This is a genomic window from Stenotrophomonas sp. YIM B06876, from assembly GCF_030711595.1.
Lineage (GTDB): Bacteria > Pseudomonadota > Gammaproteobacteria > Xanthomonadales > Xanthomonadaceae > Stenotrophomonas.
On record NZ_JAUJUJ010000016.1, the window covers coordinates 1 to 55,514 of the forward strand.

At 66.5% G+C, this 55,514-nt stretch carries 55 protein-coding genes, 1 tRNA gene and 2 pseudogenes; 33 read left to right on the top strand and 25 right to left on the bottom strand.

Translation table 11 applies throughout. The annotated features are described in order from the left end of the window. Positions 1-335 (bottom strand): annotated as a pseudogene (gene minC, locus QZH66_RS08280) (septum site-determining protein MinC); the annotation flags it as partial. A gap of 2 nt (positions 336-337) precedes the next feature. Beyond that, complete coding sequence (locus tag QZH66_RS08285) at positions 338-931, bottom strand: GNAT family N-acetyltransferase (protein WP_305805481.1); 594 nt, start codon at positions 929-931, stop codon at positions 338-340. Between the two features lie 138 nt (positions 932-1,069). Here QZH66_RS08285 and QZH66_RS08290 point away from each other — a divergent pair, with 138 nt between their 5' ends. The 5 genes from QZH66_RS08290 to QZH66_RS08310 all read left to right on the top strand — a co-directional run bounded on the left by QZH66_RS08290 (position 1,070) and on the right by QZH66_RS08310 (position 5,425). Continuing rightward, positions 1,070-2,272, top strand: coding sequence for a sensor histidine kinase (locus QZH66_RS08290; RefSeq protein ID WP_305805482.1), 1,203 nt, complete (start codon positions 1,070-1,072; stop codon positions 2,270-2,272). After that, a complete protein-coding gene (locus QZH66_RS08295) occupies positions 2,269-2,910 on the top strand; it encodes a response regulator transcription factor (protein WP_305805483.1) in 642 nt (213 codons plus the stop codon). Before QZH66_RS08290 ends, QZH66_RS08295 begins: the two co-directional genes overlap by 4 nt. A gap of 223 nt (positions 2,911-3,133) precedes the next feature. Then, on the top strand, positions 3,134-4,264 hold the full coding sequence (locus QZH66_RS08300; RefSeq protein ID WP_305805484.1) for an SRPBCC family protein: 1,131 nt from the start codon (positions 3,134-3,136) through the stop codon (positions 4,262-4,264). 116 nt (positions 4,265-4,380) lie between these two features. Then, the gene (locus tag QZH66_RS08305; protein WP_305805485.1) at positions 4,381-4,752 is read left to right on the top strand and encodes a DUF423 domain-containing protein; all 372 of its coding nucleotides are present in this window, start codon (positions 4,381-4,383) and stop codon (positions 4,750-4,752) included. A gap of 1 nt (position 4,753) precedes the next feature. Next, on the top strand, positions 4,754-5,425 hold the full coding sequence (locus QZH66_RS08310) for a DNA-3-methyladenine glycosylase (protein ID WP_305805486.1): 672 nt from the start codon (positions 4,754-4,756) through the stop codon (positions 5,423-5,425). Positions 5,426-5,702: 277 nt separating this feature from the next. Here the strand turns inward: QZH66_RS08310 and QZH66_RS08315 are convergent, their stop codons facing one another. Genes QZH66_RS08315 through QZH66_RS08345 form a run of 7 tightly spaced genes read right to left on the bottom strand, consistent with a single transcriptional unit; the run spans position 5,703 to position 9,960 of the window. After that, positions 5,703-6,509 (bottom strand): M15 family metallopeptidase, encoded by an 807-nt coding sequence (locus QZH66_RS08315; RefSeq protein ID WP_305805487.1) that lies wholly within the window; start codon positions 6,507-6,509, stop codon positions 5,703-5,705. A gap of 9 nt (positions 6,510-6,518) precedes the next feature. Beyond that, complete coding sequence (locus QZH66_RS08320; RefSeq protein ID WP_305805488.1) at positions 6,519-7,106, bottom strand: PH domain-containing protein; 588 nt, start codon at positions 7,104-7,106, stop codon at positions 6,519-6,521. Beyond that, a complete protein-coding gene (locus tag QZH66_RS08325) occupies positions 7,106-8,407 on the bottom strand; it encodes an alpha/beta fold hydrolase (protein ID WP_305805489.1) in 1,302 nt (433 codons plus the stop codon). Before QZH66_RS08325 ends, QZH66_RS08320 begins: the two co-directional genes overlap by 1 nt. 1 nt (position 8,408) lies before the next feature. Further along, on the bottom strand, positions 8,409-8,588 hold the full coding sequence (locus QZH66_RS08330) for a DUF4177 domain-containing protein (protein WP_305805490.1): 180 nt from the start codon (positions 8,586-8,588) through the stop codon (positions 8,409-8,411). Next, the gene (locus QZH66_RS08335) at positions 8,585-8,767 is read right to left on the bottom strand and encodes an Arc family DNA binding domain-containing protein (protein ID WP_305805491.1); all 183 of its coding nucleotides are present in this window, start codon (positions 8,765-8,767) and stop codon (positions 8,585-8,587) included. The genes QZH66_RS08330 and QZH66_RS08335 overlap by 4 nt, the downstream gene beginning before the upstream one ends. Then, entirely contained in the window at positions 8,764-9,048 is a 285-nt protein-coding gene (locus QZH66_RS08340) for a hypothetical protein (RefSeq protein ID WP_305805492.1), read from the bottom strand. Before QZH66_RS08340 ends, QZH66_RS08335 begins: the two co-directional genes overlap by 4 nt. A gap of 9 nt (positions 9,049-9,057) precedes the next feature. Then, positions 9,058-9,960, bottom strand: coding sequence for an SPFH domain-containing protein (locus QZH66_RS08345; protein ID WP_305805493.1), 903 nt, complete (start codon positions 9,958-9,960; stop codon positions 9,058-9,060). Positions 9,961-10,091: 131 nt separating this feature from the next. On the opposite strand from QZH66_RS08345, the gene purT reads away from it, so the two are divergent. Further along, a complete protein-coding gene (gene purT / locus QZH66_RS08350; protein WP_305805494.1) occupies positions 10,092-11,279 on the top strand; it encodes a formate-dependent phosphoribosylglycinamide formyltransferase in 1,188 nt (395 codons plus the stop codon). A 75-nt stretch (positions 11,280-11,354) separates the two neighbouring features. Here the strand turns inward: purT and QZH66_RS08355 are convergent, their stop codons facing one another. Continuing rightward, complete coding sequence (locus tag QZH66_RS08355; RefSeq protein ID WP_305805495.1) at positions 11,355-12,554, bottom strand: endonuclease/exonuclease/phosphatase family protein; 1,200 nt, start codon at positions 12,552-12,554, stop codon at positions 11,355-11,357. A gap of 46 nt (positions 12,555-12,600) precedes the next feature. Continuing rightward, positions 12,601-13,407, bottom strand: coding sequence for an arginyltransferase (locus QZH66_RS08360; protein WP_345783838.1), 807 nt, complete (start codon positions 13,405-13,407; stop codon positions 12,601-12,603). A 109-nt stretch (positions 13,408-13,516) separates the two neighbouring features. On the opposite strand from QZH66_RS08360, the gene QZH66_RS08365 reads away from it, so the two are divergent. Continuing rightward, entirely contained in the window at positions 13,517-14,104 is a 588-nt protein-coding gene (locus QZH66_RS08365) for an EF-hand domain-containing protein (RefSeq protein ID WP_305805497.1), read from the top strand. A 62-nt stretch (positions 14,105-14,166) separates the two neighbouring features. On the opposite strand, the pseudogene QZH66_RS08370 reads toward QZH66_RS08365, so the two are convergent. From QZH66_RS08370 to QZH66_RS08385, 4 genes and pseudogenes are all read right to left on the bottom strand, one after another. Then, positions 14,167-15,379 (bottom strand): annotated as a pseudogene (locus QZH66_RS08370) (RNA polymerase sigma factor). A gap of 60 nt (positions 15,380-15,439) precedes the next feature. After that, positions 15,440-15,952, bottom strand: coding sequence for a pathogenicity-like protein (locus QZH66_RS08375; RefSeq protein ID WP_305805498.1), 513 nt, complete (start codon positions 15,950-15,952; stop codon positions 15,440-15,442). Position 15,953: 1 nt separating this feature from the next. Continuing rightward, positions 15,954-16,862: an acyl-CoA thioesterase II gene (gene tesB, locus QZH66_RS08380; RefSeq protein WP_305805499.1), complete on the bottom strand. Its 909-nt coding sequence runs from the start codon at positions 16,860-16,862 to the stop codon at positions 15,954-15,956. A gap of 64 nt (positions 16,863-16,926) precedes the next feature. Next, positions 16,927-17,706, bottom strand: coding sequence for an enoyl-CoA hydratase/isomerase family protein (locus QZH66_RS08385; RefSeq protein WP_305805500.1), 780 nt, complete (start codon positions 17,704-17,706; stop codon positions 16,927-16,929). A gap of 36 nt (positions 17,707-17,742) precedes the next feature. On the opposite strand from QZH66_RS08385, the gene QZH66_RS08390 reads away from it, so the two are divergent. Beyond that, on the top strand, positions 17,743-18,192 hold the full coding sequence (locus QZH66_RS08390; protein ID WP_305805501.1) for a copper chaperone PCu(A)C: 450 nt from the start codon (positions 17,743-17,745) through the stop codon (positions 18,190-18,192). Between the two features lie 171 nt (positions 18,193-18,363). Here QZH66_RS08390 and QZH66_RS08395 read toward each other — a convergent pair whose 3' ends face one another. Together QZH66_RS08395 and uvrA are read right to left on the bottom strand one after the other, a co-directional pair. Then, on the bottom strand, positions 18,364-18,771 hold the full coding sequence (locus QZH66_RS08395; protein WP_305805502.1) for a thioesterase family protein: 408 nt from the start codon (positions 18,769-18,771) through the stop codon (positions 18,364-18,366). Then, entirely contained in the window at positions 18,768-21,731 is a 2,964-nt protein-coding gene (uvrA, locus tag QZH66_RS08400; protein ID WP_305805503.1) for an excinuclease ABC subunit UvrA, read from the bottom strand. The genes QZH66_RS08395 and uvrA overlap by 4 nt, the downstream gene beginning before the upstream one ends. A 289-nt stretch (positions 21,732-22,020) precedes the next feature. Here uvrA and rplU point away from each other — a divergent pair, with 289 nt between their 5' ends. The 3 genes from rplU to obgE all read left to right on the top strand — a co-directional run bounded on the left by rplU (position 22,021) and on the right by obgE (position 23,866). Beyond that, positions 22,021-22,338: a 50S ribosomal protein L21 gene (gene rplU / locus QZH66_RS08405; protein ID WP_305805539.1), complete on the top strand. Its 318-nt coding sequence runs from the start codon at positions 22,021-22,023 to the stop codon at positions 22,336-22,338. 12 nt (positions 22,339-22,350) lie between these two features. Next, complete coding sequence (gene rpmA / locus QZH66_RS08410; RefSeq protein WP_305805504.1) at positions 22,351-22,611, top strand: 50S ribosomal protein L27; 261 nt, start codon at positions 22,351-22,353, stop codon at positions 22,609-22,611. Positions 22,612-22,813: 202 nt separating this feature from the next. Then, the gene (obgE, locus tag QZH66_RS08415) at positions 22,814-23,866 is read left to right on the top strand and encodes a GTPase ObgE (RefSeq protein ID WP_305805505.1); all 1,053 of its coding nucleotides are present in this window, start codon (positions 22,814-22,816) and stop codon (positions 23,864-23,866) included. A gap of 91 nt (positions 23,867-23,957) precedes the next feature. Here obgE and rpsT read toward each other — a convergent pair whose 3' ends face one another. Continuing rightward, on the bottom strand, positions 23,958-24,227 hold the full coding sequence (rpsT, locus tag QZH66_RS08420) for a 30S ribosomal protein S20 (protein ID WP_017354922.1): 270 nt from the start codon (positions 24,225-24,227) through the stop codon (positions 23,958-23,960). Between the two features lie 116 nt (positions 24,228-24,343). On the opposite strand from rpsT, the gene murJ reads away from it, so the two are divergent. The 11 genes from murJ to radA all read left to right on the top strand — a co-directional run bounded on the left by murJ (position 24,344) and on the right by radA (position 37,328). Further along, a complete protein-coding gene (gene murJ, locus QZH66_RS08425; RefSeq protein ID WP_305805540.1) occupies positions 24,344-25,936 on the top strand; it encodes a murein biosynthesis integral membrane protein MurJ in 1,593 nt (530 codons plus the stop codon). A gap of 81 nt (positions 25,937-26,017) precedes the next feature. Continuing rightward, a complete protein-coding gene (locus tag QZH66_RS08430; protein WP_305805506.1) occupies positions 26,018-26,965 on the top strand; it encodes a bifunctional riboflavin kinase/FAD synthetase in 948 nt (315 codons plus the stop codon). Beyond that, positions 26,962-29,793 carry an isoleucine--tRNA ligase gene (gene ileS, locus QZH66_RS08435; protein WP_305805507.1) on the top strand — a complete coding sequence of 944 codons (2,832 nt, stop codon included), beginning with the start codon at positions 26,962-26,964 and terminating at the stop codon, positions 29,791-29,793. The genes QZH66_RS08430 and ileS overlap by 4 nt, the downstream gene beginning before the upstream one ends. Then, entirely contained in the window at positions 29,793-30,299 is a 507-nt protein-coding gene (lspA, locus tag QZH66_RS08440; RefSeq protein WP_305805508.1) for a signal peptidase II, read from the top strand. The genes ileS and lspA overlap by 1 nt, the downstream gene beginning before the upstream one ends. Before the next feature lie 54 nt (positions 30,300-30,353). Beyond that, the gene (gene ispH / locus QZH66_RS08445; protein ID WP_305805509.1) at positions 30,354-31,304 is read left to right on the top strand and encodes a 4-hydroxy-3-methylbut-2-enyl diphosphate reductase; all 951 of its coding nucleotides are present in this window, start codon (positions 30,354-30,356) and stop codon (positions 31,302-31,304) included. 35 nt (positions 31,305-31,339) lie between these two features. Continuing rightward, positions 31,340-31,415, top strand: a tRNA-Thr gene (locus tag QZH66_RS08450). 292 nt (positions 31,416-31,707) lie between these two features. Beyond that, positions 31,708-32,775, top strand: a complete 1,068-nt coding sequence (gene cyoA / locus QZH66_RS08455) for a ubiquinol oxidase subunit II (RefSeq protein ID WP_305805510.1) — start codon at positions 31,708-31,710, stop codon at positions 32,773-32,775. Positions 32,776-32,777: 2 nt separating this feature from the next. Beyond that, complete coding sequence (cyoB, locus tag QZH66_RS08460) at positions 32,778-34,775, top strand: cytochrome o ubiquinol oxidase subunit I (protein ID WP_305805511.1); 1,998 nt, start codon at positions 32,778-32,780, stop codon at positions 34,773-34,775. Beyond that, positions 34,772-35,401: a cytochrome o ubiquinol oxidase subunit III gene (gene cyoC, locus QZH66_RS08465; RefSeq protein WP_305805512.1), complete on the top strand. Its 630-nt coding sequence runs from the start codon at positions 34,772-34,774 to the stop codon at positions 35,399-35,401. Before cyoB ends, cyoC begins: the two co-directional genes overlap by 4 nt. Beyond that, the gene (gene cyoD, locus QZH66_RS08470) at positions 35,401-35,742 is read left to right on the top strand and encodes a cytochrome o ubiquinol oxidase subunit IV (protein WP_305805513.1); all 342 of its coding nucleotides are present in this window, start codon (positions 35,401-35,403) and stop codon (positions 35,740-35,742) included. The genes cyoC and cyoD overlap by 1 nt, the downstream gene beginning before the upstream one ends. A 191-nt stretch (positions 35,743-35,933) precedes the next feature. Continuing rightward, positions 35,934-37,328 (top strand): DNA repair protein RadA, encoded by a 1,395-nt coding sequence (gene radA / locus QZH66_RS08475; protein WP_305805514.1) that lies wholly within the window; start codon positions 35,934-35,936, stop codon positions 37,326-37,328. 44 nt (positions 37,329-37,372) lie between these two features. On the opposite strand, the gene ccsA is transcribed toward radA, so the two are convergent. Together ccsA and QZH66_RS08485 are read right to left on the bottom strand one after the other, a co-directional pair. Then, a complete protein-coding gene (gene ccsA, locus QZH66_RS08480) occupies positions 37,373-38,164 on the bottom strand; it encodes a cytochrome c biogenesis protein CcsA (RefSeq protein ID WP_305805515.1) in 792 nt (263 codons plus the stop codon). Between the two features lie 152 nt (positions 38,165-38,316). Then, a complete protein-coding gene (locus tag QZH66_RS08485; protein WP_305805516.1) occupies positions 38,317-39,387 on the bottom strand; it encodes a tellurite resistance/C4-dicarboxylate transporter family protein in 1,071 nt (356 codons plus the stop codon). 144 nt (positions 39,388-39,531) lie between these two features. Between QZH66_RS08485 and ffh the strand changes: the two genes are divergently transcribed. From ffh to rplS, 7 genes are all read left to right on the top strand, one after another. Next, a complete protein-coding gene (gene ffh / locus QZH66_RS08490; RefSeq protein WP_305805517.1) occupies positions 39,532-40,911 on the top strand; it encodes a signal recognition particle protein in 1,380 nt (459 codons plus the stop codon). A 73-nt stretch (positions 40,912-40,984) separates the two neighbouring features. Then, a complete protein-coding gene (locus QZH66_RS08495) occupies positions 40,985-41,233 on the top strand; it encodes a hypothetical protein (RefSeq protein ID WP_305805518.1) in 249 nt (82 codons plus the stop codon). Next, the gene (locus QZH66_RS08500; protein ID WP_305805519.1) at positions 41,230-42,024 is read left to right on the top strand and encodes an aminotransferase class IV family protein; all 795 of its coding nucleotides are present in this window, start codon (positions 41,230-41,232) and stop codon (positions 42,022-42,024) included. The genes QZH66_RS08495 and QZH66_RS08500 overlap by 4 nt, the downstream gene beginning before the upstream one ends. 123 nt (positions 42,025-42,147) lie before the next feature. After that, complete coding sequence (gene rpsP / locus QZH66_RS08505; protein ID WP_305805520.1) at positions 42,148-42,408, top strand: 30S ribosomal protein S16; 261 nt, start codon at positions 42,148-42,150, stop codon at positions 42,406-42,408. A 43-nt stretch (positions 42,409-42,451) separates the two neighbouring features. After that, the gene (gene rimM, locus QZH66_RS08510; protein ID WP_305805521.1) at positions 42,452-42,967 is read left to right on the top strand and encodes a ribosome maturation factor RimM; all 516 of its coding nucleotides are present in this window, start codon (positions 42,452-42,454) and stop codon (positions 42,965-42,967) included. Between the two features lie 4 nt (positions 42,968-42,971). Beyond that, positions 42,972-43,733 carry a tRNA (guanosine(37)-N1)-methyltransferase TrmD gene (trmD, locus tag QZH66_RS08515; RefSeq protein ID WP_305805522.1) on the top strand — a complete coding sequence of 254 codons (762 nt, stop codon included), beginning with the start codon at positions 42,972-42,974 and terminating at the stop codon, positions 43,731-43,733. 156 nt (positions 43,734-43,889) lie between these two features. Next, positions 43,890-44,297 carry a 50S ribosomal protein L19 gene (gene rplS, locus QZH66_RS08520; protein ID WP_305805523.1) on the top strand — a complete coding sequence of 136 codons (408 nt, stop codon included), beginning with the start codon at positions 43,890-43,892 and terminating at the stop codon, positions 44,295-44,297. A 182-nt stretch (positions 44,298-44,479) separates the two neighbouring features. On the opposite strand, the gene QZH66_RS08525 is transcribed toward rplS, so the two are convergent. Then, positions 44,480-45,961, bottom strand: coding sequence for an MATE family efflux transporter (locus QZH66_RS08525; protein ID WP_305805541.1), 1,482 nt, complete (start codon positions 45,959-45,961; stop codon positions 44,480-44,482). A 107-nt stretch (positions 45,962-46,068) separates the two neighbouring features. On the opposite strand from QZH66_RS08525, the gene QZH66_RS08530 reads away from it, so the two are divergent. Then, the gene (locus QZH66_RS08530) at positions 46,069-46,476 is read left to right on the top strand and encodes an RNA-binding S4 domain-containing protein (protein ID WP_305805524.1); all 408 of its coding nucleotides are present in this window, start codon (positions 46,069-46,071) and stop codon (positions 46,474-46,476) included. 224 nt (positions 46,477-46,700) lie between these two features. On the opposite strand, the gene QZH66_RS08535 is transcribed toward QZH66_RS08530, so the two are convergent. The 4 genes from QZH66_RS08535 to fabR form a co-directional block, all read right to left on the bottom strand. Further along, a complete protein-coding gene (locus tag QZH66_RS08535; protein ID WP_305805525.1) occupies positions 46,701-47,318 on the bottom strand; it encodes a DUF937 domain-containing protein in 618 nt (205 codons plus the stop codon). 146 nt (positions 47,319-47,464) lie between these two features. Next, positions 47,465-48,976 (bottom strand): catalase, encoded by a 1,512-nt coding sequence (locus tag QZH66_RS08540; RefSeq protein ID WP_305805526.1) that lies wholly within the window; start codon positions 48,974-48,976, stop codon positions 47,465-47,467. A 242-nt stretch (positions 48,977-49,218) separates the two neighbouring features. Further along, positions 49,219-51,840, bottom strand: a complete 2,622-nt coding sequence (gene mutS / locus QZH66_RS08545; protein WP_305805527.1) for a DNA mismatch repair protein MutS — start codon at positions 51,838-51,840, stop codon at positions 49,219-49,221. 125 nt (positions 51,841-51,965) lie between these two features. Further along, on the bottom strand, positions 51,966-52,628 hold the full coding sequence (fabR, locus tag QZH66_RS08550; protein WP_305805528.1) for an HTH-type transcriptional repressor FabR: 663 nt from the start codon (positions 52,626-52,628) through the stop codon (positions 51,966-51,968). A 92-nt stretch (positions 52,629-52,720) separates the two neighbouring features. Here fabR and QZH66_RS08555 point away from each other — a divergent pair, with 92 nt between their 5' ends. From QZH66_RS08555 to QZH66_RS08565, 3 genes are all read left to right on the top strand, one after another. Continuing rightward, the gene (locus QZH66_RS08555) at positions 52,721-53,800 is read left to right on the top strand and encodes a ferredoxin reductase (protein WP_305805529.1); all 1,080 of its coding nucleotides are present in this window, start codon (positions 52,721-52,723) and stop codon (positions 53,798-53,800) included. A gap of 2 nt (positions 53,801-53,802) precedes the next feature. Continuing rightward, positions 53,803-55,098, top strand: a complete 1,296-nt coding sequence (locus tag QZH66_RS08560) for an acyl-CoA desaturase (protein ID WP_305805530.1) — start codon at positions 53,803-53,805, stop codon at positions 55,096-55,098. Positions 55,099-55,233: 135 nt separating this feature from the next. Continuing rightward, complete coding sequence (locus QZH66_RS08565; protein WP_305805531.1) at positions 55,234-55,509, top strand: hypothetical protein; 276 nt, start codon at positions 55,234-55,236, stop codon at positions 55,507-55,509. Positions 55,510-55,514: the final 5 nt, after the last annotated feature.

Sequence of the window (55,514 nt, forward strand, 5' to 3'; positions counted from 1 at the left end):
TACTGGGCGCGGAACTTGGCCAGCAGCGGCAGGCCCAGCTGCCCGGACAGCACCTCGGTATCGTGGCTGCCGTAGGCCAGCGCGACCGGCAGCACGCCGGCCTCGCGCAGCCCGCCGAGCAGCGCCTGGGCCGTGGCCAGGTCGGGCAATTGCGACAGGCCGCCAAAATCGATGATCACCGCGGCGCGCCCGAACAGCTTGGGCGCACGGGCCACGCGTTCGCGCATTTCCTGGCTCAGACGTTCCACATCCAGGGTGCGGACGCGCAGGTTGGCGATGCCGACCTGGCCGATCTTCAGTTCGCCAGCTTGTTCATAGTCCAGATTCACCGCCATGTTCAGGTTCCTGTCGGCTGATGCACGCGCAGGGCACGGCGTGGATGTCCCACCCAGGGGACGTCGGGAAGGTGGTCGCCATAGGTTTCATGCACCCACTGGTAGCTGCACAGGTCCTTGAGCAGCATGCTGGCGCGCAGGTCGACATCGGCCATGGTGTTCTGGCCGACTTCGCGGAAGCCGAAACTGCCATGGAACAGCAGGGCGGCATCGGCGCCGTGGTCGAGCAGCACCTCGCAGGCCATCTGCGGGTAGCGCAGCTCGGCATAGCTTTGCGCATCGGCGTAGAAGGCGCGGCCGACACCGCCACCGCGGCGGCGGCTGGCGATCACGATACGGTCGATATAGAAAAAGCTGGGGTAACGCTGCTGGAACCAGGCAAAGTTGCTGCTGTCATGTTCGCTGTCGCTGCCGTAGCCGACCAGGAAGCCGGCCAGGTTGCCGTCACGCTCGGCGACGCGGAAATATTCGGCGGTGTCATAGAAACGCCGCAACTTTGCCGCATCCAGCGGAAGGATGGCCATGCCGCCGTTGTTGTTCAGCGCCAGGACGGAATCGAGCTCGTGCTCACGCACGTCGCGGATGACGATCGACATTGTGACTCCGTGGGGTAAAACGGTCGGCCCTTGCCGGGCTGTGCGGCGGATTATCGCATGGGTCGCTGGAGCGGGCGAGCCACACGCCATTACTTCCGTGGGAGGCGATGCGGGCCGGTTCATCACTACTATGTGCGCATGTTGGGATATCTGAGCCATACCCGTGTCCTGCGCCTGGCAGGCCTTTTCACCTGGGCGATCGTCTGTGCACCGCTGGTCTACACCCAGTACGTGCCACGGGACGAGCCGGCCCTGCACAGCACGCTGGAGGCGTGGTGGCTGTTTGCGTCCTATCTGGCTTTCGGCGGCTGCTACTTCTGGCTGACCCGCGGGCTCAATACCGGCGGCCACTCGGGCTGGTACGACCGGTTGCTGCTGTTGGCACTGACGGTGTCGGCGCTGGCGGTGAGCTACCTCAGCGGCACCGGTCTGGGCAGCATCTTGATGATGGTCGCCGCCGGGGTGATTCCGTGGCTGCTGAACAAGCGGGTCGGCATGTTGTGGGTGGTGCTGAGCCAGCTGGCGGTGGCGCCGGTCTATTACGTCTTCCTGCCGTTCTCGCTGCTGGAGGCGGTGATGCAGTCGCTGCTGTACGGCGGCTTTTCGATGTTCATCTTCGTGACCAGTCTGGTGGCGCGGCAGCAGACCCAGGCGCGGGAAGAGCAGCGCCGGCTCAATGCCGAATTGCGCGCCACCCGCCTGCTGCTGGCCGAAAGCGCGCGGGTCAACGAACGCACCCGCATCTCGCGCGAGCTGCACGACCTGCTGGGCCACCACCTCACCGCGCTGAGCCTGAATCTGGAAGTGGCCAGCCATATCAGCCAGGGACAGGCGCAGGAGCATGTACGCCAGGCCCATACCCTGGCCAAACTGCTGCTCACCGACGTGCGCGAGGCGGTCAGCCAGCTGCGCGAAAGCGGCGCCATCGATCTGGCCGCGGCGTTGCGGCCACTGGCCGAGCGGGTGCCGTCGCTGGAGATCCATCTGGATATCGATGAGCCGCTCAGCGTCGAAGACCCCGGGCGCGCCCATGTGTTGCTGCGCTGCACCCAGGAAATCATCACCAATGCGGTGCGCCACGCCAGTGCACGCCATCTTTGGATCCGGGTGCACCGCGAGGAGGCGCAGGTGGTGATCGAGGCGCATGATGACGGGGTGGGCGCGGCGGCCGGGGAGATCATTCCCGGCAACGGCCTGCGCGGGATGCGCGAGCGGATCAGCCAGTACGGCGGCGAGCTGGTCATGGATACCCGCCCTGGCCAAGGATTCCGGCTGCGCGCCGCGGTGCCGGTGGTAACGAATATGCTGCTGGCTTCAGTGCCACAAGGAGTGAATGGATGATCCGCGTCTGCCTGGTCGATGACCAAACCCTGGTGAGGCAGGGGATCCGCTCGTTGCTGGCACTGGACGACAGTATCGAAGTGGTGGCCGAGGCCATTGACGGCAAGCAGGCGGTGGAGATTATTCCGCAGGTGGCCCCCGACGTGGTGCTGATGGATATGCGCATGCCGGTGATGTCGGGGCTGGAGGCGCTGCAGCTGCTGTCGCGCCAGGGGCAGCTGCCGCCGGCGATCATCCTGACCACGTTCGACGACGACCAGCTGGTGCTGGCCGGGCTCAAGGCCGGGGCCAAGGGCTATCTGCTCAAGGATGTGACGCTGGAGCAGCTGGTGGGGGCGATCCGTACCGTGGCTGCGGGCGGTTCACTGGTGCAGCCGGCCGTGACCCAGCGCCTGCTGTCCGGGCTGGAACACATGCGCAACGAGTTCGTCAGCCTGGACCGGCCCGACCCGTTGACCGAGCGTGAAACCGAGATCCTGAGGCTGATGGCCAGCGGCTTCTCCAACAAGGAGATCGCCAATTCACTGGGAGTGGCGGAAGGCACGATCAAGAACCACGTTTCCAATATTCTGTCGAAACTGGGAGTGCGTGATCGCACCCGCGCGGTGCTCAAGGCCTTTGAGTTGCAGCTGGTCTGACCCCGTGCGGACGGTTTCCGGTGGCAAAACCGGCGACCACCGTGGCGTTGCAGGGCACGCGGACCACCCGCATCCGGCGGTGATGCGTTACGCTTTGCAACTGTCGGGTATCGGGTAAGGAAACCGGTACGCCAATCGAATGAAAAATGCGCGAAAAGCCTGATAGGATTGGGGGCTTCGCTTCAATCAACCCGGCCGTGGGATCGGCCCCGGAGACTCCTGAATGACCCGTATTATCGAGTTCCTGATCGCCTTGGGGATCGTGGCTGGCCTTTTCGTCATCATTGGCGTAAGTCTGCCGGGCGAACGCCATATTTCTGAAAGCATCGAAACCAACCGCAAGATGACGATCGTGTTTGACACGGTCAACAGCCTGCGCCGTTTCAAGGACTGGAACCCGCTGGTCCTGCGTGATCCGGGCGTCGAGCTGAAGCTCAGCGGCCCGGACGCCGGCGTCGGTGCCCGTCTTGATTACAGCTCCAAGGACAGCACGCTGGGCCAGGGCTCCTGGGAGATCACCGAGAGCGAGAAGAACAAGCTCGTCGCGATCGCCATCCAGGACCCGACCCGTGGCCATGACAAGATCACCACGTTCGCCCTCGAGCCGACCGGCAAGGGTGGCCGCAACGTCAAGATCACCCAGGACTACAGCATCAAGTACGGCTTCGACCTGTTCGGCCGTTATGCCGGCCTGTATGTCAGCCGCCATGTCGGCGACGACCTGAAGCTGGGCCTGTCGCGCATGGCCAACATGCTGGCCACCGTGCCGAACGTCGACTATCGCGCCGAGGAAGCACCGCTGTCGGATCTGAAGATCGTGGACGTTCCGGCCGAGGACCTGCTGGTGGTCAACGCCGGCAACATCGACCGCAACAACGAGTCCATCCGCAAGTCGATCCAGGACAACCAGGAATGGATCAAGCGTGCGATGGAAGCCAACGGTCTCGAGGCTGCCGGTCCGGTGCGGATCGTGACCACCGACTTCGGCTCGGACAAGTACGCCTTCGACGTGGCCCAGCCGGTCCGCAAGAAGAGTGGCGCGGCTGCGGTTGCCGACAAGAACAAGGCGGAAGCCGAGGTCACGGCGCCGGTGGCCACTGCTGACGGCAAGCTCGACATCAAGATCCCGTCCGGCAACCCGGTGACCTACGTCCACGCCAAGGCCCATCGTTCGGCGTTTGCATCCTACAGCGGCCACATGGCGGGTCTGGATGTGGCGCGTAATGCCCTGCGTGCCTGGGCGGCGACCAACGGCAATGAAGTGGTGGACCGTCCGTACGAGTCCTGGAAGGGTGGCGTCGACAAGGCGTTCACCACTGACGGCTCCTACGACGTGTACTGGGCGGTCAAGTAAGCGCCCGCTGCACGGATGACCTGATGGACCCGAACGCGCCGCTTCCAGCGGCGCGTTTTTTTTGGGAGTGTTGCAGGCACCGCGATGCTGCGGTGGTCGATGAGGAGAGGATCGAAATGCCTGTTCTGGAACTGCCTTCACGCCGGCCCTTTGTGCTGGCCGGCTGTGGCGCGCTGCTGGCGGCGGCGGCGATCGGGCTGTCCGCATACGCCTCCCATGGCATTGCCGATGCGCAGGCGCAGTCGCAGGTGACTACGGCGGCGCTGTACGCCTTCGGTCACGGCATTGCATTGGCGGCCCTGGGGCGGCTGCCCGGTGATGGCGTGACCCGGGTGGCGTTGTGCGGTCTGCTGCTGGGCACGCTGCTGTTTTCCGGCAGCCTGGTCGGCGGTGCGCTGTGGCACGCGTCGATGCGGCTGGCGCCGGTGGGCGGCATGACCTTGATGGCCGCCTGGGCGGTATATGCGCTGGCTGCCCTGAGGCGCTGACATGCCCCGTTACCGGCGCGGTTTCGATGTGGAACTTGCCCATGCGCACCTGTTGCGGGATCAGCGGCTGGGTGCATGGATGCGGCGGTTGGGGCCACTGTCGGCACCCCCCGGCTGGCGCAAAACGTTCGATCCGGTCGATGCGCTGGCGCGGGCGATCCTGTTCCAGCAGCTCAGCGGCAAGGCCGCCGCGACCATTGTCGGCCGGGTGGAGGCGGCAATCGGCAGCCCACGGCTGCATGCAGACACCCTGGCGCGGATCGACGATGCGGCATTGCGCGCCTGCGGGGTGTCCGGCAACAAGGCGCTGGCTCTGCGCGACCTGGCACGGCGGGAGCTGGCCGGGGAAATCCCGGGCCTGCGGCAGATGGCGGTGATGGATCATGAGGCCATCATCCAGGCGCTGGTGCCGGTGCGCGGTATCGGCCGCTGGACGGTGGAGATGATGTTGATGTTCCGGCTCGGGCGCCCGGACGTGCTGCCGGTGGACGATCTGGGGATCCGCAAGGGTGCGCAGAGGGTCGACAACCTGGAGACGATGCCTACGCCGAAGGAGCTGTTGGCGCGCGGCGAGCGTTGGGGGCCGTATCGCACGTATGCCGGGCTGTATCTGTGGCGGATCGCCGATGCCGATGCGCAGGTGGAGGGGCCGACCTCGCGCTCACAGCAGTGAGGGCGCGACGTTGATCGCCGCGTAACGGCAGGGCGGCGGTAGCGGATCCGCGCTGCCGGGCTGCTCCGCTGCCGGGCTGCCGACAGTCCTTCGCCATCGCGATGCCGTGGATGATGCCGTCACCCGCACCGGCGGGAATGGGCGCAATCGATGGCCGCGCGCATCGGATGTCGCGATGGATGCTTGCTGGCCGCGGCGCTGCTCCGGACGGCGCCGATGGCGGTCCGGTGCGGCGTTCAGATCAGGCCGTCAACGCCGGCGCCGCTGCTCGCACTGCTCAGGCGTGGGCGCGGTGCCAGCACCAGTGCCAGGGTTCGTAGATGATCCCGAAAGGATTGTCGCGCGGGTAGCTCATGGTGAAACCGAAACGTCCGGCATGGCGCTGCAGCCAGCCGAATGCGGGCGTGGCCTCGAACGATTCTTCTGCCGGCAGTTCGCCGGGCGTGCCAATATCCAGCGCGCAGCCGCTGTGGTGTTCGCTGTAGCCCGGGGCGGCGTTGACGGTGAGGATCTGCGCCACGTCCAGGCCGCGGGCGAGCTTGCGGTCAAAGATTGCCAACTGGTAGGCGTGGCTGCGATAGCCGGAAATGGCCTCCAGCAGGATGCCGTCCATTCGCGCCCGATGCTGCATGCCCTGCCAGGCGCGGGCCGCGGCGGCGGTCAACCACAGCGGGCGCCGATACCGGTCGAAACCGGCCAGTGCGAGGTGGGCCGGTTCGGCGACCAGTTCGAGTCCATGCCGGGGGCCGTAACTTTCGTCCAGGCCCAGCTGCTGCAACCGCTCATGCAACCGGTCCAATGGCAGTTCGGCGGCCGCCGGCGGGCCGCGCCGGGTGCTGCAGATCACTTCGTCCAGCGCCGCCAGGGCGTCCTCGATGCCGGATTCGAACTTCAGCCGCGGCACCAGCGGCATCAGCCCTTCCGGCAATGACGCGGCGAGGTAGCAGCCATCGCGCTTGCGTCGCAATACCCAGCGGGCACGGGCCAGGGTGCGGGCGTCGGCGTTGCTGCGCGCACGCAGCAGGCCGGCAGGCCACAGTTCGATGTCGGGGGTGTTGATCAGCCGCGAGGGAGCAAAGCGCATGGCCCCAGCTTAATCCCGGCGTCCGTGCGCGGCCAGCCGGGTCAGGTCCTGCAGCAGCTGGCGCGGATTCTCCGGGCTGAGCAGCACGCGGCTGCCATCGCGCAGCGGCAGCAGCAGTACCCGGCTGTTGTCGGTGACCAGGCAGAACGCCTTGCCACCGTCGCGCATACGGTAGTGACCGGCGCGGACACCTGGAATCTGCAGGCCGTTGGTCTTGCGCGCAGGCTTGAGTTCGGTGTGCTCGGCCAAGTCGATGACGCGCGCCCTGTCCATTTCCAGCGCGGCCAGCTCGATGCGCTTGCGGTACAGCATGGCGCTGATCTGCAGCGTGCTGCCATCGATCATGATCCGACGGCGGCGGTAGCCGATACCGACGAGGACGAGCATGAGCAGCGGCAGCAGTGACGCCAGCCAAAGTCCGCTGCCTGCTTCCGCGGTGGCGGTGCCGCGCAGCAGCAGTGTCAATGGGGGAATGCCAGCGGCGGCCAGCAGCGGGACCGCGATCCACAGGAAGGCAAGCGGATGTGGCGCGGCGACCGGATAGCTGCGGGCCGTACCCACCGTGCCGCTGTCATTGCGTGGGAAGGCCGGGCGCATCAGGGCTGCGCCTTGATCCAGCCGGCCACATCGTCGATCAGCTGCGCCGAAACATGCCCGGGCTGCTGGTATTCCTGCAGCGTTCCCGGGCCTTCACCGGCGATGCCCAGATGGTTCAGCGCCGGATAGTCGCGGAAGCTGAAGCGGGCGCCCTGCAGGCCGGCTTTCCACAGTTGCCAGTCGCTGCCGGTCACCTGGAAATCGCGGCCGCCCTGCAGCAGCAGGATCGGCAGAGTCAGGGCCCGGGCATCGGCCACCGGATGGATCGCCTCGAAACTGCGCCAGTAATGGGCGGGCTGGCCCAGAGGTGAATCCTTGGCGGCGACCTCGCCGCTGCCGCGGACGGCGGCGATCTGTGCGTCCAGCTTGTCCAGGAAGGCCTGTTCCTCGCTGCTGATCTGGCCGTCCTGCAAAAACAGGTAGCGGTTCTGCTCGGGCAGGATGGTCAACAGCGAGCGCGCCGGTGCGGCCAGCAGGATCAAGCCGGCCAGCTTGCCGGACTGGCGGGCGATGCGCGGGGCGAGCATGCCGCCCTGGCTGTGGCCGAGCACGAACAGGTGGCGGGCGTCGATGCCGGGGGCCGTGGCCAGCGCCGCGACGGCCGCCACCGCATCGTGGGTGGTCTCGTCGTCCACGGTGAAGCTGTCGCCGGCAAGATCCTGCGGACGGGCCTTGCTGCGCTTTTCGTAGCGCAGCACGGCGATGCCCTGGGCGGCCAGGCCGCGGGCGATATCCAGGAACGGGCGGTTGGGGCCGATGGTTTCATCCCGGTCCTGCGGCCCGGAACCGTGCACCAGCACCACCGCCGGGAACGGGCCGGTGCCGTCCGGCATCGCCAGGGTGCCGGGCAGGGCGCCCGGCTTGGCGGGGATGCTGAACTCGATTTCGTGGAAGCCGGCATCGGCCGCCGGTGCGGCGGCGGGTGGCGGGGCGGCCGGGGTGATGCGGAAGCCGGCGATGCGGCCCTGACCATCGACCACGGTCTGCGTATCCAGCTCGCCGTTGGCAAAACGCAGGCGGATGACGACCACGCTCATGCCCTGCTGCGTGGTGGTCTGCGCCGCGCCGCGCCCGTTGGCCGCGCCCATCTGCGCCGGCAGGGATTCCCAGATCGCCTTCAAGGTGGCGGCGGGGACCGCGGCGGCCATTTCCGGGGTAAAGCCGGCTTCAGCGCCGGCATAGTTGCCGGCATCGAGCTGGTCGAGCAGGCGTGCGGCAATGGCCTGCGCAGGGTCGGCGGCGAGCGCGGCGCTGCTGCCGAGCATCAGCAGCGCGATGGCCAGAAGACGTAGAAGGCGCATCTCAGTTCTCCTTTTTGAACACCAGCAGGGCCGGCGCCAGCGGCGCATGGAACAGGATGTTGACCAGCTCCCAGCCCAGATTGCCCTGCCGGGCAAGTTCGGCCTGGATTTCCTCGATTTTCGGATTGCCCATCAGCGAGGCCTTGATCTCGACGGTGAGGTAGCTCCAGCGCTTGCTCATTCCTTGCTCTCCTTGTTGGTGCTGTCGGGTTTGGGTAGGCGCCCGGCCTTGCGCAGGGCATCGCGGATCACGTATTCGATCTGGGCATTGAGGCTGCGCAGCTCGTCGTCGGCCCAGCGCTGCGTCGCCGCCAGGACTTCGGCATTGATGCGCAGCGGATAGGCTTTCTTCTCGCTCACTGGCGCGGATTCCCGTTGCCGTCCTTGCGCAGGCGCAGCAGCATCGACACCAGCAGGGCGTTGACGCCCAGCGCCATGGCGATCACCACGGCGTAGACCAGGCGCTTGCTGTCCCCGGCGAAATACAGGCCGATGGCGCCGATAAACAGGCATAGCGCGACCAACGCCCAGCGCAGGCCGATGGCGCGTGCCTGCGGCGCGTTCGCTTCGCCGGTCCACAAGGCCAAACCCAGGGCGGGAAGGCCGGACAGGGCGACAACCAGGGGGACGGCGACATCCATGTGGCGGCCTCAGTACAGCGAGCTGGTATTGACTATCGGTTGCGCGCCGCGCTCGGAGCACAGCACGGTGAGCAGGTTGCTGACCATCTGCGCCTTGCGCTCTTCATCCAGGTGCACGGTGCCGTTCTTTTCCAGCTCGGCCAGCGCCATCTGCACCATGCCCACCGCACCGGCGACGATCCGCGTGCGCGCGGCGATCACCGCGTTGGCCTGCTGCCGCTGCAGCATCGCCTGGGCGATTTCCGGAGCGTAGGCGAGGTGGCTGATGCGCGCATCGATCACCTGCAGGCCGGCATCGGCCAGGCGTTCGGCCAGCTCGTCCTTCAGGTGTTGCGAGATTTCCGTGGCGTGGCTGCGCAGCGCCAGCTGACCTTCCTCGTGCTGGTCGTAGGGATAGCTGGTGGCCATCGCACGCAGCGCCGATTCGGACTGGATGTGCACGAAGCTCTCGTAGTCATCGACGTTGTAGACCGCCTCGGAGGCGTCGATCACCTGCCACACGATCACCGCGGCGATCTCGATCGGGCTGCCGTCCAGTTCGTTGACCTTGAGCTTGCCGCTTTCGAAGTTGCGGATGCGCTGGCTGATCCTCTTCTTGGCATAGAAGGGGCTGTTCCAGCGCAGGCCGTTGTCCTTGACCGTGCCCACATACTTGCCGAACAGGCTCACTACCGCGGCCTGGTTGGGCTGCATCGTGTACAGGCCGGACAGCAAGAACACCGCCAGCGCGGCCAGCAGCACCGCGCCGATGACCAGGCCCGGGATTCCCTGCGGGCCAGGGGTGGAAAGCGCTTCGGGCGCAGCTCCGGCGCTGGCCGCGGTGACCATCAGCCATGCCGCTACCGCGGCGGCGGCAATGCAGGCGATCACCACCGGAATGCCGGGCAGCGACTTCAGGAGTTTCTCTTTCATGGTCGTCTCGTCCGTGGAGTTCGAGGTCAAGATATCAATTTGATATCATGTTGCAAGTGCCGCCGGTGCGCCGGTGATTCGGGCCTGCCAGTAGAATGCCAAGCCAGTCCCCGTTTTATGGAAGCTGCGTCATGACCACTGTTGGCACCCCGCTGTCGCCGTCCGCCACCCGCGTGTTGCTGCTCGGCTCGGGCGAGCTGGGCAAGGAAGTGGCGATCGAACTGCAGCGTTTCGGGGTCGAGGTGATTGCCGCCGACCGCTACGCCGATGCGCCGGCGATGCAGGTCGCCCATCGCGCGCACGTGGTCGACATGCTCGACGAGATGGCGCTGCGCGAGCTGGTCGCGCTCGAAAAGCCGCACCTGATCGTGCCCGAGATCGAGGCCATCCATACCGAAACCCTGATCCAGCTGGAACAGGAGCACGGGCAGCGGGTGGTCCCGACCGCACGTGCCGCACGCCTGACCATGGACCGCGAAGGCATCCGCCGCCTCGCCGCGGAAGTCCTGGGGCTGCCGACTTCGCCCTACCGCTTTGTCGCTACCGAAGCCGAGTACCGGGCGGCGGTGGCGCAGATCGGGCTGCCGTGTGTGCTCAAGCCGGTGATGTCGTCTTCGGGCAAGGGCCAGAGCACCCTGCGCAGCCAGAGCGACATCGCCCCGGCATGGGAATACGCACAGACCGGCGGGCGTGCCGGTGCCGGCCGCTGCATCGTCGAAGGCTTTGTCGATTTCGATTACGAGATCACCCTGTTGACCGTGCGCCATGCCGGCGGCACCTCGTTCTGCGAGCCGGTGGGGCATCTGCAGAAGGACGGCGATTACCGCGAAAGCTGGCAGCCGCAGCCGATGTCGGAGCTGGCGCGGGAGCGCGCGCAGGCGGTGGCCAAGGCGATCACCGATGACCTAGGCGGCTGGGGCGTGTTCGGGGTGGAACTGTTCGTCAAAGGCGACGAGGTATGGTTCAGCGAGGTTTCGCCGCGCCCGCACGACACCGGCCTGGTGACGCTGGTGTCGCAGGAGCTGAGCCAGTTCGCGCTGCATGCGCGCGCGATCCTCGGCCTGCCGATTCCGCTGATCCGCCAGAGCGGGGCATCGGCCTCATGCGCGATGCTGGCCCATGGCGAGGGCGTGCCGTTCTTCAGCAATGTGGCCGCGGCACTGGAGCATCCGGATACCGCGCTGCGGCTGTTCGGCAAGCCCTGCGTGCATGGCCACCGCCGCGTCGGGGTGACGCTGGCCCGAGGCGGGAACGTTGACGATGCCCGCAACATCGCCCGTGAGGCGGCGGCGGTGATCGGGATTGAATTGAAAGGCTGACCCGGCCGGATCGATGGTGCGGACAGGCAAACGCCGGCACTGCGCCGGCGTTTTCTTTTCTGCCGGGAGGCCCGCTCAGCGCACGTCGACCCACACCAGGTGGTGGTCGCTGCCATCGGCGATTTTCGCTTCGGGGCTGTCGCCGGCCGGCCAGAACACGCCGCTGTCGAGGTACTGGAATCCGACCGAAGGCAGCACGTAATCCAGCCGCAGCGTGCCCGAACGCGGGCCGAAGTCGCCGGTCGCCTGGGCCGGCGCGCCGCGGCGCACGATGCCTTTTCCGGCATAGGCCAGGCTGGTCTGCTCGGCACCCGGACTGTGCGGGGTGGGATACCGCAGCACGCGCGGGTTCTCGAGCAGCTCGAGGATGGCCTCGTGGCGGCCATCGCCATCGATCGGGTCGTTGTTGAGGTCGCCCAGGATCACAAAGCGCGCATCGGCTGCAAGGCCGCCGCAGCGGCCCTGGTCATCGCACAGCCAGGCGGTGTTGTCGCCGGCCAGATAGTCCTGCCAGAGCCGCAGTTCGTCGTGGTTGCGCGCGGCGTTGCGCTTTTCCCGGCCATCGAATACCGGCGGGGTGGGATGCGAGACCAGCGCATGGACCGTGCCCGATGGCGTGCGTACCGGCACGTCCCAGTGCGATTTGGACGACAGCCGCAGCTGGGCCCAGATCGCATCGGAATAGAACGACTTGCCGGTGGTCGGATCCAGCGGCCGCAGCGCGCCCGGCATTGCGCTCCACTTCAGCAGCTGGAACGTGCGCACCGCTTTTTCATCGATCGGATAGCGCGACAGGACCAGCATGCCGTACTGGCCCGGGTGCAGGCCGTAGCCCCAGGCATCGTTGCCGCGGTCGCGGCCCTTGCCGCCGACCGTGCCGTTGTTGTCCAGGTCCAGCCCGCTCGGCACACCGGTGTTGACCGGGGCCAGGTAGCGGTAGGCGTAGTGCAGCGGTTCGCCGCCGCCGGGCTGGGCGGTTTCCAGATAGCGCTGCTGGAACAGGTCGGCAGCGCGATGGCCCTCGTCGTAGTCGAACTCGTTGAGCAGCACCAGGTCCGGCCGCACCTGTTGCAGCACGGCGGCGATCTTGCGCGCGTGTTCGCTGTCGCCTGCCAGCTGACGGATCAGACCGCCACTTTCATCGGAGTAGAGCGAGGTGTTGTAGGTGGCCAGTCGCAGCGCCGGTGTCGCCTCGGGTGGGGTTTTCGGGGCAGGCGCGGTGGTGCAGGCGGCACACAGCATGGAGGCGGCCAGGAGCAGGAAATGTCGGTTCATGGCGCTATTTTGCACCGGGACGATGAAACCGCCATTGCCGCGTGCCTCAGATGCCGTCGTGGGCGCCGTCGAAGTCGTGCCAGCGGCGGCCATCGTAGGCCTCCAGCGGCCGGAACCGGCGTTTGTAATCCATCTTGTGGTGGTCGCGGATCCAGTAACCCAGATACAGGTAGGGCAGCGATTCGCGCTGCGCCCACCGGATCTGCTGGAGGATGGCGAACGTGCCGAGGCCGCGCGCCTGCACCTCCGGATCGAAGAAGGTATAGACCGCCGACAGGCCCTGCACGGTCACATCGGTCACGGCCACGGCCAGCAGACGGCCGCGCTGACCGGCCTGCGTCGGCTCGCGTATTTCAAGAAAGCGCCCCTGCGACCAGCGCCCGACCAGGAACTGGTCGAATTCATGCGCGCCATGGCCATCCATGCCACCGCCGGCGTGGCGATGGGCCAGGTAGCGCTGGTACAGCGCCAGCTGTTCGTCGGTACGCTCGGCCGCAACCACCCGGCATTGCAGATCGGCATTGCGGGCCAGGCAGCGGCGTTGGCTGCGGTCGGCGGCGAAGCGCGACGCCGGAATGCGTACCGGCACGCAGGCGCGGCAGTGCTGGCAGTGCGGGCGATACACCAGGTCGCCGGAACGCCGGAAGCCCCACGCCAACGCCATCGGATACAGCACCGCCAGGCGCGGATCCTGCGGATCGAGCACCAGATCGCGGGCCTGGCGGTCCGGCCAATAGCCGCAGGGATGCTCGCCGGTCTGGAACAGGCGCAGTTCTTCGTTGCTGTCGGAATGCAGGGCCATGTGCACAGCATAGCCCGGCGTCGTCGCCGGACCTGCGCCTGTCTGCGTCATGAATACGGCCCGGAGCGCTGTCAACGCCGCCGGTGTCCGGGCGTTTTCACCAGTACCGGCACGACGAGTCCGTCGTCCGCTTTCCCCCCCAACGCAATGGAGCCTCACCATGAGTCAACGCACCCCGATGATCCTGCTGGCGATGCTGCTGGCCACTTCCGCCGCCGGTGTGGCAATTGCCGCGGCCCCTGTTGCCGCGCCTGCCGCCGCCAAGGCGCCGACCTCCCGCCTGGACCGCAATGGCGATGGCGTGATCGACCGTCAGGAAGCGGCGGCGCATCCGCGTCTGGCCGAGCGTTTCGATCAGCTGGACAAGAACAGGGACGGCAAGCTCAGCGCCGCGGAAATGCCGGCGCCGCGTTACCGGGGTGGCCATCACGGCGGCCACGGTGGTCATGGCGCGCGCAAGGGCGGTTTGATGATGCGCGGCATGGATACCAACAAGGACGGCCGGATCAGCGCCGCCGAGTACCAGGCCTATTTCGCCAAACTGGACGTCAACAAGGATGGCTATATCGACCGCGCCGACCGGGTGGCGCGGGGTGAACAGCGCCGTGCCGAATGGTTTGCCAAGGCCGATACCGACAAGGACGGCAAACTGAGTCCGGCCGAACTGGAGGCTGCGCGCAAGGATGCACCGCGTGGTCATCGCGGCCCGCGTGGACCGATGCCGGCGCAGGTGCCGGCTGCGAAGTAATCCCCCGCAGAAGTGCCGACCGACAACACCCCCGCTGGCAACAGCGGGGGTGTCTTGTTCTGCTAGTTGCGCAGCAGCGCGAACAGCGTCGCAGCCACCGCAAGCAGTGACGTGGCAACGATGACGCTGCGTCCAAACACGCTCTGGTACACCCGGGAAGGGCCGCTGCGACCATGGCGTGCGGCATCCCGGGCGAGCATCGGCGCCATCACCCGCGGCAGGGTGACCAGATACTGGTAGTTCAATGCGGCCATACCTGCCGCCAAGGTCAGCATGCCGCCAACCAGGCCCATGCGGAACACCACGCCGGCCAGGGCGCAAACGCAGAACACAAAGGCGCTGATGGTATGCAGGCGCATGAAACGGCGGACCCTGCGGTTCTCCTCAGCCGTCTCGGCATAGCGCAGCAGGTAAAGATTGGAGAGCCAGGTGGCCAGGGTGCCGAACACGAGGGAGCCCAGCACCACCCACATGCTGAACGGGCTGGGGAACAAGGCGCTCACCGCGGCGCCGAGCGTGCCTGCGGCTGCGCCACTGCTGGCGGTGTTGACGCCAAGCCCGCCAACTCCCAGCTTGCCCGCACTGGTGCCGGCCACGCCGGCCCCTGTGGCGATGATCGCCGCGCTGGCCGCACCGGGAGCCGCCAGCATCAGTGCCGAGCTGACCACGGCGGCGAAGGCGCTGCCCGGGGCGCTGCTGCGGGCGAATTCGCCGAAGCGCTTGAGCATCTGCGCGCGTACCGTGGCGCGGGCCCGCGACAGCCGCTTGCGCACCGCGGCATCGCTCAGGCCCAGCAGGGCGGCCACCTGCTGCGAGCGTTGGCCCTCGCGGTAATACAGCAGCAGGATCTCGCGGCTGTCCTCCGGCAGGGCGGAGATGAGCTCGGCGGCGGCCCGCTCGTCTTCCCCGCGCAGCAGATGCTCGGCGGCGTTGGGCGACGGATCGGCGGCCATGCCGATGGCGATTTCAGCCGCTTCACCGGTCAGCGGCCGGCCGCGATGGGCCCGCAGCCAGTCGCGGGCCAGGTTGCGGGTGATCTGGCGCAGCCACGGCAGGAAACTGGAATGGTTGTTGAGCTGGGTGAGCTGCTGCCAGGCCTTTGAAGGCCTCCTGGGCGATGTCTTCGCTGGCCTGCACGTCGCGGGTGATCGCCAGCGCGATCGCGGTAACCGTGTTCTGGCAGGCCAGCACGATGCGGCCATAGGACCGGGGACAGCCGCCGCTGGCGGCGGGCAGTTCGCGTTGCAGCATCGATTCCAGCGGGAGGGCGGTCATGGGCGGCGTCCGGACGGGATGCAGGGCATGACGGCCGACGCCGCCAGATGTGACCGTCGCTTACGGCGTGGGCGGCGGTGCAGGTGGCTGGATGCGCACCCGGATTTCGTCCTGCTCGGGCGCAGGCGCCGCCGGGCTGGCCGGTGGCTGTTGCGAGGGTTGTGCCGGTACCGGGGCAGGGGTATTGCGGTGGCGCATCACCACGAACAGGGCCACCGCGGCGATCACCAGCAGCAGTCCGATGCGGAGGCGCCAGGCCCAGCTGCGGCCGCCTGTGGTCTGCGGCACGTCGTCGCGGAAGGCGAACTCGGCGGTGGGGTGGTCGCGCCGGGTGGTGTCGAGCAGCCGCGCGGCGCGCAGTACCTCACGCGCCCGCGGCTGGTCTTCGGCATGCACCACCCAGACCGCCGGGTAGCTTTTGGCGTTGCCCTGGTCCAGATAGCTGAACTGGCCGCCGCGTTTGCTGTGATACGAACGGCCATTGGTGATGCGCGCGTCAATCCCGGCATCGCGCAGCAGCTTGGCCACGCCCTCCACGGTTTCCACGCGCTGGCTGCTGAATACCTGGCGCATGTCAGCCCCTGGCCGCGATGGCGACGGTTGCGGGGCTGTCAGGCGTGACCCGGATCAGCCCTTCCTGCGCGGTGCTGGCCACCAGCACGCCGTCGCGGGTGAAGAACTGGCCGCGGGCCAGGCCGCGCGAATCCTGCGCGCTGGGGCTGTCCAGCGAGTACAGCAGCCAGTCGTCCACGCGGAACGGGCGATGGAACCAGATCGCATGGTCCAGCGAGGCCATCTGCACGTGCGGCTGGTAGTAGCTGATGCCGTGCGGGAAGGTTGCGGTACCGAGCAGATGGAAATCCGAGGCGTAGGCCAGCAACGCCTGATGCAGCTCGGGCGCATCGCCGACCGGTTCGGTCAGGCGCATCCACACCTGGTGGTAGGGCGGGCGCCTGGGCGGATTGAGCTCGTCGCGCGGGTAGACGTGGCGGAATTCGAACGGGCCGCCGCGCGAGAGCCAGCGCTGCACCTTGACCGGCAACCGCGCCAGCACGTCGGCCGCCAGCGGCGGGGTCGGCTCGAGGTCTTCCGGTTGCGGCACTTCAGGCATCTTGTGCTGGTGCTCGGCGCCGGTTTCGGCCTGCTGGAACGAGGCGGCGCAGAAGAAGATCACCTTGCCGTGCTGGATCGCGGTGACCCGGCGCACCGAAAAGCTGCCGCCATCGCGGGTGCGGTCGACGTCATAGACGATCGGGTGGTCGATATTGCCGGCGCGCAGGAAGTAGGCATGCAGCGAATGCACGTGGCGGCCGTTTTCCACCGTGGCCTGGGCGGCAGCCAGCGCCTGGCCCAGCACCTGGCCACCAAACACGTACTTGGTGCCGATGTCGCGGCTCTGGCCACGGAACAGGTTGTCCTCCAGCCGTTCCAGCGACAGCAGGTCAATCAGTTCGGACACCACGGGTTCGGGCTGGGTGGACAAGGGGGCAACCTTCGTTTCGGCAGGCGGCGATTATAGCGGGCGCGACTTGCCGGCCGCGGCATCTTCAACTCTTGCCGAGCCGGGCGATCAGCGCGTGCAGGGCATTCTGGGTATCGGCGGCGAACCACGCCTCGATGAACCGCTCCAGCTGGATGTGCTCCGGCTGCAATGCTTCATGCAGGTCGGCCCGGGCGATGGCGCGGGTCTGCAGCATCGGCTGCCGCGGCAGCTTGAGCAGGCCCTGCAGCCAGGCCACCGCGCGCGGCACCACCTGCGGGCCGTCGGCCAGTTCATCGACCAGGCCGATTTCCAGCGCCCGCTCGGCGGCCACCAGCTGTCCGCCAACCAGCAATTGCTCCGCGCGATGCGGACCGACCACGCGGCGCATCAGCCGCTGGATGCCTTCCGGCGCCACCAGCCCGACCTGGGTTTCGTTCAGGCCAATGGAAAACGGCCGCGCCGGATCGGCGCTGCGCGCCATCACCCGGTGATCGCAGCACAGCGCCAGTACGCAGCCGCCGGCCGGAGCGTGGCCGGTCACGGCCGCCACTACCGGGACCCGGCTCTCGGCCAGGGTGCGCGCGGCACCGAAGAACGCCTGCCAGCTGTCCAGCAGCTGGTCGCGGTCCGCGCCGTGGGAGAGCAGGTGCGGCACATCCATGCCGGCGGAAAAAATCCGTTCACTGCCCGACAGCACCAGCCCCTGCACGTCTTCGCCCAGGGCGTCATTCACGGCGCTGATCAGGGCGCGGCACAGCGCGGTATCCAGTGCGTTGACCGGCGGGCGCGCCAGCCGCAGTTCGCGGATGGGGCCGTGGTTGATCACTTCGATAAGCGTCGTCATGCTGCGATCTCTTGCCTGCAGGGAGTAGTGAGCTCGATGATAACCAAACCATTCATGTGCGTACTGTTGTCCCTGACGGCGCTGGCGGCGGCGCCTGTACATGCGGCCGGCGCACAGTGCGTGCAGCTGCGCGAGGGCTGGATCCGGCTGCCGCCGGGTGCCGCGGCGATGCCGATGGCGGCCGGGTTCGGCCAGATCCACAACGGCTGCGATCAGGCGGTGGCGGTGGTGTCCGCACGCAGTCCGGCGTTCAAGGAGGTCTCGCTGCATGAAACCACGCAGGTGCAAGGAGTCAGCCGCATGCGCGAAGTCGGGCGCCTGCCGGTGGCCGCCGGCCAGGCCGCCGAGCTCAAGCCGGGCGGGCTGCATCTGATGCTGATGGGGGGCGGGGCGCTGCAGGAAGGCCAGCGCGTGGCGCTGCTGTTGACCCTGGCCGATGGCCGCGAAGTGCCCGGTGAACTGGTGGTGCGCAAGCCGGGTGGCTGAAACGGCGGCCGCGATTCGCGGTCCGCACCACCCGGGTCGCCCTTGCCGCTGTTGGTATCGCCAGCAGCGGCGCCGGTGGCCTCGGGTCACGCCGCCGGGAGGGTGCTGCCCCCGGCGTTTCGGGCCCGGTCCAGAACGCTGGCGTGGCGGCCCCCGGCAGTGGCGCGCGGATCAGCGCGACGCGTTGCGGATCGCATCGGGCAGCGGCGCGCTCTTGCCGGTCTGCGTATCCATCCACACCACGACCACGTTGCCGTCCGAATACACGAGGCCGGCGTCTTTCTGGTCGATGATGCGATGGCCGATGGTGACGCTGCTGTTGCCCAGCCGTTCGACGAACAGTTCCACCACGATGTCGTTGGGCCACACCAGCGGCAGCCGGTAGTTGACGTTGGTGGCGGCCACCACCGGGGCGATGCGGTCGGTCATCGATACGCCGTCCACGCCCAGCATCCAGCGCACCCGCGCTTCTTCCAGGTAGGAGATGTATTTGGCGTTGTTGACGTGGCCCATGGAGTCCATGTCGCGCCAGCGCACGCTGATGGGAATGCGGGCCAGTTGCTTGTGCTCGTTGCTCATTTTGCAGCCTTCTTCTTGGCAGGGGCGGCAGCCTTGTTGGCAGCCGTTTTCTTGACCGGCTTTTCCTTGCGCGGCGGGCGCGCATCGGGCTTGTTGGCCACGGCCGCCGGCTGTTCCGGGCGCGCCGCGGTGGAGGGCAGCATCCGCGCCAGGAACTGGCCGGTATACGAATCCGGATGCGCGGCCACGTCTTCCGGGGTGCCGGTGACGAGGATGGTGCCGCCGCGATGGCCGCCTTCCGGGCCCAGATCGACGATCCAGTCGGCGGTCTTGATCACGTCCAGGTTGTGTTCGATCACCACCACCGTGTTGCCCTCGTCGCGCAGCTTGTGCAGCACGCCGAGCAGGGCATCGATGTCGTGGAAATGCAGGCCGGTGGTCGGCTCGTCGAGGATATACAGGGTGCGTCCGGTATCGCGGCGCGACAGTTCCTTGGACAGCTTCACCCGCTGCGCTTCACCGCCGGACAGCGTGGTCGCGCTCTGCCCCAGCTTGATGTAGCTCAGGCCCACATCGACCAGCGTTTCCAGCTTGCGGGCGATGCTTGGCACCGGCTCGAACAGCTTCAGCGCATCTTCCACCGTCATCTGCAGCACGTCGTTGATGGTGTAGCCCTTGTAGAGGATCTCCAGCGTCTCGCGGTTGTAGCGCTTGCCGTGGCAGACATCGCAGGGCACGTACACGTCCGGCAGGAAGTGCATTTCCACCTTGATCAGGCCATCGCCCTGGCACGCCTCGCAGCGGCCGCCGCGCACGTTGAAACTGAAGCGGCCTGGTGAATAGCCGCGCGCACGCGCTTCGGGCACCTGCGCATACAGCTCGCGCAGCGGCGTGAACAGCCCGGTATAGGTGGCCGGATTGGAACGCGGGGTGCGCCCGATCGGCGACTGGTCGATATCCACCACCTTGTCGAACAGGTCCAGCCCTTCGACTTCGCGGTAGGGCGCGACCGGGTGCGAGGCGCCGTTGATCTCGTTGGCCGCCAGCGAGAACAGGGTGTCGTTGATCAGGGTCGACTTGCCCGAACCGGACACGCCGGTGACGCAGGTCAGCAGCCCGGAAGGGATATCCAGGTCCACGCCCTTGAGGTTGTTGCCGCTGGCCCCGCGCAGGCGCAGCGTCATCTTCGGGTTCGGCTTGTGCCGGCGTGCGGGAATCTCGATCCGGCGCTTGCCCGACAGGTACTGGCCGGTCAGCGAGCGCGGCGCATCGAGCAGGTCCTGCAACGTGCCCTGGCCGACGATCTCGCCGCCATGCACGCCGGCGCCGGGGCCGATATCGAGCACATGGTCGGCCAGCCGGATCGCATCCTCGTCATGTTCGACCACGATCACGGTGTTGCCCAGATCGCGCAGCCGCGTCAGCGTGCCGAGCAGGCGCTCGTTGTCGCGCTGGTGCAGGCCGATCGACGGCTCGTCGAGCACGTACATCACGCCGACCAGGCCGGCACCGATCTGCGAGGCCAGGCGGATACGCTGCGCCTCGCCGCCGGACAGGGTGTCGGCCTTGCGTTCCAAAGTGAGGTAGTCCAGCCCGACATCGACCAAGAACCCCAGCCGCTCGCCGATCTCCTTGACGATCTTGGCGGCGATCTCGCCGCGCCAGCCCGGCAGTGTCAGCCCGCTGAAGAACTTCAGCGCCTCGTCGATCGGCAGCACCACCAGCTCGGGCAGCGGGCGGTCGGCGACAAACACGTTGCGCGCGGCCTTGTTCAGGCGCTGCCCGCTGCATTCGGGGCACGGGCGCTCGCTGATGTACTTGGCCAGCTCTTCGCGCACCGCCGCCGATTCGGTTTCCTTGTAGCGCCGTTCCAGGTTGGGAAGGATGCCCTCGAAGCGGTGCTTGCGCTGGGTGCGGCCGCCGGCCTCGGTGAAGTAGGTGAAGGTGATGCTGTCTTCGCCACTGCCATACAGCACCGCGTGGCGCACCTTTTCCGGCAGCGACTGCCACGGCGCATCGGCGTCGAATCCGTAATGTTTGGCCAGCGAGGCGATCAGCTGGAAATAATAGGCGTTGCGCCGGTCCCAGCCGCGCACCGCACCCGCCGACAACGACAGCTCCGGATGCCCCACCACGCGCGCCGGATCGAAGAACTCGGCCATGCCCAGGCCATCGCAGCCGGGACAGGCGCCGACCGGCGAGTTGAACGAGAACAGCCGCGGCTCCAGCTCCGGCAGCGAGTAGTCGCAGACCGGGCAGCTGTACTTGGACGAAAACAGTTGCGCCGGCGCATCGGCCGCATCCAGCGACTGCACCGAGACCATGCCATCGCCGAGTTTGAGCGCGGTCTCGAAGCTCTCCGCCAGGCGCTGCTTGATGTCTTCGTGCGGGCGGAAACGGTCGATCACCGCCTCGATGGTGTGCTTGACCCGCAGCGCCAGTGGCGGCACCGCATCGATTTCGTACAGGTGGCCGTCCACCCGCACGCGCACGAAACCCTGCGCGCGCAGCTGGTCGAACACCTGCGCGTGCTCGCCCTTGCGCTCGCGGATCACCGGCGCCAGCAGCATGAAACGCTGCTCCGGGTCCAGCGCCAGCACGTGGTCGACCATCTGGCTGACGGTCTGCGCTTCCAGCGGGTAGCCATGGTCCGGGCAGCGCGGGCTGCCGACGCGGGCATACAGCAGGCGCAGGTAATCGTAGATCTCGGTGATGGTGCCCACGGTCGAGCGCGGGTTGTGCGAGGTGGATTTCTGCTCGATCGAGATCGCCGGAGACAGGCCTTCGATATGATCCAGGTCGGGCTTTTCCATCACGCTGAGGAACTGCCGGGCATAGGCCGACAGCGATTCCACATAGCGGCGCTGGCCCTCGGCGTAGATGGTATCGAACGCCAGCGAGGACTTGCCCGAACCGGACAGGCCGGTGATGACAATGAGCTTGTCCCGCGGCAGGTCGAGGTCGATGTTCTTGAGGTTGTGCGTCCGCGCGCCGCGGATGCGGATGAAATCCATCGCCATGTGGGATCCAGTTTGGATCGCTCCGGCTGGGCCGGGAGCGGAGTGTGGGCGTGAGGTGGCGGCAATCGATCAGCCTAGCGAGCTTGCGATTTTGGGGCAATTGCCGCAATTGCCAGCCCGCCGCCGCGCCCGGCGCCCGGGGACGGATGATGGGGGCGGCTGCCTGGCCGGGTTGTGGGCTTGGAAGCTGGCGACTTGACCCCGGCCGGCAGTGACCACTAAAATCCCGCTTCTGTCCGCCCTCGATGGCGAGGCAGGCGACCACAATAACTACAGAGGAAGTCTGGTCATGTATGCAGTTCTGGTAACTGGCGGTAAGCAGTACCGCGTGGCGCAGGGCGAAACGCTCCGCGTCGAAAAGCTCGAAGTCGAAGCCGGCGACGAGATCAAGTTCGACAATATCCTGATGCTGGGTGACAGCGACGGTATCATCCTGGGTGACGCGCTCAAGGGCGCCACCGTGACCGCGAAGGTGGTGGCCAATGGCCGCGCCGACAAGATCCGGATCATCAAGTTCCGTCGCCGCAAGCACCACATGAAGCGTCAGGGTCACCGTCAGTACTACACCGAAATCGAGATCACCGGCATTGCCGGTGGCAGCAAGTAAGGAGAAGCAGTCATGGCACATAAGAAGGGCGTAGGCTCATCGCGCAACGGTCGCGACTCCAACCCGAAATACCTCGGCGTGAAGATCTACGGTGGCCAGGCCATCGGCGCCGGCAACATCATCGTGCGTCAGCGCGGCACCCAGTTCCATCCGGGTTCGGGCGTTGGCCTGGGCCGTGACCACACCCTGTTCGCGCTGGTCGATGGCAAGGTGGAGTTCTCGGTCAAGGGTGCGAAGAAGCGTCGTACCGTCAGCGTGGTTGCGGCTGTCTGATTCGGCTCGCAAGGGCGTCCGCATCCTGATGCGGGGCTGCTGACGAAAACCCCGCTTCGGCGGGGTTTTTCGTTGGCGTAGCGGAAACCGGTGCTGTCCGGCTTCCGCGCCGGATGCGGCATTGCCGCAGGCCGGTACACTGTTGTGTGGCATGACCGCGCGTCGTGTCGCTTTTTTCCGTAGGCATTCCGAAAGTGGTCACATGAAACTTGTAGATGAAGCAGAAATCCAGGTCATCGCCGGCAATGGCGGCAACGGCTGCGTCGGCTTCCGTCGCGAGAAATTCATTCCGCTGGGCGGGCCCGATGGGGGCGACGGCGGTGACGGCGGCAGCGTGTGGATCCGCGCCGATGAAAACCTGAGCACGCTGGTCGACTTCCGCCATGAGCGGATATTCCGGGCGCAGCGCGGCGAGAACGGCATGGGGCGCCAGGCCTATGGCAAGGGTGGCGAGGACCTGGTCATCACCGTTCCGGTGGGCACGGTGATCATGAACGTGGCCACCGATGAGGTGATCGGCGATCTGGTCACCCATGGCGACCGCCTGCTGGTGGCCAAGGGCGGCAAGGGTGGCCTGGGCAACATGCACTTCAAGAGCTCGACCAATCGCTCGCCGCGGCAGTCATTGCCGGGCGAAGAGGGGGAGGAGCGCCTGCTCAAGCTGGAGTTGAAGCTGCTGGCCGATGTCGGCCTGCTGGGCTTCCCCAATGCCGGCAAGAGCACGCTGATCCGTGCGGTGTCGGCCGCCACGCCGAAGGTGGCCGACTATCCCTTCACGACGCTGTATCCGAACCTCGGCGTGGTCAAGGTCGAGAGCTATCGCAGCTTCGTGATTGCCGACATTCCCGGCCTGATCGAGGGCGCGGCCGACGGGGTGGGTCTGGGCGCGCAGTTCCTGCGCCACCTGCAACGCACCCGTCTGTTGCTGCATCTGGTGGATATCTCGCCGATGGAAGGCGGGGTCGAGGGGGTCTCCCCGGTGGAGCAGGTGCGTGCGATCGAGCGGGAGCTGGAGAAGCACGATCCGGCGCTGCTGGCCAAGCCGCGCTGGCTGGTGCTGAACAAGGCTGACCTGATGTTCGAGGACGAGGCGCGGGCTGCCGCCGGGCAGATCGTCGCCGAGCTGGGCTGGACCCAGCCCTGGTACCTGGTGTCGGCGCTGGGCCGTGAAGGCACCTGGCCGATCATGAAGGACGTGATGGCGTTCTTTGATCGCCAGCGTCAGGAGGAGCTGGAGGCGCGTGATGCTGTCTGATCGACAGCATCATCGGGCAACAAAAAACCCGGCCGAGGCCGGGTTTTCTTGTGCTGCCGGAAGCCTGGCTTCTGGCAGTCCTTGCGCCGGATCAGGCGGCCTTGAGGGCCTTGATGCGGGCGGTCAGGCGGCTCTTGTGACGAGCGGCCTTGTTCTTGTGGATCAGACCACGCGAACTGAAACGGTCGAGGATCGGCTGGGCGACGGCAAAGGCTGCCTCGGCGCCGGCGGCATCATTGGCGTCCAGCGCCTTGATTACCTTCTTGACAGCGGTGCGCAGCATCGAACGCTGAGCCGTATTGCGCGCATTGCGCACAACGGTCTGCTTGGCGCGCTTCTTGGCGGACTTGATATTGGCCACGGTGGTGGTTTCCTGAAAAATCGGTGTAATGGGAACAGCAAGCGCGAAAGTATGATGGTTCGAAAAATTTACGTCAAGTCAATTGTCAAGAGGGAGCAGGAGTGAGTTCGCCAAGGATGTTGAGGGGGCTGCTGTCATTCAGCAGCATGACGATGATTTCACGGGTACTGGGACTGGTGCGGGATCAGGCCATTACCATCACCTTTGGCGCCAATGCCACCACGGATGCGTTCTGGGTAGCATTCCGGGTACCCAACTTCCTGCGCCGGCTGTTCGCCGAAGGTTCGTTCGCCACTGCGTTCGTGCCGGTGTTTACCGAGGTGAAGGAAACCCGCCCGCACGCCGATCTGCGCGAACTGATGTCGCGCGTATCCGGGACGCTGGGCGGAGTTTTGCTGGTGCTGACCGCGCTGGGAATGATCTTCACTCCCCAGATCGCCTGGCTGTTCGCCGACGCCGATGCCGGTGACCCGGCCAAGTACGGGCTGCTGGTGGATCTGTTGCGGCTGACCTTCCCGTTCCTGCTGTTCGTATCGCTGACCGCACTGGCAGGCGGTGCGCTGAACAGTTTCCAGAAATTCGCGATGCCGGCGCTGACGCCGGTGATCCTGAACCTGTGCATGATTGCCGGCGCACTGTGGCTGGCTCCGCATCTGCAGGTGCCGATCCTGGCGCTGGGTTGGGCGGTATTGGCGGCAGGTGTGTTGCAGCTGTTGTTCCAGCTGCCGTCGCTCAGGGGCATCAACCTGCTGACCCTGCCGCGCTGGGGGTGGACCCATCCGGACGTTCGCCGGGTCCTCACGCTGATGGTGCCGACCCTGTTCGGCTCCTCGGTGGCGCAGATCAACCTGATGCTGGATACCGTGATCGCCGCCAAGCTCATTGACGGCTCGCAGTCCTGGTTGTCGCTGGCCGACCGCTTCCTCGAGTTGCCGCTGGGTGTGTTCGGTGTGGCGCTGGGTACGGTGATACTGCCGGCGCTGGCCCGTCATCACGTGAAGACTGATGGAGAGGGCTTCTCCAACGCGCTGGACTGGGGGTTGCGGATGACCTTGCTCATCGCGGTCCCGGCGATGCTTGGCCTGTTGCTGTTGGCACAGCCGTTGATCGCCACGTTGTTCCAGTACCGCGAATTCACCGCGTTCGACACACGGATGACGGCATTTTCGGTCTATGGCCTGAGCTTCGGGTTGCCCGCTTTCGCGCTGCTCAAGGTGGTGCTGCCAGCGTTCTATTCGCGCCAGGACACCAAAACGCCGGTACGGGCAGGCGTGGCCGCATTGGTGGCCAATATGGTGTTCAACTTCGTCCTGTTGGCCGTGCTGTACCAGGTGATGGTGCCTGATGCCCTGAAAGCGGAGGGGGTGATGGTGGCGCTGGCCAAACAGCCTGGCCTGCATCTGGCGTTGGGCATTGCCAGTGCCCTGTCCAGTTACCTGAACCTGATACTGCTGTGGTACTGGCTGGGCAGGACCGGGGTCTACCGGCGGCGTCCGGGCTGGGGAAGCTATGTGCTGCGCTTGGCGCTTTCCTGTGCGGCGATGGTCGCGGTGCTGCTGGCGATGCTGCAGTGGCTGCCCAGCTTCGACGGCCTGGACAAGTGGCAGCGGATTGGCAGCCTGGCACTCCTGGTGGGCGGGGGGGGGCTGGCCTACCTGCTGGCCATGGCGGCCATGGGCTTCCGTCTGCGTGAGCTGCGCGGGCATTGAGGCGATGGGGCCGGTCGCGCCGCTATACTTGCTCGCTACATATCGCAATGAGCCGGCCTCCGCGGGCCGGATCGGGGTTGAATGAGCAGGCTGTTTAGGGACGTCGACGGCGGGGAGTTGTTCCCGCAGGGAAGCGTGGTCTGCATCGGCGCCTTCGATGGCCTGCATCTGGGTCACCGGGCACTGGTGCGCCACGCGGTTGGGCGCGCGCGTGTTCTGGGTGTGCCCGCGGTGGCGTTGGCGTTCGAGCCGCTGCCGCGCGAATTCTTCGCCAGGGACAATCCGCCGCCGCGGCTGATGCTGGCCCGCGACAAGGTCGCTGCGCTGCGTGAACTGGGTATCGACGGGGTTGGCCTGCTGCGTTTCGACGCCAGGATGGCGGCAATGACCGCCGAGGATTTCGTCCGCGACATGCTGGTGCGCCGGCTGGGCGTGCGCGAGGTGTGGATCGGTCCCAGGTTCCATTTCGGCAATCGCCGCCACGGCAACCTGGCGTTGTTGCAGGCCATGGGGGGCGAGCTGGGTTTTGCCGCGGGCGAGATCGCGCCGGTGGATTTGCGCGGCGAGCGCATTTCCAGTACCCGGATCCGTGGGTTGCTGGTGTCCGGGGAGTTCGTGCATGCCGCCGAACTGCTGGGCTGCCCGTATTCGATCGGTGGGCGGGTGGTGCGCGGACGCCAGCTCGGCCGCACGCTGGGCTTCCCCACGGCCAACTTGCGTTTCCCGAAAACACCCGCACTTTCAGGTATCTATGCCACCTGGGTGCATGGTGTATTCGAGCAGCCCTGGCCGTCGGTATCCAGCTTCGGCACCCGGCCCACGGTAGAGGGGGTGGAGCCCTTGCTGGAAGCGCACCTGTTCGACTATCAGGGCGATCTGTACGGTCGCCATATCGAAGTGGAATTTGTCGCCAAGCTGCGCGATGAAGAAAAGTTCAACGATCTGCCGGCATTGACCGCGCAGATGCACCGCGACGCCGAGCAGGCGCGTCGCATCCTTTCCGAACACAGATTGCGAGCCACCGCGTGAGCCAGGACTACAAAGCCACCCTCCACCTGCCGGCAACGGATTTTCCGATGCGCGGCGACCTGCCCAAGCGCGAGCCGGGTATTCTGGCGCGCTGGGAAAAACAGGGGCTGTACGCGCAGCTGCGTGAGAACGCCGCCGGCCGCCCGCTGTTCGTGCTGCATGACGGCCCGCCGTATGCCAACGGCCAGATCCACCTGGGCCATGCGGTCAACAAGATCCTGAAGGACATCATCGTCAAGTCGCGCTATCTGGCCGGCTTCGACGCGCCCTACGTCCCGGGCTGGGACTGCCACGGCCTGCCGATCGAGATCGCGGTCGAGAAGAAGTGGGGCAAGGTCGGCGTCAAGCTGGATGCCGAGCAGTTCCGGCAGAAGTGCCGTGAGTTCGCCGAAGAGCAGATCGAACTGCAGCGCCGCGACTTCAAGCGTCTGGGCGTGACCGGCGACTGGGACAATCCGTACAAGACGCTGAGCTTCGATTTCGAGGCCAACGAGATCCGCGCGCTGGCCAAAATTGTCGCCAACGGCCATCTGCTGCGCGGCGCCAAGCCGGTGCACTGGTGTTTCGACTGCGGCTCGGCGCTGGCCGAGGCCGAGATCGAATACCAGGACAAGACCTCGCTGGCGGTGGACGTGGCCTATGCCGCGCGTGATTCGCGGCAACTGGCTGCCAGCTTCGGCGTCGAGCTGCCGGCGGGCGTCGAAGTCGCAGTGCCGATCTGGACCACCACGCCGTGGACGCTGCCGGCCTCGCTGGCGGTGTCGCTGGGTGCGGAAATCGAATACGTGCTGGTCGAGGGCCCGGCCCACCACGGCCGGCGGCGCTGGCTGGTCGTGGCTTCGGCCTTGGCCGCACGCACGCTCAAGCGCTATGGCTTCGACGAGGTGGTCGCGTACGGCCACGCCAACGGCGCGGCGCTGGAGAACCAGCTGCTGGCCCATCCGTTCTATGCCAGCCGCGACCTGCCGCTGCTCAATGGCGAGCATGTTTCCGATACCGACGGTACCGGCGCGGTGCACACCGCGCCTGGCCACGGCCAGGAGGACTTCGCGGTAAGCCAGCAGTATGGGGTGATGGACAAGTACAACGCCGGCCAGATCAATCCGGTCGACGGCCGTGGCGTGTACCTGCCGTCGACGCCGCCGGCCGGCGACGTCGCGCTGGCCGGCCAGCACCTGTGGAAGGCGCAGCCGCTGATCGTGGAGGCGTTGCGTGAATCGGGCGCATTGCTGGCGTTTGCCGAAATCCAGCACAGCTATCCGCATTGCTGGCGGCACAAGACGCCGGTGGTGTTCCGCGCCACCCCGCAGTGGTTCATCTCGATGGACCAGGCCAACCTGCGCAGCGATGCGATGGTGGCCATCGGCAACGTCGGCTGGTTCCCGGCATGGGGCAAGGCGCGCATTTCCAGCATGGTCGAAGGCCGCCCGGACTGGTGCATCAGCCGCCAGCGCACCTGGGGCGTGCCGATCGCGCTGTTCACCCATCGCGAAACCGGGCAGCCGCATCCGCGCACGGTGGAACTGATGCAGCAGGTGGCCGACCGCGTGGAGCAGGGCGGCATCGACGTCTGGTATTCGCTGGACGCGGCCGAGCTGCTCGGCGATGAAGCGCCGCAGTACGAGAAGGTCACCGACATCCTCGACGTCTGGTTCGACTCGGGCGTCACCCATGAAGGCGTGCTGTTGGCGCGCGGCTTCGGCAAGCCGGCCGATCTGTACCTGGAAGGCTCGGACCAGCATCGCGGCTGGTTCCAGTCCTCGCTGCTGACCGGCGTGGCGATCGACAAGGCTGCCCCGTACCGGCAGTGCCTGACCCACGGCTTCACCGTGGACGAGCACGGCCGCAAGATGTCCAAGTCGCTGGGCAACGGCATCGAGCCGCAGGACATCATGAAGACCCTGGGCGCGGACATCCTGCGCCTGTGGATCGCCTCGGCCGACTACTCCAACGAGATGTCGCTGTCGCAGGAGATCCTCAAGCGCAACGCCGACGCTTACCGCCGCCTGCGCAACACCGCGCGCTTCCTGCTGGGCAACCTGGATGGCTTCGATCCGGCGATGCATCGGGTGCCGCTGCAGGACATGGTCGTGCTGGATCGCTGGATCGTGCATCGCGCCTGGGAAGTGCAGGAGAAGATCAAGGCGGCGTACACCGGTTACAACATGGCCGAGATCGTGCAGCTGCTGCTGAATTTCTGCAGCGTCGACCTCGGCTCGCTGTACCTGGATGTGACCAAGGACCGGCTGTACACGATGCCGGCCGATTCACGCGGCCGCCGCTCGGCGCAGAGCGCGATGTTCCACATCGCCGAAGCGTTCACCCGCTGGGTCGCGCCGATCCTGACCTTCACTTCCGACGAGCTGTGGAGCTATCTGCCGGGTGAGCGGCCCGCGCATGTGCTGTTCAGCACCTGGTATGACGGGCTGGCACCGCTGCCGGCCGACGCGCCACTGGGCGCCGCCGATTTCGACCAGCTGCTGGCGCTGCGCGAGCAGGTGTCCAAGGTGCTGGAGCCGATGCGTGCCAATGGCGCCATCGGTGCCGCATTGGAGGCCGAAATCACCGTGGCGGCGGATGACGCGACCGCGGCGCGGCTGCAGCCGCTGGCCGAGGAGCTGCGCTTCCTGTTCATCAGTGGCGATGTGAGCGTGCGTGCGGCGACCACCGACGAGATCTTCGTCAGCGCCCAGCCCACCACCAAGGCCAAGTGTGTGCGCTGCTGGCACTACCGCGCCGACGTCGGCGTCGACACCGCCCACCCCGAGTTGTGCGGGCGTTGCGTGAGCAATGTGGAAGGGGCCGGCGAAAACCGGCGCTGGTTCTGATGGGGGCCGTCGGCGTGCGTCCCAATGCGCTGGTCTGGTTGCTGGTCTCGGCGCTGGTCATCGGCCTGGACCAGTGGAGCAAGGCCTGGGTGCTGTCCAGCCTGCCCGAGTACCAGCCGGTGGTGGTGGTCGAAGGCTTCTGGAACTGGTTCCGCACCTACAACACCGGGGCGGCGTTCAGTTTCCTCAGTGATGCCGGCGGCTGGCAGTTGTGGTTCTTCACCGCGCTGGCGCTGGCCATCAGTGGCCTGATGGGGTTCTGGCTGTCGCGCACCGCCCGCAACGAGTGGCGCAGCGCGTTGCCGTACGCGCTGGTGATCGGCGGTGCGATCGGCAATGTCATCGACCGCCAGGTGCATGGGCACGTGGTCGACTTCATCCAGTGGCACATCGGCGACCACTATTGGCCGTCGTTCAATATCGCCGATTCAGCCATCGTCGCCGGTGCCATCGGCATCGCCCTGTTCGGACTGCTCGACGGCAGGGCCGGGAAAAAAGCGGGATAATCCGTGTATTCAATCCAGTTGGAACCGGCCGTCGCCGGCCGGAGTCTGTAAACGATGGATGTGCTGCTCGCCAATCCCCGCGGTTTCTGTGCCGGGGTCGATCGTGCGATCGAAATCGTCAAGCGTGCGCTTGAAACCCTGGGCGCGCCGATCTATGTGCGCCATGAAGTGGTGCACAACCGTTTCGTGGTCGACGACCTCAAGGCGCGCGGTGCGATCTTTGTCGAAGAGCTGGACGAGGTGCCGGACGGCAATACCGTCATCTTCAGCGCCCACGGGGTATCGCAGGCGGTGCGCGCGGAGGCCGAGCGTCGCGGCCTGAAGGTGTTTGACGCCACCTGTCCGCTGGTGACCAAGGTGCATCTGGAAGTGGCCCGCCACTGCCGCGCCGGGCGTGACGTGGTGCTGATCGGCCATGCCGGCCACCCCGAGGTCGAGGGCACGATGGGGCAGTGGAGCCGCGAAGGCGGCCATGGCCAGATCTATCTGGTGGAAAGCGTGGAGGATGTGGCGGCGTTGCACGTGTCGCAGCCGGAGAACTTCGCCTACACCACCCAGACCACCTTGTCGGTGGATGACACCCGTGCGGTGATCGAGGCCCTGCGCCGGCATTTTCCGGCGATCCAGGGGCCGAAGAACGACGACATCTGCTATGCCACGCAGAACCGCCAGGACGCGGTGCGCGAGTTGGCCAAACAGTGCGACCTGGTGCTGGTGGTGGGTTCGCCCAACAGCTCCAATTCCAACCGGCTCAGTGAACTGGCGATCCGTGATGGCGTGGAGTCGTACCTGATCGATGGCGCCCATGAAATCGATCCGCAATGGGTGGCCGGCAAGCGCCGTGTCGGCCTGACCGCCGGTGCTTCGGCGCCGCAGGTGCTGGTCGATGGGGTGATTGAACGCCTGCGCGAACTCGGCGCCGGCAACGTCGCCGAGCTCGATGGTGAACGCGAGTCGATGGTGTTTGCACTGCCCAAGGAGCTGCGCCTGCGCCTGGTCGATTGACCGCAGCCGCTGCAGCCCATAGAATTCGCGGCCACGCCGGAATAGCTCAGTTGGTAGAGCGGCGCATTCGTAATGCGTAGGTCGTAGGTTCGATTCCTATTTCCGGCACCAGTACAAACAGAAGGGTCGACCGGTTGCGGTTGGCCCTTCTGCGTTTTCAGCCGCGCGCAGACGGCGCGATTGCCCGGGTGCGACAACGTGTCGCAGCAGGAAGTGCGGCTTTACTGCGTTAAATCATTGTCAATGGCTTTCTAAAGCATTGCGTGAAGGCCTAAAATTACGGGGCTGACCTGGTAGCTCCCTGCAGCCTATCTCCCGGCGGGCAATCCTCCGGCGAGCGGCGTCCGTTAATCCGGACCGGGGGCTATGAAGGTCCGGCTCTCCCTCGCAATTGGATCGACCGATGATTCCGTTGAAATCTCTTGGACGCATGCTGCGTCCGGGGCTGCTGCTTGCACTGTCCGCGCTCCTGGCGGGCTGCAACTCGGCCATTCTTGACCCCAAGGGCCAGATTGGCCATGACGAAAAAACGCTGCTGATCACCGCCACCGTGCTGATGCTGCTGGTGGTGGTGCCGGTGATCGTGATGACCCTGGTGTTTGCGTGGAAATACCGCGCCTCCAACACCAAGGCCCGTTACGAACCCAAGTGGGCGCACTCCACCGCCATCGAAGTGGTGGTGTGGTCGATCCCGTGCATGATCGTGCTGGTGCTGGCGGTGCTGACCTGGCGTTCGTCGCACGCGCTGGATCCGTACAGGCCGCTGGAGTCGGACAACAAGCCGGTCACTGTCGAGGTGATCTCGCTCGACTGGAAGTGGCTGTTCATCTATCCGGAAGAGAACGTGGCCGTGGTCAACGAGCTCGTGTTCCCGGTGGACACCCCGCTCAACCTCAAGCTCACCTCTGAAACGGTGATGAACGCGTTCTTCATCCCGCAGCTGGGCAGCATGATCTACTCGATGGCGGCGATGGAGACCAAGTTGCACCTGATCGCCGACGAGATCGGCGTGTTCGAGGGCATGTCCTCGCACTACAGCGGTGCCGGCTTCAACAAGATGCATTTCAGTGCCCATTCGGTGTCCGAAGCGGACTACCAGCTGTGGCTGGCCAAGGTGCGTGGCGACGCCAACGTGCTGGACAAGGCCGCATTTGCCGAGTTGGGCGCGCAGAAGAACCATGATTGGTATCCGGTGACCTACTACAGCAGCACCGAGACCGGCCTGTTCGACTGGGTGATGGCCAAGCACATGGGCGACAACCATCACTACGGCATGAAGCATGACCCCAAGGCGATGTCGCACGACGGCGCCGGTCACGAAGGTCACGACACTGCGGCCACTGCCGCAGGTCATGACGCGCATGACGCCGCTGCAGCGGTGGATTCCGCGACCGATGCCGGCGAGCACGCCGAACACACCGCAGACGAGCACGCCACCGCCCATCCGGGCCACGGCGTCTCGGGAGAATGACAATGTTGGGAAAACTCTCGTTTGAGGCGATTCCACACGACCCGATCATCATGGTCACCTTGATCGGTGCCGGGTTGGGTGGACTGGTATTGCTGGGCCTGATCACCAGGGCCAAGCTCTGGGGCTACCTGTGGACGGAATGGTTCACTTCGGTGGACCACAAGAAGATCGGCGCGATGTACCTCATCGTGGCCTTCGTGATGATGATGCGCGGCTTTGCCGACGCGATCATGATGCGTACCCAGCAGGCGATCGCCGCTGGCGGCAACGAGGGCTTCCTGCCGCCGCACCACTACGACCAGATCTTCACCGCGCATGGCGTGATCATGATCTTCTTCGTGGCGATGCCGCTGATCACCGGCCTGATGAACCTGGTGGTGCCGCTGCAGATCGGCGCGCGCGACGTGGCGTTCCCGTTCCTGAACTCGCTGAGCTTCTGGCTGTTCGTGGCAGGCGCGGGCCTGATCATGATCTCGCTGGGTGTCGGCGAGTTCGCGCAGACCGGCTGGCTGGCGTTCCCGCCGTTGTCGGGTCTGGAATACAGTCCGGGAGTCGGGGTCGATTACTACATCTGGGGCCTGCAGGTGGCCGGTCTGGGTACCACCCTGAGCGGTATCAACTTCTTCATTACCATCCTGAAGATGCGTACCCCCGGCATGAAGTTGATGACCATGCCGGTCTTCACCTGGACCGCGCTGGTCACCAACGTGCTGATCATCGCCGCGTTCCCGGTGCTGACCATCACCCTGGTGTTGCTGACCCTGGACCGTTACCTGGGCATGCACTTCTTCACCAATGATGCGGGCGGCAACGCCATGCTCTACATCAACCTGATCTGGATCTGGGGTCACCCGGAAGTCTATATCCTGGTGCTGCCGGCCTTCGGCGTGTTCTCCGAAGTGATCGCCACGTTCTCGCGCAAGGCGCTGTTCGGCTACAAGGGCATGGTCTACGCCACCGCCGCGATCGGCGTGCTGTCGTTCCTGGTGTGGTTGCACCACTTCTTCACCATGGGGTCGGGTGCCAACGTCAATGCCTTCTTCGGCATCACCACGATGATCATCTCGATCCCGACCGGGGTGAAGGTGTTCAACTGGCTGTTCACCATGTTCCGCGGCCGCGTGCAGTTCACCAGCCCGGTGCTGTGGACGATCGGCTTCATGATCACCTTCGTGATCGGCGGCATGACCGGTGTGATGCTGGCGATCCCGGCGATCGACTTCCTGATGCACAACTCGCTGTTCCTGATCGCGCATTTCCACAACGTGATCATCGGCGGCGTGGTGTTCGGCATGTTCGCCGGCATCACCTACTGGTGGCCGAAGATGTTCGGCTTCAAGCTGGACGAAACCTGGGGCAAGCGTGCGTTCTGGGGCTGGTTCATCGGCTTCTATGTCGCCTTCATGCCGCTGTACGTGCTGGGCTTCATGGGTGTCACCCGCCGCCTGCAGAGCTATCCGAACGCCGACTACCAGCCGTACTTCGTGGTGGCAGCGATCGGTGCGTTCATCATCGGCGCCGGCATCCTGTGCCAGGTCATCCAGCTCTACGTTTCCATCCGCGACCGCAAGAAGAACATGGACCTCACGGGCGATCCGTGGGACGCCCGTACCCTGGAGTGGGAAACCGCTTCGCCGGTGCAGTTCTACAACTTCGCCGTGCTGCCCAAGGGCGAGGAGCTGGACGATTTCTGGGAGCGCAAGCAGCGTGGTGAGGGCTGGGTCAAGCCGGCCAAGTACAGCGACATCCACATGCCGCGCAACACCGGGGCCGGTGTGGTGATCGGTGCCTTCAGCCTGGTGTTCGGTTTCGCGATGATCTGGCACATCTGGTGGATGGCCATCCTCGGCCTGGCCGGCATGATCGGCGCCTTCATCTGGCGCACGTTCGACAAGGACGTGGACTACTGGGTCCCCGCTGCGGAAGTGGAGCGGATCGAGAACGAACATCGCCGTCACCTGGTCGCCCAGGGTCTGGTGAAAACGGAGTTGAAGGCATGAGCAATATCGCCCCCACCCTGAACCACGGTTCCGCCGCGCTTGCGGCGGACCATGGCCACGAGCACCACGACGCCGGCGAGAACATCGTGTTCGGTTTCTGGGTGTATCTGATGAGCGATCTGCTCATCTTCGCCACGCTGTTCGTCACCTTCGTGGTGCTGTCCGGCGGCACCAATGGCGGACCGGCGGGCAAGGAGCTGTTCGACCTGTCGTTCGTGGCCGGTGAAACCGCGCTGCTGCTGGTGTCCTCGCTGACCTTCGGCCTGGGCATGATCGCCATGCACCACAAGAAGGTCGGCCAGATGTTCGGCTGGCTGGTCGTCACCTGGCTGCTGGGTGCCGGCTTCATGGTCATGGAAATCTGGGAGTTCCAGCATCTGGTCCACCAGGGCTATGGCCCGGACCACAGTGCCTTCCTGTCGGCGTTCTTCGCCCTGGTCGGCACCCACGGTCTGCACGTGTCCGCAGGCCTGCTGTGGCTGCTGGTGATGTTCGTCCAGCTCAAGCAGAACGGTCTTACCCCGACCAACAAGACCCGCATGGCGTGCCTGAGCCTGTTCTGGCACTTCCTGGATCTGGTCTGGATCGGCGTGTTCTCTGTCGTCTATCTGTCGGGAGCCATCTGATGTCCGCACATGACAATCCTGCCCAGAGCGCCGGGGGCGAGAGCCACGGCAGCGTCAAGTCCTACCTGACCGGCTTCGTGCTGGCGGCAGTGCTCACCATCATCCCGTTCTGGGTGGTGATGAGCGGTGGCCTGTCCTCGCCGCTGGCCACCGGCCTGGTGGTCCTGGTGGCCGGTGTGCTGCAGCTGCTGGTGCACCTGGTGTTCTTCCTGCATCTGGACCGTTCCTCGTCCGCGCGCTGGAACGTCAATGCCGGGCTGTTCACCGTGCTGGTGATCGGCATCATCATTGCCGGCACCCTGTGGGTCATGTGGAACATGAACTACCACATGATGGGCTGAGCGCAGGGCACTGCGTTGCAAACAAGGGCCGCCGCAAGGCGGCTTTTGTTTGCCTGCAATCCGCGCGAGGGAAGCCCGGCCTGGTCCGCAACGCAGTTGGCATGCGCCCACTTCGCTGCACGCTGGCGCTGGTCTCATCGGGCGCGACGGGCGCAGGCTAGAGTAGTGGCCCAGTCCCCATGGAAGCGATGATGGCCAAGACCCCGGGCAAGGCCCGTACCGCCTATGTCTGCAGCGAATGCGGCGCCGAATACAGCAAATGGCAGGGCCAATGCACCGAGTGCGGGGTCTGGAACGTGCTCAGCGAGATCGTGCTGGAAAGTGCGGCGGCGGTGAAATCGCCGGCCTCGCGCCGCAGCGGCTGGGCCGGCAAGGTCGAGGCGCCGCAGATCACCGCGCTCAAGGACGTGCAGCACAGCGAGCACGCACGGGTGACCACCGGCATCGGCGAATTCGATCGGGTGCTGGGCGGTGGCCTGGTCGAAGGCGCGGTGGTGCTGGTCGGTGGCGACCCGGGTATCGGCAAGTCGACGCTGCTGCTGCAGGCGGTGGCGCGGATGGCCGGCACCCTGCCGGTGCTGTATGTCACCGGTGAGGAATCATTGGCCCAGGTGGCCGGTCGCGCCGCGCGGCTGGATCTGCCGCTGGAGGGCGTCAATGCGCTGGCCGAAACCGGCATCGAGAACATCCTGCAGCACGCCAGCACCGCGCGGCCGAAGCTGATCGTGGCCGATTCGGTGCAGACGCTGTGGACCGAGTCGCTGACCGCCGCGCCCGGTTCGGTCAGCCAGGTGCGCGAGAGTGCGGCGCGGCTGGTGCGCTATGCCAAGGAAACCGGCACCGCGGTGTTCCTGGTCGGCCATGTGACCAAGGAAGGCGGCATCGCCGGCCCGCGCGTGCTCGAGCACATGGTCGATGCGGTGCTGTATTTCGAAGGCGAAAGCGGCAGCCGTTTCCGGGTCTTGCGGGCGTTCAAGAACCGCTTCGGTGCGGTCAACGAGCTGGGTGTATTCGCGATGGGCGAGAAGGGCCTGAAGGAAGTGCCCAATCCCTCGGCGATCTTCCTGTCGGGCGGCAGCACCCGCCAGCCCGGCAGCTGCGTGATGGTCACGCGCGAGGGAACCCGGCCGCTGCTGGTGGAGGTGCAGGCGCTGGTGGATACCTCGCCGCTGTCCAACCCGCGCCGGGTCGCGGTGGGCCTGGAGCAGAACCGGTTGGCGATGCTGCTGGCGGTGCTGCACCGTCATGGCGGGGTGCTGACCGGCGACCAGGACGTGTTCGTCAATGTGGTCGGCGGCATCCGCGTGCAGGAGACCGCCGTGGATCTGCCGGTGCTGCTGGCGGTGCTGTCTTCGCTGCAGGACCGGCCGCTGGCGGACAAGACAATCGCTTTTGGCGAAGTCGGCCTGTCCGGCGAGATCCGCCCGGTGCCCAACGGCGAGGAGCGCCTGCGTGAAGCGGCGACCCACGGCTTCAAACGCGCGATCGTGCCCAAGGCCAATGCGCCCAAGGCCGGAACGGTGAAGGGAATGGAAGTGATCGCGGTGGAGCGCCTGGCGGAGGCGTTGGAGGCGGCCGCGCAGTAAGCCGCGCCGGCTCCGTTGCGGCATCCGCAGCGGAGCCGGTGTGTTCAGCGGGGCTTGAGCACCAGTTCGATCACGAACTGGCTGCCGAAGAACGCCAGCAGCAGCAGGGCCATCGCGCTCAACGTCCAGTGCACGGCCTTGATCCCGCGCCAGCCATAGCGGTGGCGGCCGACCAGCAAAGTGCCGAACACGATCCACGACAGCATGCTGAGCACGGTCTTGTGCACCAGCTTCTGCGCCAGCAGGTCATCGACGAACAGCACCCCGCTGAGCAGGGTCAAGGTCAGTAGGCTGAAGCCGACGGCGATGGTCCGGAACAGCAGGGTTTCCAGATCGGCCAGCGGCGGCAGCGCACGCAACCAGGGGTGGAAGTCGCGGCGGCGCAGGGCCCGCTCCTGCAGCCACAGCATGATCGCCAGCAATGCGCCGATGCCCAGGGTGGCGTAGGCCAGCAGCGCCAGCCAGGCGTGGGCGGCCAGTTGCCAGCTCAGCGCCTTGCTCGGTTCATGGCCGTAGCCGTGATAGACCGCCAGCAGCAGCGCTGCAATCGGGAACACCACCACCCCCAGCGCCGCCATGCGGCCACGCGCGCCGACCAGCGTGGTCAGTACCGCCATGCCCAGTGAGACCAGCGACAACGCGGCGAAGAAGTGCATGTCCGGTCCGCCGGCGGTACGCAGGGCGACCATCAGGTGGTAGCCGCCATGCAGCACCAGTGCGCCGGTCGCAGGCCACAGCCAGGCGGAGGACGGCGGCGCCTGCGTATTGCCGATGGAGCGCACCAGCAGCAGCGACGCGGCCAGATAGAGCAGGACAGAGATGAGAACGATTGACATCTTGGAAGTGTCGCACAGGCCGCAGTTCAAAACCGCATGGCAATGCGTCGCGACGGTGGATGACGGGTGCGCTTGTGCGCTTTGTTGCGGGTGCGCGGCAGCGCGGTTGGGGCGCGTGCCACAGCTGCGCTGCACGCATATCGAACCTGCAATCAGTTGTGCGGGCGACCGGCCCGTATGCCGGCGGCAAGCGCGTGCCAGGCGTGGCGCAGCGCGCCGGCAAAAGCGGCGATCCAGGCCAGCAGCGCGGTGCCCAGAAACACGCCTGGCAAGGTGGTCAGGAAGGGAAAATCCATCGCCACCACCAGCTCATGGGTGCTGGCCGCATACATGCCCAGCGGAAACACCGCGCCCCAGTACAGCGGGTCGTACTTCAGAGGGAAACGTTTGCAGGCATAACGCCACAAGGCCAGCACCAGCAGCATCGGGATCCACCAGGTACCGGTGGCCCAGTAGAACACCGTGAAACCTTTCAGGAACGGCAGCAGCGAATGCAGGAACGGCGCTTCGGCGGCGTTGCCGATCAGCAGCGATCCACCCAGTGTGGAAATGGCCATCGCGCCCATGTTGATCCAGTAGGGCGGGGCGAGGTCGTCGGGACGGAAACGGAAAAACGTGTAGCGGTAGAAAATCAACGACATCATCCAGATGTAGAGCATCCCGCCCCACAGCCACATCGACAGCGCCAGCAAATTCATCTCCAGCTTCCACGGCTGGCCGATGCGCGCCGCCAGCAGCGCACTGAGCACCGCCACCGACTGGGTCGCCACCACCGCCAGCAGCCAGCCGCCGTTGATGCCGCGGTCCAGTGCGGGTTTTGCTTCCTTGATGGTGAGGAGGGTGAATATCGCGTAGGTGAAAAACAGCCACAGCAGTGCCGCCAGTCCCCACAGCAGCAGGCCCGGGGCCAGGCTGCCGGCCAGCAGCAGGCACTGGCTGCCGAGTACGCCCGTGGCGGCGACCACGGTGAAGTAGCCCGGCCCGCGCAGATGGTCGCCCAGGTCGGCAGCCACCGCGCGCGGGTAGCGTTTCAGTCGCAGCAGATACAGCGCCCCCAGCAACGGGTACAGCGCCAGGTTCAGTACGAACAGCCCGTGTGCCAGCCATCCCACGCCGAGCATGTGGCTGGCAATGGAAAGGATGCCGGTCGCCATGACCATGCCGAAGTAGGCCGGCGACAGGGTTTCCAGCGCGCGGGCAGCGGTGGGGCGGGAAGTGGACATCGGCCTTCCAGCGGGGCGGCAGGGGGAATGGTGGCATATCGGTGGTGGAGCGACGGTCGCCGGGCGCGCGCCTGTGGCTTCGGCATGATGGGCGCGCCCGCTATACTTCCTGCTTCTTCGTCCCCGTTTCGCAGGTTGCACCGCATGTTCGAGTCCCTGACCCAGCGCCTTTCCGGCACCATCGAGCGCCTGCGTGGCCGTGGCCGTCTCACCGAGGAAAACATCCGCGAGGCCACCCGCGAGGTGCGCATCGCGCTGCTCGAAGCCGACGTCGCGCTGCCGGTGGTGCAGGCGCTGGTCGAGCGCATCAAGGTGCGCGCGGTCGGCCAGGAAGTGCTCAAGTCGCTGACCCCGGGCCAGGCACTGATCAAGGTCGTACGCGACGAACTGACCGCGGTGATGGGCTCGACCGCGGCCGACCTGAATCTGAACGTGCCGGCGCCGGCGATCATCCTGATGGCGGGCCTGCAGGGCGCGGGCAAGACCACCACGGTCGGCAAGCTGGCCAAGCACCTGAAGGAAAAGCGCAAGAAGAAGGTGATGGTGGTATCGGCCGACGTCTACCGTCCGGCCGCGATCGAGCAGCTCAAGACCCTGGCCGAACAGGTCGGGGTGCTGTTCTTCCCGTCCAGCGCCGGGCAGAAGCCGGTCGATATCGTGCGGGCGGCCATTGACGACGCGCGCAAGTCGTTTGTCGACGTGCTGCTGGTGGATACCGCCGGCCGCCTCGCCATCGACGAAGCGATGATGACCGAGATCAAGGCGCTGCACGCCGCGATCAAGCCGGTTGAGACGCTGTTCGTGGTCGATGCGATGACCGGCCAGGACGCGGCCAACACCGCCAAGGCCTTCGGCGAGGCGCTGCCGCTGACCGGCGTGGTGCTGACCAAGACCGACGGTGACGCCCGCGGCGGTGCCGCGCTGAGCGTGCGCTACATCACCGGCAAGCCGGTCAAGTTCACCGGTACCGGCGAGAAGCTGGACGGGCTGGACGTGTTCCATCCGGACCGTGTCGCCAGCCGCATCCTGGACATGGGCGACGTGCTGTCGCTGGTCGAACAGGTCGAGCAGCAGGTCGACAAGGACAAGGCGCAGAAACTGGCCGAGAAGGTGGCCAGCGGCAAAAAATTCAATCTCAACGACATGCGCGACCAGCTTGAGCAGATGCAGAACATGGGCGGCATCGGTGGGCTGATGGACAAGCTGCCGGGGCTGGGCAAGATTCCGGAAAACCTCAAGGCGCAGGTTGCCGGCAACAAGGAAGTGCCGCGGATGATCGCGATCATCAATTCGATGACGAAGAAGGAGCGGCGCAATCCGGGTCTGCTCAACGGTTCGCGACGTGCGCGTATCGCCCGTGGTTCGGGCACACAGCCGGCCGACGTCAACAAGCTGATGAAGCAGTACCAGCAGATGGAAAAAATGATGGGCAAGCTGGCCGGCGGCGGCATGAAGGGCATGATGCGCAGCATGAAAGGCATGATGGGTGCGATGGGCGGACGCGGCGGTCTGCCGTTCCGTTGAGGGCCACGGCCGCTGTGGTTGCAGGCCGCGCGGCGTATGCTGGGCGCGGTTGCGCTGCTGCGGTATGTGGTCAATGAATGCTTCGCCGATCCCTGCACACGCCGACAGTTTCTGTCGGCGTTTTGCGTTGCAGGCGCCGATCCTGCCGGCGCCCATGACGGGCGTCTGTACGGCTGGCCTGTCGATCGCCGCCGGTGGCCGCGGCGCGCTGCGCGCGGTGCCCTGCCCGGCGCAGGCTATCGGCCGTTGGAAGGGGGCGCCGGCACGGCCGGTCGCCGGGGTACTGCAGACAATGGGGATGCAGGCGGGGGCGCTGCTGTGAGCCGGATCTTCTGTAATGGGTACGAAGCCACGGCCGAGGCTCTGGCCGCCGCGCTGACCAACTACGGACACTTCACTTCGATGCAGGTGCGCGGCAGCGCGGTGCAGGGATTGGACCTGCATCTGCAGCGCCTGCAACAGGGCACGCAGGCGCTGTTTTCCAGCGGGCTGGACGAGGCGCAGCTGCGCGGCTGGCTGCGCGCGGCGCTGGCTGCCTGCGGAGTGGTCGATGCCTCGCTGCGGATCACCGTGCTGTCGCGCCAGTTCGATTTCCGCCAGCCGTTGTCGCCGGTGCCGGTCGATGTGCTGGTGTCGGTGGCGGCCCCGGTGCCGCCGGCGGACCGCGCACGTGCGCTGTGTTCGGTGGCGTATTCGCGGGAGATGCCGCATCTCAAGCATCTCGGCACGTTCGCGCTGTTCCAGCATCGCCGGCAGGCGCTGCAGGCCGGGTATGACGATGCGGTATTTGTCGACGGCGACGGCCATGTCAGTGAGGGCACCACCTGGAACCTCGCCTTATGGGACGGTCGGCGCGTGCACTGGCCCCAGGCGCCGGCCTTGCGCGGCACCACCGAGCAGCTGCTGATGGACGGCTTGGCGTCGCAGGGGGGGGCGCAGACGCGCAGCGAAGTGGCGCTGGCCGCGCTGGACCAGTTCAGCGGCGCCATTGCGTGCAATTCAGCCGGGATATGGCCGATCAGCAGGATCGACCGGCAACCGTTTCCCGATTCGGCGTCGTTGCTGGCGATGCTGCGTCCGTTGCTGGACACGCGGCCCTGGCAGCCGCTCTGAGGCGGGCGGATGCGGGCGCCGGTCCAGGCGCAGGCTGGCGAAGGGGTTGGAATGACTTCCGGGCGCCGCTATAATCGCCCGCTTACCTCGCCACACTGGCGACTGGGCAACAAGGAAAACACCATGGTTAAGATTCGACTGACCCGCGGCGGCGCCAAGAAGCGTCCGTTCTACCACATCGTCGTGTCCGACGTCCGTAGCGCCCGCGATGGCCGCAACATCGAGCGCGTCGGTTACTACAACCCGGTCGCACAGGGTTCCGAGCAGCGCATCGTGCTGGACATCGCCAGTGTCGACAAGTGGGTGGCCAACGGCGCCCAGATGACCGACAAGGTCCGCAACCTGTACAAGGAAGCGACCAAGGCCCAGGCCGCTGCGGCCTGATCCTGAGGGGCTGCGCTTTGCGGCGCAGCCCATCGGTTGAAATATGAATAAAGATACTGAACGCCGGATCCTGCTGGGCAGGGTTGCCGGCGTTTTTGGTGTGCGCGGCGAAATAAAGCTCGAGTCCTGGACCGAGCCGCGTTCCGCTATTTTCAAATACCAGCCCTGGATTCTGCGCACCCCCGCGGGGCAGGAGTCCGAGCTCAGCGGTGCGCGCGGGCGTGACACCGGCAAACATCTGATTGCCGTGTTTCCCGGGGTAACCGACCGCGACGTGGTCGAGTCGATGCGCGGCACCGAGATCTACGTGGCGCGCAGTGCGTTGCCGCCGCCGAGCGCGGACGAGTACTACTGGGTGGATCTGGAGGGTCTGCAGGTGCAGACCGTCGAGGGCGTTGCGCTGGGCACGCTGTCGCATCTGTTTTCCACCGGCTCCAATGACGTCATGGCGGTAATCGGGGACCGCGAGCGGTTGATCCCGTTCGTGCAGCCGGATTTCGTCAAATCGGTGGATTTCGACGCCAACCTGGTCGTGGTCGACTGGGATCCGGAGTTCTGATCCGGTGCGTATCGACGTGATCACGCTGTTTCCCGATTTCCTGGCGCAGTCCGCTGCGCTGGGAGTCGTCGGCCGGGCGCAGGAACGGGGGCTGCTCGAATTGCACGGCTGGAACCCGCGCGACTATGCGCAGGGCAACTACCGCCGGGTCGATGACCGTCCGTTTGGCGGTGGTCCCGGCATGGTCATGCTGATCGAGCCGCTGCAGGCCACCTTGCAGGCCGTGCGTGCGGCCGATCCGCAGCCGGCGCCGCTGATCTACCTCAGCCCGCAGGGGCGGCCGCTGACCCAGGCACGGGTGCGCGAGCTGGCGGCGCTGCCACGGATGGTCCTGCTGTGCGGGCGCTACGAGGGTGTGGACGAGCGTTTCCTGGCGGCCGAGGTGGATGAGGAGATTTCCATCGGCGATTACGTGCTGTCCGGCGGCGAGCTGGGCGCGGCGGTGATTGTCGATGCGGTGACGCGGCTGCAGGAGGGGGCGTTGAATGACGCCGAATCGGCGGTGCAGGACAGTTTCGAGGGCGATGGCCTGCTGGATTGCCCACATTTCAGCCAGCCCTCCAGCCATGTGCTGGGGGACGTGCCGGAGGTGCTGCGCTCGGGCAACCATGCCGCGATCGCGCGCTGGCGCCGGCAGCAGTCGCTGCTGCGCACCTGGCTGCGGCGGCCCGATCTGCTGGACCGGGCGGCGCTGGCGCCGGCCGACCGCACGTTGCTGGAACAGGCGCTGCGCGCCGCAGCGGACGACATCGTCAGCCAGCCCTAGCGCCGGAGGGGTTTCCTCCGTTAGAATGCGCAGTTCCCGTGCGGCCTATTGTTGGCTGGCGTGGGCGAAAAACAACAATCGTGCAGCACAATCCGCTGACTGCATCAGTCCCAGTTGTCGAATGACACACCCACCCGAACACAATCGGTGCCCACCATGAGCAAGCTCAACAAAACCATTCTGGCTGACTTCGAAGCCGCCCAGATCCAGCGCGAACTGCCGGTATTCGGCCAGGGCGACACCATCGTCGTCAACGTCAAGGTGAAGGAAGGCAATCGCGAGCGCGTCCAGGCCTACGAGGGCGTGGTGATCGGCACCAAGAACGCCGGCCTGAACTCCGCCTTCACCGTGCGCAAGATTTCGCACGGCTACGGCGTCGAGCGCGTGTTCCAGACCCACAGCGCCGTCATCGACTCGGTCGAAGTGAAGCGCCGCGGCAAGGTTCGCGCCGGCAAGCTGTACTACCTGCGTGGCCTGGAAGGCAAGAAGGCGCGCATCAAGGAAGACCTGGCCGGCAACGCCCGCGCCAAGGCCGCTCGCCAGGCAGCCGCTGCTGCCGAGTAATACCGGCAACCCCGTGTTGTTGTCGCAGAGGCCACCTCCGGGTGGCCTTTTGCGTTTGGGCTGTCGTATGTCCAGTCACCACTGTGCCTCGTGCAAAGAACGGCGGGCGTTACCGGCGTTGGTGCGGGCTGCTGGTGAAGCGCGTCTGCGCAGGTGGCCCGTGCGATGACGGGCCGCAGCACTCAGCGCGGTGGCTGCTCCGGCGCAAGTTCTGCCAGCAGATCCGGATCGGCCACCGGTGACGGCGGCATCGCCGGAACTTCGGATGGGGTGGCCACTTCCATGGCCGCCGGGGAGAGCATCCTGGCCTCGCGCCAGTTGCCCCAGCGGTAGTACGCCAGCGACAGCAGCATCGCGCAGGCCGCGCTGACCGGGAAGCTCCACCACACCGCATCGGCGCCGAAACGCGGCTGCAGCAGTTCGGCAAACGGGATCCGGATGCCCCACAGCGATACCGCCAGGATCAGCAGCGGCGGCATCACCGCGCCAGTGGCGCGCACCACGCCGGAGACCACGAAGTTCACCCCGAAGAACAGGAACGACCACACCGCGATATGGTTGAGGTGGCGGGCCACCTCCAGCGCCGGGCTGCCACCGGGCAGGAACAGCGCCAGCGTCCAGCGGTCAAGCAGGATCAGCGGTGCGATCAGGGTGCCGGTCAGCAGGAAGTTGTAGATCACGCCGCTGCGGGCGGTGCCGGCCACGTGGTCCCAGCGGGCGGCGCCCACGTTCTGCGCCGCCATCGCCGAGCACGCCGCGCCAATGGCCATCGCCGGCATCTGCACATAGGTCCACAGCTGCAGGGAAGCGCCGTAGGCGGCCGCGGTGGCGGTGCCGTAGCCGTTGACCATGCTCATCATCATGATCATCGACAGCGAGATCAGCACCATCTGCAGGCCCATCGGTACGCCTTTGACCACCAGCGCCCGCAGGATGACCGGATCGATCCTGAACAGCATGGCGTTGCGGCGGCCCAGCCACAGCATGTGCCGCCTGCGACGCATGTGGAACAGCAGCGCGGCCAGCGCCAGCGCCTGGGCGATCAGCGTGGCCCAGGCCGCGCCGGCGATCCCCAGTTCCGGAAACGGACCGAGGCCGAAGATCAGCAATGGATTGATGCCGATATCCAGCAGCACCGACAGCAGCAGGAAGCGGAACGGCGTGCGTGCATCGCCGGCGCCGCGCAGTGCCGCGGTGAGGAAGGCGAAGGCGTACAGCAGCGGCATCGCCAGGAAGATCACCCGCAGGTAGGCATCGGCCAGCGGCAGCGCCTCGGCCGGGGTGCCCATCGCCGCCAGCAGCGGGCGTGACAGCCACCAGCCGGCGATGGCGATCAGCACCGACAGGCCGACGAAAAACGTGGCGCTGGTCCCCATCACCTTGCGCGCCTGGCCGAGGTCGTTGCGGCCGATCGCCTGGCCGATCAGGATGGTGGCGGCCATGCCGATGCCGAACACCGAGCCGATCAGGAAGAACATGATGTTGTTGGCGTTGGCTGTCGCCGTCAGCGCGTTTTCGCCGAGGAACTTGCCGACCCAGATGGCATTGACCGAACCGTTGAGCGACTGGGCGATATTGCCGGCCAGAATGGGCAGTGCGAACAGCAGCAGGCTGGGGCCGATGGGGCCTTCGGTCAGGGAGCGTACGGGGCGGTTTTTCGACATGGATGCAACGGTCATACTCGGGGCAGGCACACTAGCATCCTGCGGGTGATGGCCCCGAGGGCGGGTATGCATCCGCTGATGATCCAACCGGAGACCTTTGCGGCACGATGAACCTGGACGCAGCAGTGGCAGCAGATATCCGCCTCGACGTGTGGCTGTGGGCCGCGCGTTTCTTCAAGACCCGCAGCCTGGCCAAGCAGGCGGTGGAAACCGGCAAGGTGGACGTGGGCGGGCAACGCCCCAAGCCCTCGCGCTTGATCCGCATCGGCGATGCGTTGCGCGTGCATCGCGGCGAGGAAATATTCGAGATCAGCGTGCGCGGACTGAGCGCCACCCGCGGACCGGCCCCGGTGGCGCAGGCGCTGTACGAGGAAAGCGAGGCGTCCCGACGTGCCCGCGAGGAGCTGCGGCAACGCCGCGCCGCCGCGCACAACGGGTACCAGGCGCCGGAGCACAAACCCGATAAACGCGCGCGCCGGCTGATCCGCGCCTTGGGCGATATCGACGCGTTGTAGTCCGCGCAAAGGGATGGTTCCCGGTGGGCAGGATTTGCCTTTCCCTGACTGCAGGGGGGCCAGGGAGGGCCGCGCTGCGGGCACAGGCCCGGGCAGTCTTGCCGGGCGCGCCCGCCCCCCCTTTGGATACCTTCTTCCGAGGGAGTTGAACCGCACAGCCCAAGCGCCGCGTCAAGAAAATCGCCACCGCGAGGATGGCGGGTTGCCGTGTCCAAGAGCGCTGTTCAGCGCTTGCCGCTGCCCAGCAGGCCGCTGCCGAGCCTGATCAGATCGCTGGCCCCGAACCGGCCATCGCCGTCCTGGTCCATCACCTTGCCCAGCAGGCTGCCGCCGATCCCGCCGTGCCGGGTAACCGCCTGTTTTTCCTGGCCGAGCATCCGGCCCAGCTCGCTGGCGTTGGCCTGACCGCCGCTGCTGATGCGCTGGGCGATGAAGGCCATCACGACCGGCGCGAGGATCTTCAGCAACTGGCTGGAATGGTCCGTACTCAAGCCGGTCGCCTGCGCCAGTCCGGCTTCGGCGCGTGGCTGGCTGCCGCCGAAGATGTGGCCGAGGATGCCGGCACCATCGGTCTGGGGTGAGCCACGGGCGCCAGCCAGCACCGAATCCAGTACGCTGCCGATATCCAGCCCGCCATGGTTGTTCTGCAAGGCATCCAGCAGGGCCTGTGCCCCCTGCGGCTGCGCGGTGTTGCTGCCCAGCGCGCCCATCAGCAGCGGCAACGCGGCACTGACCGCGCCGGCGGCCTGTGCCGGCTCGATGCCGAGCTGCCGGGAGACCTGCTGCAACGGGGCGCCCTGGAGGTGGGCAAGCAGTTGTCCGGTGAGGGAAGCGGTGTTCATGGAGGCGGTCCTCATCGGACGATCAGGGGGAAAGGCAGACGTCATGCTAGCGCCGATCAAAGCGTCGCGGCGTGGCGGTGGACTGGAATACAGGCCCGGAGCCTGCCGCTTCGCAGTAATACCGCTGTCGCCGGGACGGCGTGGGGTTACTCGTCGCCGAGGCTGTTGGGTGACTGTTCGGCGGCGAAGGCGCCCAGCTTGCGCAGCGCTGCCTCCACGCCTGCACCGTAGGCCGGGTCGGCCTTGCTGCAGTTGTCGACGTGGCGCTGCTTGATGAAGTCCGGCGCATCGCCCATGGCACGGGCGGTGTTGTCGAACAAGGCCTGTTGCTGGGCCGGGCTCATCAGCCGGAACAGGTCGCCGGGCTGCTTGTAGTAGTTGGCATCGTCGTCGCGGAAGTTCCACCAGTCCGCATCACCGCTGATCTTCAGCGGCGGTTCGCGGAACTGCGGCTGCTCCTGCCACTGGTGGAAGCTGTTGGGTTCGTAGTGGGGCAGGCTGCCGTAGTTGCCGTCCATGCGCCCCTGGCCGTCGCGGTGGTTGCTGTGCACCGGGCAGCGCGCGGCGTTGACCGGGATCTGGTGGTAGTTGACGCCCAGGCGGTAGCGCTGCGCGTCGGCGTAGTTGAACAGCCGCGCCTGCAGCATCTTGTCCGGCGACGCGCTGATGCCGGGCACCAGATTGCCCGGGGCGAAGGCGCTCTGCTCGACGTCGGCGAAGAAGTTCTCCGGATTGCGGTTGAGCTCGAATTCGCCGACCTCGATCAGCGGGTAGTCGGCCTTCGGCCACACCTTGGTCAGGTCGAACGGGTGGTAGGGCACCTTTTCCGCATCGGTCTCGGGCATGACCTGGATGTACATCTTCCATTTCGGGAAGTCGCCGCGTTCGATGGCCTGGTACAGGTCACGCTGGTGGCTTTCGCGGTCGTTGCCGATGATTTCGGTTGCCTCGGCATCGGTCAGGTTCCTGATGCCCTGCTGGGTGCGGAAGTGGAACTTCACCCAGTAGCGTTCGCCCTGAGCGTTCCAGAAACTGTAGGTGTGCGAGCCGAAGCCGTGCATGTGGCGGTAGCTGGCCGGGATGCCCCGGTCGCTCATGACGATGGTGACCTGGTGCAGCGCCTCGGGCAGCAGTGTCCACCAGTCCCAGTTGTTGGTGGCCGAGCGCAGGTTGGTGTGCGGGTCGCGCTTGACCGCCTTGTTGAGGTCGGGGAACTTGCGCGGGTCGCGGATGAAGAACACCGGGGTGTTGTTGCCCACCATGTCCCAGTTGCCTTCCTCGGTGTAGAACTTCAGCGCGAAGCCGCGGATGTCGCGCTCGGCATCGGCCGCGCCGCGCTCGCCGGCCACGGTGGTGAAGCGGGCGAACATCTCGGTCTGCTTGCCGACCGCGCTGAAGATCTTCGCGCGGGTGTACCTGCTGATGTCGTGGGTGACGGTGAAGGTGCCGAACGCGCCGGACCCCTTGGCGTGCATGCGCCGCTCGGGGATCACCTCGCGCACGAAGTTGGCGAGCTTCTCGTTGAGCCATACGTCCTGTGACAGCAGCGGGCCGCGCGGACCGGCGGTCAGGCTGTTCTGGTTGTCCGGCACCGGAGCACCGAACTGGGTGGTCAGATGGGTCACGGGACACTTGTTGCTGTCGGACGGCTTGCTCATGGGCGGATTCCTTGCGGGTTGGCCAACAGCGCTCTGGCGTACTGCCAGAGGCCGGCCGAGCTACTGTAGGCGTCGCAATTTCAAAAAGACAATCGAACAGGCCGCCGGTATCGATAGGGGCCGGCTATCGGTCGGCAGCCATGATCGTGAGCATTGTCCAAGCCGCGCACGGTTGACAGGAGCGCTGCCCGCGATCCTTCCTTGCCCGCCTGCCCTTGGGAGAGGCGGCAGGGCGGCGCGGATCAGACCAGGGCTTTGAGCCGGTACAGGGCTTCCAGTGCCTGCTTGGGAGTCAGCTCGTCCGGGTCGATGGCCTGCAGCGCTTCCGCCGCGGCGGAGGGGGCGGGCGTGAACAGTCCGAATTGCTGCGGTGCATCCAGTGCCTGCGGGGCCATGGCCGCGGCGTGACTTTCCCCGCCGCGCTGTTCCAGTTCGGCCAGGCGGCGCCGCGCCTGGGCCACCGTCGACCTGGGCAGGCCGGCCAGCGCGGCCACCTGCAGGCCGAAACTGCGGTTGGCCGGGCCGTCCTTGACCGCGTGCATGAACACCAGCGCTTCGCCGCCGCTCTTGTCGGTGTGTTCCACCGCATCCAGATGCACGTTGGCGATGCCGCTGGCGCCGCCCTCGAAGCTTTCGTCGGCCAGTGCGGTCAGCTCGAAGTAGTGGGTGGCAAACAGCGTGTAGCAGCGGTTCTGGTAGGCCAGATGCCGCGCGACCGCGTCGGCCAGCGCCAGGCCGTCGTAGGTGGAGGTGCCGCGCCCGATCTCGTCCATCAGCACCAGCGAGTGCGCGCTGGCGTGGTGCAGGATGTAGCTGGTCTCGGCCATTTCCACCATGAAGGTGGACTGGCCCCTGGCCAGGTCGTCGCCGGCGCCGATGCGGGTCAGGATGCGGTCGATCGGACCGATCAGCGCGCGCCGGGCCGGCACGAAACTGCCGATATGCGCCAGCAGCACGATCAGCGCGTTCTGGCGCATGTAGGTGGATTTGCCGCCCATGTTCGGCCCGGTGATCACCAGCATGCGCCGGTCCGGATGCAGGTCCAGGTCATTGGGCTCGAACGGCTGCTCGCGCACCGCTTCGACCACCGGGTGGCGGCCGCGCTCGATCCGCAGGCAGGGCTCTTCCCGCAGTTCCGGCTGGGCCCAGTCCAGCGCCTGCGCGCGTTCGGCGAACCCGGCCAGCACGTCCAGCTCGCTGAGTGCGGCGGCGCAGCGCTTGAGCGGTTCCAGATGTTCGGCCAGGGTGTCGAGCAGGCCTTCGTACAGCAGCTTCTCGCGCGACAGCGAGCGCTCGCGCGCCGACAGCACCTTGTCCTCGAAATTCTTCAGCTCTTCGGTGATGTAGCGCTCGGCGTTGGTCAGGGTCTGGCGGCGGGTGTAATGCACCGGCGCCTTGTCGGCCTGGCCCTTGCTGATCTCGATGTAATAGCCGTGCACGCGGTTGTAGCCGACCTTGAGCGTGGCGATGCCGCTGCTGGCGCGCTCGCGCTGTTCCAGATCGATCAGGAACTGGTCGGCGTGGGTCGAGAGCCGGCGCAGCTCGTCGAGTTCTTCATCGAAGCCTTCGGCAATCACGCCACCATCGCTCAATTTGAGCGGCGGCTGCTCGGCAATCGCCCGTGCCAGCAGCGCGGCGCTGCCGTCATGCGAGCCCAGTTCGGCGCGCAGCGCACCCAGCCGCGGCGAATCCAGCGGCGCCAGTATCCGGGCAATCGCCGGCAGCAGGCCGAGGCCATCGCGCAGGGTGGAAAAGTCCCGCGGCCGCGCCGAGCGCAGCGCCATCCGGGTGAGGATGCGTTCGATATCGCCGAGGGCGCGGAAGGATTCGCGCAGATTAGCGTCGGCACCCTGGTCGATCAGCGTGGCCACCGCGTGGTGGCGCTGCACCAGTACCTCGCGCAGCCGCAGCGGCCGGTGCAGCCAGCGCCGCAGCAGGCGTCCGCCCATCGGGCTGATGGTGCTGTCGAGCACGCCCAGCAGGGTGTTGCGGGTGTCGCCATCCACGCGCGTATCCAGCTCCAGATGGCGGCGGGTGGCAGCGTTCATGGCAATGGCTTCGCTGGCCACTTCCATTGAAATCGAGGTCAGGTGTGGCAGACGCTGCTTCTGGGTTTCCTCGACATAGCCGAGCAGCGCGCCGGCGGCGGCCGTGGCGCGACGGCCTTTACCGGATTTGTCGTCGTCGAGGCCGAAGGCGCTCAGGTCGTGCAGCTTGAAGAAGTTCAACAGCTGGCGGCGGCCGCTGTCGGCGTCGAACAGCCACGGCGCGCGGCGGCGCACGCCGCTGCGGTGCCTGAGGAATTCCGGCCAGTCCTCCTCGTCCGGGACCAGCAGTTCGGCCGGTTCCAGCCGCGCCAGTTCGGCTTCCAGCGCATCCTCCGAATCGACCTCGTTGACCAGGAAGCGGCCGCCGGCCAGATCGGCCCAGGCCAGGCCGTAACCGGCCTTGTTGCGCGCGATCGCCATCAGCAGCGTGTCGCGGCGTTCGTCCAGCAGGGCCTCATCGGTGACGGTGCCTGGAGTGACCACGCGCACCACCTTGCGTTCGACCAGCCCCTTGGCCAGCGCCGGATCACCGATCTGCTCGCAGATCGCCACCGATTCGCCCAGTGCCACCAGCCGCGCCAGATAGCCCTCAAACGAATGCACCGGCACCCCGGCCATCGGAATCGGCGCACCGCCGGAACTGCCACGCTGGGTCAGGGTGATGTCGAGCAGCCGCGCGGCCTTGCGCGCATCGTCATAGAACAGCTCGTAGAAATCGCCCATGCGGAAAAACAGCAGCAGGTCCGGATAGCCGGACTTGGCGGCAAAGAACTGCTTCATCAGCGGGGTGTGTTCAGCGGGCTTTTCTTTGGACATGGGGCTCGGCAATCAGGATGCCCGCCGGCCGCGGCGCATGGCCGCAGGGAACGGGCGGAAACAGGGGGCGACCATGGTACCCGCAGCGCTGCACCGTGTTCTGTCCGGCAGCGGGCGGATGCGCTTCAGCGCAGCGGCGGGCTGCCGGCGATCGTGCGCGCGCCGGTGATGATCATGCGCAGCATCTTGGTCAGCTGCGCGATCAGTTCTGGATCTTTTTCCGGCGGTTGGTCCACCGCGGTGGCGCCCATGGCGAACACCAGGCGGGTGATGGCCTTGGATGCCAAGGCAGGCTCGTACAGGCGGGCGCCATCGGCCGCGGCCAGGCGCACCAGGTCCACGCATAATTCGTCTTCGAAATAATTCAGCTCGCGGTCGACCGCGCGCTTGAATGCATCCGAGCCGGCGGTGCCCTCGCGCAACAGCACGTGCAGCAGTTTGTCGTCGGCGCGCAGCTGCTCGATGAAGGTTTCCACCGACAGCTGGATCACGCTGCGGTCGGACGACGCCGCGCGCTGGCGGGCCTGGCCGATGATGGTGCGCAGCGAGCGCCCGGCCAGATCGATCAGCGCCACGGTCAGTTCGTCCATGTCGCGGAACTGGCGGTAGAACGAGTTGGGAGCGATGCCGGCCTCGCGCGCCACCTCGCGCAGGCTCAGGGTGGAGACGCTGCGGTGCGGGCCGATCAGGGACAACGCCGCAGCCAGCAGGTCGTCACGCGAAATCGAGGCTTTGCGCGTCGGATGCGCATCATCGGTGGCCAACAGGGGCGGATCGGGGAAGGTCATCGGGGGCCGGGCGGTGAAGTGCCTGAATCATAGCCGGTCCCGCCGGTATACATCTGTATACACACTCGTATGCTCGTCCGTATAGTGGCGTCATGAATGCCATCCCTGGTCCCGTCCCGCGTCGCCCCCGCTTCATTTCGCCCCGCAACTGGGTGTCCGAGGCGTTGTTCGACTTCTGGGCGTCGCGCCTGCATCCGCTGTGGACCCGGCAGCGCCCGCGGGCCCGGCTGGTGTCGCGCCAGCCCGCCAGCCGTGATGCGGTGACCCTGGTGCTGCAGCCCAATGGCCATTTCCGCGGGCTGTTGCCGGGGCAGCACGTCAATCTGGGGGTGGAGGTCGATGGCCGCCGCCTGACCCGCAGCTACAGTCCGACCGGGCTGGCCGATGGCCGGCTGGCAATCACCGTCAAGACGGTCGACGGCGGCAAGGTCAGCGGGCATCTGGCCCACGTTGCGCGGATCGGCGAGGTGTTCGAACTGGGCCAGGCCTTTGGCGAAATGACGCTGCCGCCAGCGGTGGCCGGTGGGCGACTGCTGCTGCTGGCCGCCGGCAGTGGCATCACCCCGATGCGCGCGCTGCTGCGTCAGCTGGATGCGGCGGGCGTGGCCGGGCGGGTGGATCTGGTCTATTGGGCGCGCCGTCGCGAGCAGTTGTGCTTTGTCGATGAGTTGGCCGGTCTTGCCGCGCGGCATCCGGCGGTGAACGTGCAGTTCGCGCTGACCCGCGATACCGACACGCCGTCGCCGCGCGTGGATACGTTTGCCTTCGATGCGCTGGGCGATCTGACCGCGGCGCGGGTGCTGGTGTGCGGCCCGGGCGGGTTCGTCGAGGCGGCGCGCGCGCGGCTGCAGGGCCAGGTGGGCTCGCTCCAGTCCGAGGCTTTCAGCCCGCCTGTACTGGCGGATGTGGAAGAGGGCCTGGTGCAGGTCGAACTGCGGCGCAGCGGCCGCATCCTGGCGTTGCCACGCGGGACCGCGCTGCTGCAGGCGCTGGAGGCGCACGGCATTCGCCCGCGCAGCGGGTGCCGCATGGGCATCTGCAATACCTGCGTCTGCGCCAAGGCCGCCGGCGTGACCCGCCATACCCTGACCGGCGACTACGCGGCCGAACCGGCCACGCAAGTGAAGCTGTGCGTGAACAGCGCCAGTACCGACCTGATCCTGGAGCTGTAAGCATGTCTTCCCTGTACAACCGCGCGCTTTCCGCGGCCGAACTGCAATCCTTCGGCGAGGAACTCGATGGCGTGCGCGCACGCCAGCTCGCCACCCTGGGCGCTGCCGATGCGCGCTACATCCGCCGGGTCGTGGCCGGGGTGCGCTGGACCGGGGTGGCCGGCCGCGCGCTGCTGTTTCTTGGTGCGTTCGTGCACAGCGTGCTGATCCCGGCGTGGATCGCCGGCGTGGCGCNGCGCGCACGCCAGCTCGCCACCCTGGGCGCTGCCGATGCGCGCTACATCCGCCGGGTCGTGGCCGGGGTGCGCTGGACCGGGGTGGCCGGCCGCGCGCTGCTGTTTCTTGGTGCGTTCGTGCACAGCGTGCTGATCCCGGCGTGGATCGCCGGCGTGGCGCTGCTGGCGCTGTCCAAGATCCTGGAAAACATGGAGCTGGCGCACAACGTCATCCACGGCCAGTACGACTGGATGGGCGATCCGCAGCTGCAGGGCAGCACCTACGAATGGGACATCGTCGGTACCGCCGACAGCTGGCGCAGGACCCACAATTTCCGCCACCACACCTACACCAATGTGCGTGGACTGGACGACGACATCGGCTATGGACTGCTGCGGATTTTTCCCGAACAGCGCTGGCATCCGTTCTTCCTGGCCCAGCCGGTGGTGGCGGTGGTGTTCGCGCTGCTGTTCGAATGGGGTATCGCCATCCAGGACCTGCGCATCGGCCGCCTGCTCAACGGCAAGGTCACCGTCGGCCAGCTGTGGCGGCAGGCGCAGCCGGTGCGGCGCAAGATCGGCAAGCAGCTATTCAAGGACTATCTGCTGTTTCCGGCACTGGCCGGCCCGTTCTTCCTGCCGGTGCTGCTGGGCAACGTGGCCGCCAACCTGATCCGCAACGTGTGGACCTACGTGATCATCTTCTGCGGCCACTTCACCGCCAATGCCGAGACGTTCCCCAAGGAATGCGTGCGCGACGAGAGCCGCGGCCACTGGTACCTGCGCCAGTTGCGCGGCTCGTCCAATCTCACCGGCGGCAGGTGGATGAACCTGCTGTCGGGCAACCTCAGCCACCAGATCGAACACCACTTCTTCCCCGATCTCCCAGCCAACCGCTACGCGGCCATCGCGGTCGAGGTGAAGGCGATCTGCGCGCGCTACGGCCAGCACTACAACACCGGCTCGCTGCCCCGGCAGTTCGGCCAGGTGGTGTGGCGGATCGTGCGCCATGCCTTCCCGAGCAAACCGGTGCGGCGGACGGCGGTATCGGGTGTGGGCGCAGCCGGAGCCCGGCCGGGCTGAGCGCGGCCGCGGGTTTTTCCGCTGCGCGGCGTCCGTGCCGCATCGTGCACTTGGGCGGCATGATGGTTTTTGAGCGCTTTCCCCGGTATATAGATATGTGACGGGTCTCACACATCTTCAAGCCAAGGAAAGTTCATGACGCACGCGCGCAAACCGGCTGCCCACACCTCTGCCTCGGCCACTCCGGCCCGGCAAGACACCGCAATGGAAAGCCACGGGGATGGAGCCAGCCGCGGAGCGGTGGCGCGGCGCCTGCATGATTTCAGAAAGGCCTACGGCAAGGCCCGCGGCTGGCTTTGCCCGCCGCCGCGTTCGTTTCTTGTGGCGCTGCGCTTCGCCCTGTTTGGCGACAGCGGCCGCTTCCGTACCCATGGTGGCTGGAGGGTTTCGCGCATCTACAAGCACGACTGATCTGC

Coding starts and splice junctions, on each gene's coding strand:
- QZH66_RS08310 (WP_305805486.1), top strand. CDS start 4,754: ATGCCCCGTTACCGGCGCGGTTTCGATGTGGAACTTGCCCATGCGCAC.
- QZH66_RS08530 (WP_305805524.1), top strand. CDS start 46,069: ATGAACCTGGACGCAGCAGTGGCAGCAGATATCCGCCTCGACGTGTGG.
- rplS (WP_305805523.1), top strand. CDS start 43,890: ATGAGCAAGCTCAACAAAACCATTCTGGCTGACTTCGAAGCCGCCCAG.
- QZH66_RS08385 (WP_305805500.1), bottom strand. CDS start 17,706: ATGACGACGCTTATCGAAGTGATCAACCACGGCCCCATCCGCGAACTG.
- QZH66_RS08525 (WP_305805541.1), bottom strand. CDS start 45,961: ATGTCGAAAAACCGCCCCGTACGCTCCCTGACCGAAGGCCCCATCGGC.
- QZH66_RS08315 (WP_305805487.1), bottom strand. CDS start 6,509: ATGCGCTTTGCTCCCTCGCGGCTGATCAACACCCCCGACATCGAACTG.
- rpsP (WP_305805520.1), top strand. CDS start 42,148: ATGGTTAAGATTCGACTGACCCGCGGCGGCGCCAAGAAGCGTCCGTTC.
- QZH66_RS08330 (WP_305805490.1), bottom strand. CDS start 8,588: ATGAGCAAGCGCTGGAGCTACCTCACCGTCGAGATCAAGGCCTCGCTG.
- obgE (WP_305805505.1), top strand. CDS start 22,814: ATGAAACTTGTAGATGAAGCAGAAATCCAGGTCATCGCCGGCAATGGC.
- QZH66_RS08555 (WP_305805529.1), top strand. CDS start 52,721: ATGAATGCCATCCCTGGTCCCGTCCCGCGTCGCCCCCGCTTCATTTCG.
- lspA (WP_305805508.1), top strand. CDS start 29,793: ATGGGGGCCGTCGGCGTGCGTCCCAATGCGCTGGTCTGGTTGCTGGTC.
- QZH66_RS08295 (WP_305805483.1), top strand. CDS start 2,269: ATGATCCGCGTCTGCCTGGTCGATGACCAAACCCTGGTGAGGCAGGGG.
- QZH66_RS08395 (WP_305805502.1), bottom strand. CDS start 18,771: ATGAGCAACGAGCACAAGCAACTGGCCCGCATTCCCATCAGCGTGCGC.
- ispH (WP_305805509.1), top strand. CDS start 30,354: ATGGATGTGCTGCTCGCCAATCCCCGCGGTTTCTGTGCCGGGGTCGAT.
- QZH66_RS08365 (WP_305805497.1), top strand. CDS start 13,517: ATGAGTCAACGCACCCCGATGATCCTGCTGGCGATGCTGCTGGCCACT.
- mutS (WP_305805527.1), bottom strand. CDS start 51,840: ATGTCCAAAGAAAAGCCCGCTGAACACACCCCGCTGATGAAGCAGTTC.
- QZH66_RS08290 (WP_305805482.1), top strand. CDS start 1,070: ATGTTGGGATATCTGAGCCATACCCGTGTCCTGCGCCTGGCAGGCCTT.
- QZH66_RS08340 (WP_305805492.1), bottom strand. CDS start 9,048: ATGGATGTCGCCGTCCCCCTGGTTGTCGCCCTGTCCGGCCTTCCCGCC.
- QZH66_RS08375 (WP_305805498.1), bottom strand. CDS start 15,952: ATGCGCCAGGTATTCAGCAGCCAGCGCGTGGAAACCGTGGAGGGCGTG.
- ccsA (WP_305805515.1), bottom strand. CDS start 38,164: ATGTCAATCGTTCTCATCTCTGTCCTGCTCTATCTGGCCGCGTCGCTG.
- fabR (WP_305805528.1), bottom strand. CDS start 52,628: ATGACCTTCCCCGATCCGCCCCTGTTGGCCACCGATGATGCGCATCCG.
- rpmA (WP_305805504.1), top strand. CDS start 22,351: ATGGCACATAAGAAGGGCGTAGGCTCATCGCGCAACGGTCGCGACTCC.
- QZH66_RS08300 (WP_305805484.1), top strand. CDS start 3,134: ATGACCCGTATTATCGAGTTCCTGATCGCCTTGGGGATCGTGGCTGGC.
- QZH66_RS08320 (WP_305805488.1), bottom strand. CDS start 7,106: ATGCGCCCGGCCTTCCCACGCAATGACAGCGGCACGGTGGGTACGGCC.
- QZH66_RS08485 (WP_305805516.1), bottom strand. CDS start 39,387: ATGTCCACTTCCCGCCCCACCGCTGCCCGCGCGCTGGAAACCCTGTCG.
- cyoD (WP_305805513.1), top strand. CDS start 35,401: ATGTCCGCACATGACAATCCTGCCCAGAGCGCCGGGGGCGAGAGCCAC.
- QZH66_RS08495 (WP_305805518.1), top strand. CDS start 40,985: ATGAATGCTTCGCCGATCCCTGCACACGCCGACAGTTTCTGTCGGCGT.
- murJ (WP_305805540.1), top strand. CDS start 24,344: ATGTTGAGGGGGCTGCTGTCATTCAGCAGCATGACGATGATTTCACGG.
- QZH66_RS08305 (WP_305805485.1), top strand. CDS start 4,381: ATGCCTGTTCTGGAACTGCCTTCACGCCGGCCCTTTGTGCTGGCCGGC.
- rplU (WP_305805539.1), top strand. CDS start 22,021: ATGTATGCAGTTCTGGTAACTGGCGGTAAGCAGTACCGCGTGGCGCAG.
- QZH66_RS08565 (WP_305805531.1), top strand. CDS start 55,234: ATGACGCACGCGCGCAAACCGGCTGCCCACACCTCTGCCTCGGCCACT.
- QZH66_RS08325 (WP_305805489.1), bottom strand. CDS start 8,407: ATGCGCCTTCTACGTCTTCTGGCCATCGCGCTGCTGATGCTCGGCAGC.
- QZH66_RS08345 (WP_305805493.1), bottom strand. CDS start 9,960: ATGAAAGAGAAACTCCTGAAGTCGCTGCCCGGCATTCCGGTGGTGATC.
- QZH66_RS08285 (WP_305805481.1), bottom strand. CDS start 931: ATGTCGATCGTCATCCGCGACGTGCGTGAGCACGAGCTCGATTCCGTC.
- cyoC (WP_305805512.1), top strand. CDS start 34,772: ATGAGCAATATCGCCCCCACCCTGAACCACGGTTCCGCCGCGCTTGCG.
- ffh (WP_305805517.1), top strand. CDS start 39,532: ATGTTCGAGTCCCTGACCCAGCGCCTTTCCGGCACCATCGAGCGCCTG.
- cyoB (WP_305805511.1), top strand. CDS start 32,778: ATGTTGGGAAAACTCTCGTTTGAGGCGATTCCACACGACCCGATCATC.
- cyoA (WP_305805510.1), top strand. CDS start 31,708: ATGATTCCGTTGAAATCTCTTGGACGCATGCTGCGTCCGGGGCTGCTG.
- rimM (WP_305805521.1), top strand. CDS start 42,452: ATGAATAAAGATACTGAACGCCGGATCCTGCTGGGCAGGGTTGCCGGC.
- QZH66_RS08535 (WP_305805525.1), bottom strand. CDS start 47,318: ATGAACACCGCTTCCCTCACCGGACAACTGCTTGCCCACCTCCAGGGC.
- QZH66_RS08430 (WP_305805506.1), top strand. CDS start 26,018: ATGAGCAGGCTGTTTAGGGACGTCGACGGCGGGGAGTTGTTCCCGCAG.
- QZH66_RS08390 (WP_305805501.1), top strand. CDS start 17,743: ATGATAACCAAACCATTCATGTGCGTACTGTTGTCCCTGACGGCGCTG.
- QZH66_RS08540 (WP_305805526.1), bottom strand. CDS start 48,976: ATGAGCAAGCCGTCCGACAGCAACAAGTGTCCCGTGACCCATCTGACC.
- purT (WP_305805494.1), top strand. CDS start 10,092: ATGACCACTGTTGGCACCCCGCTGTCGCCGTCCGCCACCCGCGTGTTG.
- QZH66_RS08360 (WP_345783838.1), bottom strand. CDS start 13,407: ATGACGCAGACAGGCGCAGGTCCGGCGACGACGCCGGGCTATGCTGTG.
- QZH66_RS08355 (WP_305805495.1), bottom strand. CDS start 12,554: ATGAACCGACATTTCCTGCTCCTGGCCGCCTCCATGCTGTGTGCCGCC.
- uvrA (WP_305805503.1), bottom strand. CDS start 21,731: ATGGCGATGGATTTCATCCGCATCCGCGGCGCGCGGACGCACAACCTC.
- radA (WP_305805514.1), top strand. CDS start 35,934: ATGGCCAAGACCCCGGGCAAGGCCCGTACCGCCTATGTCTGCAGCGAA.